The organism is Pedobacter sp. T50_32 (assembly GCF_057652195.1).
Map to the genome: position 1 here is coordinate 57,672 of NZ_JBYFBY010000008.1, position 57,671 is coordinate 115,342.

Genomic DNA, 57,671 nt, shown 5'->3' on the forward strand with positions numbered 1-57,671 from the left:
AAAGTGGACAGGGTGGGGGGCGGTCAAATGAGGTACGTTGGGTTAGACCAATTGAATTTTTATTGAGTAATAAGAAGGCTTGTATTTAATTTGCTGATTTTCAATTTTTAGCTTAAAAACGGAGGCCACTATCCAGTGGTAGCTCCGTTTACTTATTAACTGACCTTTTATTAACTCACAAAATCACCTCTGCCAGCTTCATTGACATTTATAAAAAGATTTCAATGAAAAATAAAAGTATCTTCTATTTTACTGGAATGGAAAAGGCAACCTCTTCCGGAGGTAGGCACTACTCCCTAAACCATCTACAGGATAGTTGCGTTTTGTTGATCGCTATTCTAACAAATCCTCCTGTCAAAAATCTTAACCTCTAATTAATTGAGCATAGGCAATTGTACTGCAAAAAAATAATGTAGCGATCAATATCATCCTACTCGACACCATTCACCTCCTTCCTGCCATAGCTAACTAGAAAGTAATTGACCGAAGCTTTTTGTGAGACCAGCTCGAGCCCATAGCTAGCCAGTTTCTTGCGGATCGTCTTTATATCCGTCGAAGGATCTAACTTCTCACCGATAACAGAAAAGAGGCTAGCGCAGTTGATATTAAACTAGTATTAAACCTTAAAGATGAACTGGAAACGGCAACTAGAAAGACTACCATTGTTGATGGTACTTATCTTAAAATAGAAGATGTGTTGGAAACTGGAGCTGAGCCAGTTGATTTGAGGTGGAACGTGGTAACACCTGCTACGGCTAAAATCATAGATAAACAAACCATCACGCTTTCTCAGCAAGGTAAAAGCCTTTTAGTTAAATTCAAATCAGATATCCCCTTTGACTTGGTTATACGTCCTTCAGAAGATCCTGCTAAGTATAAGAATGAATTTGGTGGTTATAATTATGCCGAATACAACCAAAAAAATACAGGTACGATCATGATTGGTTTTGATGCAAAAATATCCGCCAGTAAGAAAACTATTTTTAAGATTGTATTTGAGGATAATTAGATTGTATAAATCGTAAATCAGCCTTTCAATCAGCATCCAATAATTGAGAATCCATTTTTCATTCATTATATTTAAATAACGATTTTATTTAGTTCTTCATAAAAATCTTCGTCTATTTCTGCGATTCTCTTAAGATCTTCATAGAGGTTTTCGCAGAATTCAATAGAAATGGAAGCCAAATTGGGCAAGCACTTTTTTGTTTGCTTGCCCTTTCTTTTCGGCTAATTTGCTTTTGATATCATAGACAAGCGAGAATTATTTAGGACAGCTTAGCCTCAAGTATAGCAATTTTTGTTTCTGCTTCCATTTTATTCCTTGTGATCCAAGCTTTCCAAACCACCCTAAAAAGGCATGCTTACTATCTGGATAGGCACACTTTGTCAATGAGATGCTGAGATATGGCCTAATGATAGGTTATAATTGAAGTTATTGAGGCATAAAAGTCAAAATTGATACTATTTGACCTAAAATTTATAATAAAAATCTGTTTTCTCACTTAAACTTGCAGTTGTTAAAAGGTCAACTTTTATCAGCTAACCAAGTATATAACCAACTCCCCAAATGTTTGAACAAGAACGTACAGAAGTTTTACCGATGCCCAATAAAATGTATAGGCGCAAAGCGATGCAGCAATTAATCTCGCTGTTTTCAGTCCTGTGTATTTTTGCGCCATGTTTTGGCCAGTCAGAATTTATTACTATATGGAAAACGGACAATTCCAGTGGGGCAAATATCAATACAAGCACTACCCAGATAAAACTACCTTTTTACGGAACATCATATGCGGGAAAATGGGAAAAGGTTGGCGAACCTACTGTAAAAGGAACTTTTAGTAAAGCCACTCTTTCTGGCAATGTGCTGGATTTTAACGAAATCCACAGTACATGATTGAAAATATAACGTAATAACACGTAAGAGAATCTTTATCATTCTAAAAATCTCTTTAGGTTTGTTGCTAGAAATCTATCTTTGTTTTACAGAACTACAAATGGATCGCATAAACATTAAAAAATTAGCAGAAGAGTTAAATCTTTCTAAATCTACGGTATCTAGGGCTTTTAGGGATAATGACGATATTAAGGCAGATACCAAGGCTCGTATTTTAGCTAAAGCTAAAGAATTAAATTATCAGCCTAATCACTATGCGAGTAATTTACGTGAGCAAAAAAGCCGTACCATTGCCATTATAGTTCCAGAGCTTGCTAATAATTACTTTTCTCAGGCAATTCACGGAATTGAAAGAATAGCTCGTGAACACAACTATCATATACTTATTTATGTTACCGATGATGATTACCAAAAGGAAGTAGATTTTATAAGGCACTTACATAATGGCAGGGCCGACGGTATTATTATGTCTGCTTCTGGCGAAGCCAATAACCATAGTTATTTAAATAAATTAGGAGGAAAGCGTTTGCCTTTGGTGTTTTTTGATAGGGTGTATGAGGATATTGATGTACCTAGGGTAGTCACAAACGATTACGATAGTAGTTTTAAAGCAACAGAGCATCTTATTCTGCAAGGATGTGAAAAAATAGCATACTTAGTAGTTAACAAGAGTTTAAGTATTGGCAAAACACGTATGCAAGGATATATAGATGCATTAGAAAAGTATCGAATTAAGTTTGATGACCGTTATATCGTAGATTGTAGCAATAGCTACGAAGAAAATGATGTAATTGTTAAAGAAGTACTAAAGGATTTAAAACCCGATGGTATTTTTGCTTCTGTAGAGCGTTTGGCATTTGCAACCTATTATGCTTGCTACGATTTGAAATTGGAAATACCAAAAGACCTTAAGGTAATAAGTTTTTCAAGCTTAGAGATAGCTCCTTTGCTAAATCCTTCTTTAACCACTATTACCCAACCAGCTACAGAGATAGGTGGTCAGGCTGCGCAACTTTTGTTCAATATGTTAGAGGGGGAAGAGGTGGTGAACACTATTCAGGAAGTAGTGTTGAAATCTAAATTATTTATCAGAAAATCCACAAATAAATGATAAGCTTTTGATGCAATTTCGATCGATTTTTTTGCATCAAAATTCTGCATATTTTTTTTAACTTTTTTGTAAGCTTAGTGTATTTTGGGAAGAATTTTGCCGAATTCTTGGGAACGTTCCCGAAAATTCATTAGGAAATACACGTGTATTTTCGGGAACGTTCCCGTTGGTTAGTGTACATGAAAGCTTAGTGTTGTTTTTACACTTTTAAACTGCGCTTTTCTTTCTTATCTTTCATTAAATCAATTGGTTGTGTTGTTTTTTAGCCTGCTTTTTAGACTTGTTTATATAGAGGGTAAGTGTTTTATTTTTCAACGATATTTTTGCCAAATATTTGCTTGAAAATAAATTTTAAATAAATTTTGAATTTAGTTTTGAGCTTGTAAATTAGTCCTTCGTGTATTTTAACTAAAAGCCTAACCAAATTTATTAATCAAATTTACTCCAAGTATGAAAGTATTTTACCTGTTAAAACAGGGCCTTTTAGTACTCTTGCTTTTTGCAGTATTAAAAGTTCAAGCGCAAACCGGCACATTGTCTGGAAAAGTGTTAGATGAAACTGGTCAACCCTTGCCAGGAGCCTCTGTAGCAATTAAAGGGACAACCAAAATTGTAGGAACATTAGCCGATGGTTCATTTCAATTTGTTGGTATAAGTGGCACTGTTGTTTTAGTAACAAATTTTATTGGTTATCAACCACAAGAACAAAGTATTACTGTAAATGGCAATACTACTTTAAATTTTAAGATGGTTCCTGATAATCAAAATCTAAACGAGGTAGTTGTTATCGGTTACGGAGCTGTACAAAAGAAAGATTTAACTGGATCTGTTAGTACCGTGAGTGCTAAAGATTTCCAAAAAGGAACTGTTACTACTCCCGATCAACTTATTCAAGGTAAAGTACCTGGTGTAAGTATTACGCCAAATGGCGGACAGCCTGGTGGTAGTGCACAAATTAGAATTAGAGGAGGGGCATCATTAAATGCAAGTAACGATCCTTTAATTGTAATTGATGGTGTTCCATTTAGCGGAAATTCTATTGGTAATGCACCCAGTCCATTATCATTAATCAATCCGAATGATATAGAAACATTTACTGTGCTAAAAGATGCGAACGCAACGGCAATTTATGGTTCTAGAGCGTCAAATGGTGTTATTTTAATCACTACTAAAAAAGGAACTAGTGGTCAACCATCTATAAATTTTAGCACAAATAATTCATTAGCAACGTTAATTAAAAAAGTAGATGTTCTTACTGCTGATGAAATACGTGAATACGTAAATGCGAATGGTACAAATGACCAAAAATTATTGGTGGGCAGCGCTAATACCGACTGGCAAGATGAAATATATCGCAATGCGTACACTACCGATAATAATATTTCAATATCAGGCACTGCAAAAGGATTGAATATGCCGTATCGTATTTCTGGAGGCTATTTAAATCAGAACGGATTGTTGTTGTCAGACCAATTGAAACGTGGTACTGCGGCTATAAATCTTTCTCCTAAATTTTTTGATAATCATTTAAAAGTTGATTTAAACATTAAGGGAGCAATTACTAAATCTTACTTTGGTAATCAGGCTGCTATTGGTGCGGCTATCCAATATGATCCAACACAACCCGTTTACGATAGCAATAGTATTTTTGGAGGTTACAAAGAATGGCAAACGGGCTCAGGTTCATCTGCTGTGCCTAACACAAATGCGCCAAATAATCCGGTTGGGTTAATTAAAGAACGTACCGATGTTGGTGATGCAAAACGTAGCTTCGGTAATTTAACCTTAGATTATACTTTCCACTTCTTGCCAGAACTGAGAGCAAACTTAAATTTAGGTTATGATGTAACTAAAGGAACGGGACATACGTTTGTACCTGATTATGCTGCTCAAAGCTATGCGACTCGTGGTTTTTTCCAAGATCGGAAAAATACTTCTAATGATTATACATCAGAGTTTTACTTAAATTACGCTAAAACCTTAGAGAGTATTAAAAGTAGAATTGATGTAACAGCAGGTTATGGTTATTACGATATAAAACAAACCAATTATAATTTTACTTCTTACAGAGCAGATAAAACAACACAAATTACTGCTCCAGCGTATCCGTTTGAAGTACAACAAAATAAGTTACTTTCTTACTACGGTCGTTTAATATATACTTTTGCTGATAACTACATACTTTCTGGTACAATGCGTGCCGATGCTTCTTCAAAATTTGCAGAAGACAACAGATGGGGATATTTTCCTTCGGTTGGTTTTACTTGGAGAGTTATTAATGAGAGTTTCTTAAAAAACAGCAATGTATTTTCTGATTTAAAATTAAGATTAAGTTACGGTAGAACGGGAAATAAAGATGGTATAGGAAACTATGAATATTTAGCCAGATATTATCCAAATTCTACCACCGGTCAATACCAAATTGGCGACACTTTTTACAATTATTATAGCCCTGCCGGATACGACAAAGATTTAAGATGGGAAACTACTGATACTTACAATGCTGGTATAGATTACGGATTTTTGAAAGGCAAAATTTATGGTAGCATAGATGTGTATTCTAAAAAAACCAAAGATTTATTGAGTTTAGTAAATATTCCACTAGGAGTAAACTTTACCAACGTTTTAACTACAAACGTAGGTAGCATGGAAGTTAAAGGTATAGAAGGTAATATCAATTTAAACATTATTGATAGAACCGATGTGAATTGGACAGTTGGTTTTAATGCATCGTACAATAAAAGAAAAATTACCAATTTAACGCTGATAGATGATAATTCTGCCGCTATAGATGCTGGAGATATTACTGGCGGAACTGGTATACACTTGAAATACAATGCTGTAAACCAAAAACCAGGCGCATTTTTAGTTAGAAAGCAAGTGTATGACGCCGCTGGAAAACCAATATACAATTTATATGAAGATTTAAATGGTGATGGACAAGCAACTGATGCAGATAAGTACTATTATCATTCACCAGATCCAAGTGTAACTATGGGATTTAGTACGTCGTTTAGCTATAAAAAATGGACATTCAGTACTGTTTTGCGTGCTAATTTAGGTAACTACATTTACGATAACGTTTCGTCTAATTTTGGAGTAAACTATAACTTGTTAAGTGTTCAAGGCAATATCAATAATGCGGCGAGAGATTTCTTATACACTGGTTTTAGTGGAAATTCTGGTTATCAATACTTAAGTGATTACTATATCAAAAACGCATCTTTTGTAAAAATGGATAATCTAGGTGTAGGTTATGACTTTGGTAGAATCAGTAAATCTGGTAAGCTAAATCTGCGTGTATCTGCCAATGTGCAAAACGTATTTACAATTACAAAATACGATGGAATTGATCCAGAGTCTGTTTCAGGAATTGACAACAATTTATACCCAAGACCAAGAACATACACATTGGGATTAAATATTGGACTTTAAATAGGGGAAATTAGTAATGAAAAAGATATTATATAAATTTTTAATAGCGCCATTATTTTTTGGGGTATTATTTACGGCTTGTAAAAAAGACGCACTTAATCTTAAACCAACTAATGATGTTACCGCTGATGAAGTATATGCTACACCAGCAGGTTATAAAAACGAATTAGTTAAGCTTTATGCAACGTATGCATTAACCAGTTCTCAAGGATCTGATGCAAGTGATGTAGGTGGTTTAAATGCTGGTTTTGCAGATTTTCTACGTTTATTTTGGACTTCGCAAGAATTCACAACAGACGAGGCAATTTGCGCATGGGGTGATACAGGTATTCCAGAGTTAAACCAATCAACTTGGACAACAGATAATCAATTTTTAAGAGGTTTATACTCGAGATCTATTTTACACATTACTGTATGTAACGAGTTTTTAAGAGAGAGTACGCCAGAGAAATTAGCAGCAAGAAACATTACTGGAAACGATGCAACTAATATTGTGCGTTATCGTGCAGAGGCTCGTTTTTTACGTGCCTTCCAGTACTGGGTTTTAATGGATGGCTTTGGAAACCCTCCTTTTGTAACAGAAACTGATGATATAGGTAAGGGCTTGCCAAAACAAATTAAAAGAGCCGAATTGTTTAATTACATCGAATCGGAACTTAAAGCAATTGAAGGTGATTTAGCAGACGCTCGTACAAACGAATACGGAAGAGCCGATAAAGGTGCTGCATGGGCACTTTTAGCCAGAATGTATTTAAATGCGCAAGTGTATACTGGTACTGCAAAATATACTGATGCAATTACATATTCGTCTAAAGTAATTAACGCAACAACTGGCGGAGGTTATGCTTTAAAATCTAAGTACATGCACCTGTTTCGTACTGATAATGATAAAAATAATGCGGAGGTTATTTTAAGTATTAACTACGATGGGGTAAAAGGTACAAATTGGGGTGGTACAACCTATTTGATAAATGCATCTGTAAATGCAGATATGAATCCAACTTCTTTTGGAATACCGAATGGTGGTTGGACTGGAAATCGTACTCGACAAAATTTAACTGCATTGTTTTCGGATGTTACTGGAGCTACTGATAAACGAGGAGAATTTTTTGGTACGAAAGCCATTGTTGATGAAATGGGAGTTTTTACTGATGGTCTTAGAGTTACCAAGTTCAAAAATGTAAGCTCAACAGGTGAAGCAGGCGCTACGTTAAATGGCGAATTTAGCTCTCTAGACTTTCCATTATTCCGCTTAGCTGAACAATATTTAATTTACGGTGAGGCAGTAGCCAGAGGAGGTGCAGGTGGTACCGTAGCACAGGCCCTTATTTACGTAAATAATTTGCGTGCTCGTGCTTACGAAAATACTAATGGTGCGGTTTCGTTAAGTAACCTTACAACTGATTTCTATTTAGACGAACGCGGAAGAGAATTGTATTGGGAAGGTCATCGTCGTACGGATTTAGTGCGCTATGGAAAATTTGCTGGTAACACATATTTATGGCCTTTTAAAGGCGGAACAAAAGCTGGAGCAAATGTTCCTGCGCATCGTAATATTTATCCCATACCTGCAACAGATATTGGGAACAATACCAATTTGATACAAAATCAGGGTTATTAATCATTAACTGAATTAAAAAATGAAAATATTTAAAATAATGATCTTGGCCTTAATGGTAACTGGGCTGTGGTCGTGCGAAAAAGATGGTACTAAAACTATCGTTAAAACTGATGGGGCAACTTCAAATTTTTCTGCTTCGGTAAGTACTGTTGTTATAGATAATACTATGTTAACAACCGATGTGATTAGTTTCAATTTAAAACAACCAGATTTTGGTTATCAAGCTGGTGTTACAAATGTCATTCAACTATCTACAAAGGCAAATAATTTTGCTGCTGGCACATACAAAGAATATACAGTGGAACCTAATGCAACACAAAAGAAATACAATGGTTTAGATTTTAATACCATGCTTTTGGCATTAAACATTTCATCTTCTCAAAACACAGATATTGTAGCAAGACTAAAATCAACCATTTCTGAAACTATTGCGCCAGTATATAGCAATGTTATTACTATTAGTGCAAAGCCATTTCCGCTTACTGCTTGGGTTTATGTACCAGGTGGTTATCAAGGTTGGGATCCTAGTACTGCAGATAGTTTAGTTTCGGCAACAGGCAATGGTATTTATACTGGTGTAATCACGTTTACGGCTGCCAATCAAGGATTTAAAATTACATCCAAAAAGAATTGGGACAATGATTATGGCAGTGCAGGTGCTGGAAAATTGGTGGCCAAAGGAGGTGATTTAACCGCTGCTACTCCAGGACAAAAATTAGTTACTGTTAATTTAAATGATATGACCTATGCCATTGAAGACAATAAAGTTTGGTCTATTATAGGTGGTGCTACACCAGGCGATTGGAGTAACGATACTAATATGCAAACCAAAAATGATGGCAAAAATGTTTGGACATTAACTACTAATTTAATTGGTGGTAACGACTTAAAGTTTCGCTATAATCATGATTGGGGAACTAACTTGGGTGGATCACTAGCCGCACTAACAACAGGCGGAGATAACATTAGAATTGCAACTTCTGGTAATTATACCATTACACTCACAGTTGTATATGATAATGCTGGAAATGTTACTGGAGGTAATGCAGTGCTAGTTAAGAACTAATCTAAATCAGCCAATCGTCTTTTAAACTTGGTATCCAAAATTTAACACATTTTTTGGATGCCAAGTTATTCAACTAAATCATACCATGTCCAAATCTGTATCTATTTTATTTTTTTATTTTCTATTTACCGCTGTAAGTTTAAAAGCACAAACTGGTCCTGTTTTATCAGTTGGGAATATTAAAAACATCAATATCGATAAACAAAAAATAACCTTTAACACTGAAAATGCTTATGGCGAAATTAGTGTCTACAGTACGAATATAATTCGGGTAAGAATAGACAAAAAAGTATTAGCTAAAGATTTTTCTTATGCGGTAGTTAAACAGCCTGAAGTTACCAAAGTTAATTTTACACAAAATGATAATGAAATCTTAATTCAAACAGACTCATTAAAAGCAATTGTATCTAAAAGACCTTTTGCAGTGGCTTTTTATACCTTAGATGGAAAAATTATAAACGAAGACGAAAAAGGTTTACAAAATGCTTGGGTTGCTGAAGAAGTTACTGCTTACAAACACATGCAAGATGGAGAGCGCTTTGTTGGTTTAGGCGAAAAAACAGGAAATCTAGATAGAAAAGGGAATGGATATACTAATTGGAACTACGACGCTTTTGGCTATTCAACTGGACAAGATCCGCTTTATTCTTCAATTCCATTTTATATAGGGATACACAGCGGATTAAATTACGGAATTTTCTTGGACAATACCTATCAAACAGATTTTAACTTCGGAGCAAGTAATAACCGTTTTTCATCTTTTTCTGCACAAGGTGGAGAGTTGAATTATTATTTCATCTATCACAAGAAACTGGCAGATATTATTACTTCGTACACCGCGTTAACTGGTCGTATGAAAATGCCTCCACTTTGGAGTTTAGGGTATCAACAAAATAGATACAGTTATTATCCAGAAACTGAAGTAATGCGTATTGCGCAAACTTTGAGAGAAAAGAAAATCCCAGCCGATGGTATTACCTTGGATATTCATTATATGGACCAGTACAAGTTGTTTACTTGGGACAAATCGAGATTTAGTGACCCATTAGCAATGAATAAAAAACTTAAGGATTTAGGTTTTAGAACTACTGTAATTGTAGATCCGGGTATTAAAGTAGAAAAAGATTACGATGCTTATGAAGACGGCGTTAAAAAAGGAATTTTTGTAAAATATCCAGACAGTACCAATTTTACAGCGCAAGTTTGGCCGGGATGGTGCCATTTTCCAGATTTTACTTCAATCGCAGGTAGAGAATGGTGGAAAGAAAAAATCAAGTTCTTCGCAAACACAGGTGTGAATGGCATTTGGAACGACATGAACGAAATTGCGAGTTGGGGACAAAAAATGCCTTCTAATATTACGTTTAATTATGATGGAGCCTTAGCTAGCCATAAGCAAGCGCATAATGTTTATGGTATGCAAATGGCTAGATCAAGTTTCGAAGGTGCAATAGCTGCAACCAACAAACGTCCGTTTAATTTAACACGTGCTGGTTACGCAGGTTTACAACGTTATACTGCAATTTGGACAGGTGATAATAGATCAGAAGAAGATCACATGTTGTTGGGTGTACGCTTAATGAACAGTTTGGGATTAAGTGGTGTAGCTTTTACAGGAATGGATATTGGTGGTTTTACTGGTAATCCATCAGTAAGTTTGTATGCACGTTGGATACAGATTGGCGCATTTAACCCTTATTTCCGTAATCATACGGCGGTTAATACCAAATCATCAGAGCCGTGGAGCTATGGTGAAGAAGTGACTGAAATTTCTAGAAATTATATTAATCTACGTTATCGTTTACTCCCATATTTATATTCAACATTTAATCAGGCTGTAAATACTGGTATGCCGGTAGTACGTAGTTTAGCAATAGACAATACTTTCGAACCAAAAGTGTACGATACGCAGTTCCAAAATCAATTTTTATTTGGAAATGCATTTTTAGTAGCGCCTTTTGAAAGTACGAAAAACTATGGTAACGTGTTCTTTCCTAAAGGCAAATGGTATAACTTGTATAATGGCGAGGTTATAGAAGGAAATTCGGAAAAAGTTGTTGCACTAAGTATTCAGAAACTTCCGGTTTTTGTGAAAGAAAGCAGTATTGTACCTATGCAATCGTTAGTGCAAACCACTGCCGAAAAACCAACCGATACTTTGGCAATTCATATTTACAAAGGCGCCACCAATAACAGCTTTACTTATTACGAAGATGATGGAGAAAGCTATAATTATGAAAAGGGCGAGTTTTACAAAAGAAATATCAGTTATGATGCGGTTAAAAAGAGTATTGTTTTTAACAAAGTAGAAGGCAGCTATCAATCTAAATTTTCGAAGTTAAAACTTGTTTTTCATGGTTTTGCGACTACTGATAGAATTGTTGCAGGCAAAGCTTTACAAGATGATTTTGTTTCTTTTTTAACGCCTATTTCCAGGTTTGATCCTCAAGGTACAGCAAACCCTATAGAAGGTTATAACGTAAAAAGCGTAACATTAAATAACACCAATAACCAATTTGAAATTAAGTACTAATCATGAAGAAATTATATATCATTGTATTTGCTCTATTATTTAGTGTAACCGTTGTTGCGCAATTACCAAAACTAGAAAGGGTAGAACCTGCTTTTTGGTGGGCTGGTATGCAAAATCCAAAATTACAACTGCTTGTACACGGAAAAGATATTGGTAAAAATTCGGTAACCATTAAATACGATGGTGTAACACTTACTAAGGTTCATCAGGTAGAAAATCCCAATTATCTGTTTTTAGATTTAGAGTTGGCTAATAATGTAAAAGCAGGCAAGTTTCCAATCATTTTTAGTTTAAATGGCAAAAAGCAAGCAGAGTTTGTTTACGAACTTAAGCAAAGAACTACGGGCGAAAATCTACATCAAGGAGTAAATACGAAAGATTTTATCTACTTAATTATGCCCGATCGTTTTTCTAACGGAGATAAAACTAACGATGTAGTGAAGGGAATGAATGAAGCTGCGCTGAACAGAGATAGTATGTTTTATCGTCACGGTGGCGATATACAGGGGATCATTAATCATTTAGATTATTTGCAAGAATTGGGTGTAACTACATTGTGGCTAAATCCAGTATTAGAAAACGACCAACCAAAAACTTCTTATCACGGCTATGCCAATACAGAAAACTACAAAATAGACAGAAGGTTTGGGAGTAATGAATTGTACAAAAAACTAGTAGACGAATGCCACAAGCGTGGAATGAAGATGATTAAGGATTTGGTGCACAACCATTTCGGTACAGAACATTTTACCATCAAAGATTTGCCCATGAAAAACTGGGTTCACCAATGGCCAGAATACACCAAAACAACTTATAGAGAACAGGTGCATTTTGATCCCTACGTATCTAAAAGAGATAAAGATTTGATGGAGAAAGGCTGGTTTGATAAACACATGGCCGATTTGGATCAGACAAATCTTTTTGTGCAGAACTATCTTACCCAAAGTCACATCTGGTGGATTGAATATGCAGGTTTGGATGGTTTTAGATTAGATACCTATGCCTATAACAACTTAGGATTTATGGCCGATTGGGCCAATAAGATTACTGCCGAATACCCAAATTTTACATTTTTTGGAGAAACCTGGGTGCATGGCGTTCCTAACCAAGCGTATTTTACCGAAGGCAATAAAATTAATCAAGGTATTGATACCAAGTTGCAAGGCGTAACTGATTTCCAGACATTGTGGGGTATTAATGAAGCTTTAACAGGAAAATTTGGATGGATGGATGGCTTAGTAAGGCTGTACAATGTTTTTGCAAACGATTATATGTACAAAGATCCCACACGTAACGTAGTTTTCTTAGATAATCACGATATCAGTAGGTTTTATTCTGTAGTGGGCGAAGATTTTAATAAATATAAATCTGGCATTGCTTGGTTGCTAACCACACGAGGTATTCCACAATTTTACTATGGCACCGAAATTTTGATGAAGAACTATGCCAATCCAGATGGTTTGGTACGTGATGATTTTCCAGGAGGATGGCAAGGCGATAAAACCAATAAATTTATTGCTGGTGGCAGAACAGAAAAGGAAAATGAAGCTTTCAATTATGTAAAAAAGCTGGCTAATTATCGTAAAAATAACGAAGTGTTACAAACTGGAAAGATGATGCAGTTTATTCCAGAAGAAGGTATCTATGTTTATTTCAGGTACAACGCTGATAAGACCATAATGATTATAATGAACAGTAACACAGAAGAAAAATCAGTGCCAACAGCACGTTTTGCGGAAAGAATTTTGTCTGCTACAACTGCAAAAAATGTTGTTACTGACGAAACGCTAAATACGCTCGCAACTATAAAAATACCAGCTACAACAACACTAGTATTAGAATTAAAATAACACATACAGTCAATATAAATGACATTAGAACATTATTCAGAAAAACCATTACCTATGGAGATAAAAGCATGCCTGTTCGATTTGGATGGGGTTTTGGTAGATACCGCAGTATATCATTTTAAAGCATGGCGAAAACTTGCCAATCATTTAGGTTTCGATTTTACCGAAGCGCAAAATGAACAATTGAAAGGAATTAGCAGGGTAGAAAGTTTAAATAAAATATTGGCTTGGGGAAATGTTGAGAAAACCGAAGACGAAAAACAACAACTGGCCACAGAAAAGAATGAATGGTATGTAGCCATGATTTCAAAAATGACACCAGCAGAAGTTTTACCGGGCACCGTAGATTTTTTAACAGCAATTAAAAAAGCAGGTTATAAAATAGCTTTAGGCTCGGCTAGTAAAAATTCTGCTTTAATATTAGAGAGAACTCAAATTGCTCATTTTTTTGAAGAAATAGTTGATGGTAATTTGGTGAGCAAATCAAAGCCAGATCCAGAAGTTTTTTTTAAAGGAGCAACACTTTTGGAGGTGCAACCAAGCGAGTGTGTAGTTTTTGAAGATGCTGTGGCCGGCGTAGAAGCAGCTAAGCGTGCTGGTATGAAAGCAATAGGTATTGGTAGCGCAGAAGTATTAACCCAGGCAGATTTGGTGGTGCAAAACTTGGGACAGTTAACCATTGGCCACTTACAACAATTGAGCGAATTATAAAATAAAAAGGAAAGATAGCATATAGATGAAGAATTATATAAAAGCACATGAATGGAATATAATTGAGGAAGGTTTTGATCCTTATTTAAATAAAATATCTGAAAGCATTTTTAGTTTAGGCAATGGCAGAATGGGGCAACGTGCCAATTTTGAAGAAACTTACACTGGCGAAACCTTGCAGGGAAATTATGTTGCGGGTGTCTACTATCCAGATAAAACACGTGTGGGTTGGTGGAAAAACGGCTATCCAGAGTATTTTGCTAAAGTACTAAATGCAGCAAGTTGGATTGACTTGCATATTAATATAGAAGGTGAGGAACTTGATTTAGCAAAAGCCAAGGTTGATGATTTTTATCGCTTGCTGAATATGAAAGAAGGTTATTTGCAGCGACAATTTAAGGCGACTTTATCAAGTGGTAAACAAGTGCAGGTAGTTGCTAAACGCTTTTATAGCATTGCAAACGACGAGATTGGAGCACTTGAATACACCATTAAAGCACTAAATTTTGGTGGAACTTTAACTATTACTTCTTTTATAGATGGTAATATTAAAAATCAGGATAGTAACTATGACGAGAAATTTTGGGATTTCGTAGCAGATGAGGTACAAGATAACCAACTGTTTTTAACCTTGAGAACCAAAAAAACAGCATTTGAAGTTTGCACTGCCACAGCCACAAGCGCATATCAAAACAACGAGAAATTGCCTCTCGATTTAAAACTGGTCAAGAGTGAAAAGTATGTTGGTCAGCAGTTTACTGTTGTAGTTAAAGCTAACGAAGACGTAAGTATTGTTAAAATAGCTGCAAACCTAACGTCCGAAAATCATGATAAAGCAAATTTGCTAAACCAAACAAAAGCTGTATTGGCACAAGCTGTGCAGAAAGGCTTTAATGCACTACTCGAAGAACAAAAGCAAGCCTGGCATAACAAATGGCAAGAAAGTGATATCGTAATAGAAGGAGATATTGCTGCACAGCAAGCCATCAGATTTAATATATATCAGCTTTTTCAAACTTATACTGGTAAAGATGATCGCTTAAATATTGGCCCTAAAGGATTTACCGGCGAGAAATATGGAGGTTCTACTTATTGGGATACAGAAGCTTATTGTGTGCCTTTTTATTTGGCAACTGCTCCACAAGAAGTAAGCAAAAACCTGTTGATTTATCGTTACAAGCAACTAGATAAGGCTATAGAGAACGCCCAAAAATTGGGATTTAAAGATGGTGCAGCACTATACCCAATGGTAACCATTAATGGCGAAGAATGTCATAACGAATGGGAAATTACATTTGAAGAAATTCATCGTAATGGCGCTATTGCTTATGCTATTTTCAATTACATCCGTTACACAGGCGATGAAGATTATTTGCAACAATATGGTTTAGAGGTTTTAGTTGGTATTGCCCGTTTCTGGAAACAGCGTGTTAATTGGAGCAGCGATAAAAAGCAATATGTAATGTTAGGTGTTACTGGACCTAACGAATATGAAAATAACGTAAATAATAACTGGTACACTAACTATTTGGCGGTTTGGTGTTTAAAATATGCACAAGAAGCAGCTCAACTAGTAGCAAATAACAACCCAACGCAATATCAAGCATTGCTTGCAAAGTTATCTTTAAAAGAAACAGAATATGCAGATTGGCAGCACATTGTTGAGAATATGTATTATCCTTATCACCAAGAATTGGGAGTGTATTTACAACAAGATGGATATTTAGATAAGGAACAGATTTTGGTAAAAGACTTACCGTCAGCAGATCGTCCGTTAAACCAAAAGTGGAGTTGGGATAGAATTTTGCGCTCTTGTTACATTAAACAGGCAGATGTTTTGCAAGGATTGTATTTCTTTGAAGATGATTTTGACTTTGACACACACAAACGCAATTTCGATTTTTATGAGCCACGCACTGTTCATGAGAGTTCTTTATCGCCTTGCGTACACAGCATTTTGGCAGCAAAGCTTAATGATGAAGCCCGAGCTTACGAATTTTATCTAAGAACCTCTCGTTTAGATTTAGACGACTATAACAACGATACGGAAGACGGCTTGCATATTACGTCAATGGCTGGTACCTGGATGAGTGTGGTTGAAGGTTTTGCTGGTATGAGGGTTCGTAATGATAAATTAATTTTCAATCCTTTTTTGCCAGAAAAATGGAAATCGTTTTCGTTTACAATTGGTTTTAGAGGAGCAAATATAAAGGTTAAAATAGATACTTCAGAAATTGTAATTGCCAACACTACTAGTCAATCGGTTAATTTGGTAATACGCCAACAAGAGTATAAGTTAAATGCAAATAGCGAGCTAAAGGTGGGTAATTCCCTATTGGTTTAAGCTATAGGTTAATAATTTGAAATATGGCAAAGCTCAATCAGATTAAACAAATTGGAATGGCAGTATTAATTGGTGCTACCCAGTTTATTTCTTGTAAACAGCCGCAAAAATTAAAGAAAGATAACATAGTGGTCTATCAGCTTTTGCCGCGTTTGTTTGGTAACACGGTAACAGCAAATATCCCGTACGGAACAATAGCGCAAAATGGCAGTGGTAAGTTTAATGATATCACCGATAAAGCTTTAGATGGTTTGAAGGAGCTACAGGTAGATTACGTATGGTATACAGGAATAATTGCACATGCAAGCTTAACAGATTATAGTAACTATGGAATTGCTACAGGCGATGCCGATGTGGTGAAAGGAAGAGCAGGTTCACCGTATGCTATTCGCGATTATTATGATGTCGATCCAGATTTAGCAGTTGATGTAAACAATAGAATGGCAGAATTTGAAGCCTTACTTAAGCGTACGCACAATAAAGGTTTAAAAGTTCTTATTGATTTTGTGCCTAACCACGTTGCTCGTAGCTATCAATCAAAAGCTAAACCAGCGGGAGTGATTGATTTTGGCGCAAATGATAACAAGGCGGTAGCTTTTGATATTAAAAACGATTTTTACTACATTCCAAATCAAGCTTTTAAAGTACCTTTTACAAGTAGAGGTAAAACGCTAATTTCTGAATTGCAAGATGGAATTTATAACGAAAATCCTGCAAAAGCAACAGGTAATAATGTATTTAAAGCCCAGCCATCGGCAGATGATTGGTACGAAACCATTAAATTGAATTATGGTGTAGAATATCTGGATGGGAAAGAAATCAACCATTTTGATCCTATTCCGCCAGTGTGGATAAAAATGAAAGATATTTTGGTTTATTGGGCAAATAAAGGGGTAGATGGATTTCGTTGTGATGTTGCAGAAATGATACCCGTAGCATTTTGGAGTTGGGTTATTCCGCAGGTGAAAAAGGTAAATCCCTCTATTATATTTTTGGGAGAAGCCTACAATCCAAAAGTTTATGCACAGTACCTTAACGAAGGTAAATTCGATTATTTGTATGATAAAGTAGGTTTGTATGATGCGCTGAAAAGGTTAATTAGAAATGAAGATAATGCCAATGTACAAGACATTAGCAACATTTGGCAAAAACAAACCTCAGGATTTGATAACAAGATGCTCCGTTTTTTAGAAAATCATGATGAAGAACGAATAGCATCCAAAGGATTTGCTGGTGATGCCAAGTTGGCATTTCCAGCTATGGTGGTTTCCGCTACCTTGGGCAAAGGTCCGGTAATGCTATACTTTGGTCAGGAAGGGGGAGAACCGGGCGCAGGTATAGAAGGTTTTGGTGGAGACGATAATAGAACTACTATTTTCGACTACTGGGGAGTTCCAAATCATCAACGTTGGGTTAATAATGGGGAATTTGATGGTGCCAAATTAAATGTAGATGAAGCGGAAACACGACGCTTTTATAAAAAGTTAATGCAGATAAGAGCAGTAAGTGAAGCAATAACCGATGGTGAAATATTAGAAATCCCATTAGGTACAACAAAAAAAGTTTATGCTTTTGTAAGATATTCTGTAAATCAAAGACTGTTGGTGTTAGCCAATTTTGATAGAGAGAAAGTATTTAGTCAAAGTATTGAACTTCCATCTAGTTTAACAATAAATAAAACCTTAAATAATGCTGTAGATCTTTTAAGTGACACATCTGTCAAAATTAAAGAAGGAAAAATCAATATACAATTGTTGCCAGTTTCGGCACAAATTATTCAGTTTTAAGAAAAGATAAAGATAATGAGCCAAAAAATAATACAGAAACCCATTTTAAATCTGTCGCAAATAATAAATATGAGCGTAGGCTTTTTTGGTATCCAGTTTGGCTGGGATTTGCAACGTGCCAATATGGGGCGTATTTATGAAAATCTAGGCGCAAACCCAGATCAAGTGCCACTTTTGTTTTTGGCAGCACCACTAACGGGGTTTATTGTTCAACCTATTATAGGTTATTTAAGCGATAGAACTTGGCACCCAACATGGGGTAGAAGAAGACCCTATTTTTTCATAGGGGCATTAATCGCGTCTATTGCGTTAATTTTTATGCCACATAGTAGTGAACTATGGATGGCCGCCAGCTTACTTTGGATATTAGACGTTTTTGGTAACGTTGCTATGGAGCCATTTAGGGCTTTTGTTGCCGATAAATTGCCAGATAGTCAGATAAATCGTGGTTTTATCATGCAAAGTATGATGATTGGTTTAGGTGGAAGTATTGCATCGGCTTTGCCCTGGGTTTTTAATAACATTTTCAATGTAAGTAACGTAGCTGCTTTTGGCGATATTCCAGAAAATGTAAAGTACTCGTTTTACTTGGGCGCTTTTTTCTTTTTTGCTGCGGTGTTGTATACCGTTTTAACCACAAAAGAGTATCCGCCAACAGATGAGGAAATTATTGAAAATGCTAAAAGTAAAGGATTTTTACATGGCATTAACGAGATGTTTAGTGCACTTAAAAATATGCCTAAACAGATGAAGGTAATTTCGTTGGTGCAGTTTTTTACTTGGCCTGGCTTGTTTTTAATGTGGTTTTATTATACTACAGCTGTGGCTGTAAATGTTTTCGGTGGTAAAGATGCCAGCGATCCGGTTTATGCTGCTGGTGCAGATTTTGGTAGTTTAACTTTAGCGTACTATAACGTAGTAACCTTCTTATTTGCCTTGGTGCTTCCTAAAATAGCCGATACATTAGGCAGAAAAACAACACATTCTTTATGTTTATTATGTGGTGCATTAGGTTTAATTAGTGTGGCTTGGGTACATGATAAAAATATGTTGTATGTATGTATGACAGGTGTGGGGGTTGCTTGGGCTAGTATACTTTCTATGCCTTATGCCATGTTAAGTGGTCACCTGCCAAAAGCTAAAATAGGTATATACATGGGTATTTTTAATTTCTTTATCGTAATGCCAGAAATTATAGCGTCGCTAGGTTTTGGTTGGTTAATGCGTAACGTACTTAATAATGATCGTTTATTTGCGGTGCAATTGGGTGGTGCATTAATGATTTTGGCGGCTTTAATTTGCTATTTCATGATTAAAGAAAGCAAGAAAGAAGCGACGTTAGCACAATAATAGTTGCAATCTGAAGAGAATAAATGTAGGGTAATTAATTTAAAAGCGTATGAAAAAGCAGTTTCACTTTCTTGCAATTAGCTTGTTGTTTATCACCGTAGTTACAAGTTGTAAAAAAAATAATAGTTCAGGTCCAGAAGAAGTTAAACCAGTAGTAGTGCTTCCAGATGGAGCAAAAGAAGGGGTAGTGTTTTCTAATAATGGTACATCTGCAACCTTTACTTTATACGCACCAGGTAAAAATTCTGTCGCTTTAATTGGTGATTTTAACGATTGGTCGGTAAATGCCGCAAAAATGAACAAAACAAGCGATGGCAATTACTTTTGGGTTAAAATAGATAACCTAAACCCAGATATAGAATATGCCTATCAGTTTTTAGTTGATGACAATTTGAAAGTAGCGGATCCGTACTGCGAAAAAATACTAGATCCCGTTAACGATGTTTATATAAACCAAGCTACCTATCCTAATTTAAAAGCTTATCCAACTGGCAAAACAACGGGTATTGTAAGTGTAATGCAAGCTAATCAAGCAGTATATAATTGGAAAAATAGCTCATTTACTCGCCCAGCAAAAAATAATTTGGTTATTTACGAGCTTTTGGTTAGAGATTTTACAACCGAACACACCTATAATTCTACCCTGCAAAAATTGGATTATTTAGTATCGCTAGGAGTAAATGCTATAGAGCTGATGCCTGTGAACGAGTTTGAGGGTAACTCGAGTTGGGGTTACAACCCTTCGTTTTATTTTGCTGCCGATAAATATTATGGAACAAAAAATGATTTAAAGAAATTTATAGACGAATGTCATGGACGAGGTATTGCAGTAATCTTAGACGTGGTTTTAAACCATTCTTTTAGCCAATCTCCTATGGTACAGTTGTATTACGATGGAAGTAAGCCTACATCAAACAGTCCGTGGTATAATACTGATGCTAAGCATCCTCATAACGTTGGGTTCGATTTTAATCACGAAAGTGCCGCAACAAAACTTTTTTCCAAAAATGTAATGAAGTTTTGGATGCAGGAGTACAAAGTAGATGGTTTCCGCTTTGATTTATCTAAAGGATTTACCCAAAAACAAAGTACCGATGATAATGGTTTTTCTGCCTACGATGCCTCTAGAGTAAATATCTGGAAAGAATATAACAATTATATCAAAAGTATCGATGCCAATAATTTCTACGTGATTTTAGAGCATTTTGCAGATGCTACAGAAGAAAAAGCACTGGCTGATGAAGGAATGATGTTGTGGAATAATCTTAACTATAACATGAACGAAGCTACAATGGGATGGCTTACCAATTCTAATTTCCAATGGGGTTTTTATGCCAATCATAATTTGGCAAAATCCGAAAATTTGGTAAACTATATTGAAAGCCACGACGAAGAACGATTGAATTATAAAAACATCAACTTTGGAAACGTTGTACCAGGCTACTCGGTTAAAGACCCTACAACTGCGTTGAAACGTCAACAAATGGCTGCGGCATTTATGTTTGCTATTCCAGGCCCTAAAATGATTTGGCAATTTGGCGAATTAGGCTACGATGTAAGTATTGATTTCAAAGGTAGAACTGGAGAAAAACCAATTAGATGGAACTACTATGTTGATACAAATAGAAAAGAATTATACAATACTTATGCAAAGTTAGCAAAGCTGAAAAAGCTAAATAGTATCTTTAATGCTACTACGAATAGTTATAGTTTAGCTGGTGGTATTAAATACATTAAGCTTACCGAAGGTACAAATACTGTTGTTGTTGTTGGTAATTTTGATGTTGTTTCTCAATCTGCAAATATAGATTTTGGTAGCTCTGGTACATGGTATGATGCTTTAGGAGGTAGCATCACGTTATCGTCTAACTCTTATAATCAAAGTTTAGCACCAGGCGAATACCACATTTATAGTAAGCAGGTTTTGATCCCATAGTAAACTGGAAAATGGCTCAAGCAAAAATATGGGCTAAACCATTTCGCTATAAACCTAAATTGAAATTCTACTGATACATTAGGTAGCTTTTTTCCATTTTTAGCCTTTTGCTTTAAAATCTATTTTTTCTAATGTTGATTAAGGTATTTCCTTAGTACTAATTCTAGGTATTTCCTTGAAATATTTGTTGATGGAAATATCTATTTGAAATATCACCTCTGAAATCCTGTAGGAGCCACTGGGAAGTGCCTGCTTTTTCCATGCGTACCTTGCGAATGAGCTCGGAAGCGTATTGTATTTAATTTTCGATTGATGCTCATAGGACCCATGGTCATCTCTGAGGTTAAATGTATAGAAAATCCATATTGGATCTGTTTTCTCTATACATTTAAGGCTTTTAGAAGAAAAACTTGATTTGCCGACTTTGTAAACGGAGTCTATAATGGTTCTGAAACTTGGCCTCAAAGCTTGGGACAAGTTTTTATTAAGATAGGAGTGACCAGTGCTAGTGGGCCAAGGCCTCCAATTCAAATCCATTATTGTTTTGCCATGGCTACACCACTATATTTTATGCTATTTGAGATAAACGAATATGGATTGAAGTGTCGCCTCAAGCCAATTTCTCAAATCTGGTAATTTTGTTATGTTCTTTGGCTCAAGATACTAATGAATTTAGCACAAGTATGTTGGAATTGCAATAGAAAAGTAGAGGCATTTTTTATTTTGGTTGGCGTTATTACCAGACATCCTTAATACGGTCTCTAGTCACATTTGAGAAATTCGCTGAACCGTACCAGATATAAAAACTTAATATATCTCCTAATTATAAATTTAGTTTCTGTTTTGTTACGATTATTTAGAAACTGTTTAAATTTTATTCAGTAAAAGTTTTATAGAGGCCAAATAAATCATAGCCTGTGAAGATTGGAGTAGGAATTCAAAATCCTTGCTCTATCTTCTAAAGTTTTCAAGCCAAGAGAACGTTCTCTCCATAACAACAGAACACTGGGCGCTTCTACCTTCTTTTTTCTTGGCAAATTCCCTTAACAAATCATTAAGGTGCTGAAAAGTCTCGCTATCACGCCATTTAGAAAAATAGTAATATACAAGTTCCCATTTCGGATAACAATCGGGAAGTAAACGACATTGACAGCCTGTTTTCAGAACATAAAATATACCATCAAATATTTTGCGCAAACTGTACTTCCTATTTCGACTTGCTTCAGTCAAATATTTTCCTATTCTTTGCCACTAGGCATTGCTCAAATCATGTCGTTTCATCTGTTTTTTCTCGAAAATCAAACCAATGAATTTTAACAGAATTGAGACAATGCTTTTTTAAACTTCTTAACAATTGTTTCCAGCCATTTTTAAACAGTTTCTAAGTATTAGAAAAGTAAATGAATAGATTCGAAATTATCGAAAAAGCATTCTTTTATATTCTATTTGATGATTTGAAATATTTATAGTGGTCAATTGATTTACTAGAAGAATACGGTTTTGTGTTTTATATGCTTACATTTAATGTTACTTATTTGTTACTCGATTAAGATAATTATTTGATAATCTGAGTGTAATTCAATTCCGGCCATACAGCAAAGGTAGCCTTAATTTAATATTTTAATTGTCTGAAAGATGTTGTTTTATTCGCTATGTTGCTATTTTAGCAATATGATTACTGTAAACGAATATTTTGATGGAGCCGTTAAATCTTTAGGCTACGAAAACAATGGCAAATCTACCGTAGGTGTAATAGAACCTGGAGATTACGAATTTGGAACTTCCACACACGAAACCATGATTGTGGTAGAGGGCGAAATGCATGTATTGTTAGCCGATGCTGTAGATTGGAAGAGCTACGTTGCTGGCGAGAAATTTGAAGTAGCCGCCAATTCATCATTCAAAGTTAAAGTTGCTGCGCCAGTTTCTTATTTGTGTAAGTATAAATAGTGTTTTGTTAAACCTAGTTGCTTTTGTTTACTTTTGAGAAAGTATATGAGGTTTGTGATTTGGCTTTTGGTTTGTTGTTCTGGCGTGAATACTTTCGCCCAGCAAGGCTATCAACTAAATATTGTATTTCCTGAAAACGCTAAGTCGCTATCTAAGTCTATCTCGTTACCCAAAGAAATAAAAGATAGCATTACGGTATACAAAGAAGCGGAAAAAGTACTTTCGCAGTTACAGTTTAAAGGTTATCTGTTGGCAGAAATTACTGCTTTAAATTTTAAAAATAAGCAAGTTTCAGTAACTATTCAGCCCAACCAGCAGTATCAATGGGTTAATTTGGCTGCGGGTAATCTTCCAGCAACGGTTCAACAGGCGGTTGGGTTTAGAGAGCGCAACTATGAGCAAACACCATTTAATACCCAAAGCCTTAGTCAGCTTTTCGAGAACTTACTTTATCATTATGAAAGTAGTGGATATCCCTTTGCAAGTGTAAATTTGGAACGGATTACTTTCGAGGGAACTAAAATAAGTGCAAGCATTAACGCCAAAGCCAACCAGAAAATGCTATTTGACACTATTCAAGTGGTGGGTAGTGCACAAATAGGACAGAAGTATATCCAATCTTACCTCTCAATTAAAAGCGGTGCAGTGTATTCCGAGCGCTTGGTTAATCAAGTGGAAAGTAGATTGCGAGAATTATCTTTTCTAGAGGTTGTAAAACCATTGGAGATCAGTTTTTCTAATGAAAAGGCATTGGTTAGGATTTTTGTAAACAAGAAAAATGCAAATCAATTCGATGGAATAGTAGGATTGCAGCAAAACGGAAGCACCGGGAAAACCCAGTTAGTAGGTAATTTAAAGTTAAACCTACAGAACGCTTTTAAACGTGGCGAGCAGCTTAACTTCAATTATCAGGGTTTGGCGGGTCGTAGTCAATTGTTAGATGTAAAAGCAGCATTCCCGCATATCCTTAACACCGATTTTGGTTTAAGTCCGAGCCTTTACCTTTATAAACAAGACTCCTCATTTTTGAATGTTGATACTAAATTGGGTTTTAACTATCTCCTAAAAGGCAATAATTCCTTTCAGTTTTTTGTAGAAAACAGATCTACCCGGCTATCTTCGGTAGAAGCTTATGAAAATGCTACAGTATTGCCATCAATCCTAGATGCGAATACGATTTTTTACGGATTGGGAATGAATATGGAAAATTTGGATTATCGTTATAATCCTCAAAAAGGTTACAGTATCAGTGTGGATGTGGCTGTTGGCAGTAAGAAAATAAAACGAAATGCAGCCATTCCCGAAAATTTATATCAGTCTGTACCAAGCAACAGTACTTCCTACCGGTGGTTTTCGCAAATCAATTATTATCTTCCGTTAGCTAAACAATTGGTTTTTGCCGTTGCTAACCAAACAGGTGTGTTAAGTGGTAAATATTTGCTAGAAAATGAAGTGTTTAGGCTAGGCGGACAAAGAAGTCTTCGTGGCTTCAACGAATTGTCATTGTTGGCCAATGCTTATACTTACGGTAATGCAGAAGTTCGATATTTGTTAGAACAGAACTCGTTTCTATTTGCTTTTTACAATCAGGCCTACCTTAAATACAAAACAACACAACTCAATTACACAGATTTTCCGATGGGTTTTGGCGCAGGTGTAAACTTCGAAACCAATCTAGGTATCTTGTCAATTACATATGCATTGGGCAAACAAAAAAATAATCCCTTAAATTTGCGCCAAGGTAAAATACATTTCGGCATTACCGCATTGTTTTAATATGATAAAAAAAAGCATCTTGTTTATTTTATTTGCGGTTTTGTGGCTGTTTACGGTTAATGCGCAAGTTGCTGAAACAGACAGTATCGCTAACCTCAATTTGCAAGATAGTTTATTAGTCGATACTATCGAGGTGCAAGCAATTGATACTTTGACACCCGAAATTTTGAAAATCCGTGATTCGCTTACCAATGCAAAATGGCTCGATAGTTTAAATAATGGTTACGGATTTGAAGTGTTTTCTCTGTCGCAATTAATTCGCCAAGCCAACAACCGCACAGAGAAAGTAGATTATCAGCATGGCAATCTTTTGCCAAAAGGCGATGTTTGGATTTTGGCCATCATTGGGTTTTTATTGGTGCTGTTTGCGATATTGAAAAATACTTTCGCAAAGCAGTTAAGTTCTGTGGTGCAATCTTTTTACAGCAATAGGGCATTAACTAACCTTAATAAGGAAGATAACTTAGTTACATCTTGGTCATTTCTGTTGCTTTTTATCCAATTTGGTTTTACCATTGGGATGTTTTTTTATCTAGTTGCGCAGTACCAAGGTTTACCAGGGGTGTCGCAAGGCGGATTTAGTTTTTTTGTAACCGTTTCTGTAGGCGTTATCGTTTTGTACCTCTTAAAGATCGTCTGTTTACGTGTAATTGGTTTTGTATTCGATGTACAACGACCGCTACATCAATACATCTCCATATTATATTTAAGTTATTTTAATACTTCTTTAGTGTTTATTCCTATCATTATTGCTTTTGCCTTATCTGACCAGAAATATGGCGCTGGTTATACTCTTTTGGGGGTGTTGGCACTGGTATTGATTTTTATTTTTCAGTTTATAAGGGCAGCAATAAATATTTTATCACAATATAGGTTTCCTAAATTGTATTTAATTTTGTACTTTTGCACCCTCGAAATTTGCCCTATATTGATATTAATCAAGGCAGTAGGGTTATAAGTGCTAATACGAAAATGCAAGAAAACAAAGACGAAAGACTACGTAAGGTGAAAAGCATATTGGTAACCTTGCCTAAGCCAGAAACTGAGAAATCCCCATATTTTGATTTAGCTAAAAAGTATAATCTAAAAATTGATTTCCGTTCGTTTATCCATGTGGAGGGCGTTCCTGCCAAGGATTTTAGGAAAGAGAAAATCAATTTGGCAGACTATACGGCTGTGGTTTTTACCAGCAGAAATGCGGTAGATCACTTTTTCAGAATTTGTGAAGAAATGAGGTTTGAAGTTTCGGTTAACTTAAAGTACTTCTGTATTTCAGAATCTACAGCACTTTACTTGCAGAAATATATCCAATACAGAAAACGTAAAATCTTCTTTGGTAAGCAAACAGCAGCAGATTTAGCTGAGGTGCTGAAAAAACATGCAACAGAGAAGTTCTTGTATCCGTGTTCTGATGTTGCTACTGAAGATACTATGAATTTCTTGCAGAAGAATGGTTATGATGTAACACCTGCGGTACTTTTCAGAACTGTAGTGAGCGATCTTTCTGACCTTGCGGATGTGTTTTATGATATCTTAGCATTCTTCAGTCCTTCGAGCATTCAGTCGCTGTATACAAATTTCCCCAATTTTCTACAAAACAATACTAGGATTGCAACTTTCGGCTTAAATACGCAGAAAGCGGTAGCTGATAATGGTTTAATTGTGGATATTGCAGCTCCGAATCCAGAGGCTCCATCAATGATTATGGCTTTAGAGAATTACATCAAAAAATCTAACAAGTAAATTATCAAATACCTATTTATAGGTATTGTCCAACAACTCTTTAACTTATAAATTGCAAAAAAATATTTAATGTTTTTGTTAATAGCATAATAAAGGAGCGTTGTTAGCGTTTAGTTTTACTGATTGTTGAATAAAAGTGTTTTAAAACGCCTTTTTTTAATAGTTAAGACAGGTTTTTGAAATTTACTATTGAAGTTTAACATTTGATATTCATAGTCTAAAACCTGTAGTTTTAAGATAAACCAAATGTTAATAAATTATTTTGCTGCAAAAAGTGTGGATTTTTTTGTGCGAATAGTTGTTAATCTCAATGTTAATTGATAAAATTGCTATAAAATTGCTTAGACAACATATGAAGAAATTTTACTTTCTTGCAATTGCCCTACTTTCTTTGATGCTTTCGAGCTGTGGAAAGGGAGGTCAAGGGGAATTGGTGGGAGCCTATAACAAAAAATTCAAAAACACCGCTATCCCTTTGGGTATGGTTTACGTGCCTGGTGGTCGAAACCTTTTGGGGATGACTGACGAAGACATTACTTTTTATCAAGGTAAGCAGAGCAAGATGGTTTCTATGAGTCCTTTTTACATGGATCAAACTGAAATCACCAATGCCGAGTACAGGCAGTTTGTAAACTGGGTAAGAGATTCTATTGCTATTACTAAAGGCGATATCCAAGATTATTTCATTAAACCTAAAACTAACGCAGCTGCGGGTGCGCCAAGATTTAAGGTAATAGATTGGAAAAAAGTTGGAAATGGTTCTAACCTTTGGAATAATAAAAAGCCAGATATCCAGACCAAACTTAAAGCTATGTATATCAATGATAACCTATCTAATTTTACCCACGGTAAAAATGATAAGGATATTGATATTAAATTCTTACGCTACGCTTACGTAGAGAAGAATTTAGATATGGCACTGGAAAACGCATCATCTTCAAACAGACAACGTATAGATGATTACGATATCTACACTGACAATCCAACACCTGGAAAAGTAAATGAGTTTCCTTCTGTAATGGTTTACCCAGATACATTAGTATGGAGAAAAGATTATACTTACGAGTATAACGATCCAATGGTTGAGGCCTATTTCAATCACCCATCTTATGATAAATACCCAGTAGTTGGTGTTACCTGGGACCAAGCAAGAGCTTTTAGCAACTGGCGTACACAGTTTTATGAGAATGTAGCTAGGCAAAGAAAGCTACCTAATAACTCTAGATTAAAATATGATTTGCCGACAGAATCTCAGTTTGAATATGCTGCCCGTGGTGGTAGAACACAGACTAAATATCCTTGGGGTGGTCCGTATATCATGAATGCTAAAGGTTGTTTACAGGCAAACTTTAAAGTAGGAAGAGGTAACTATGGAGATGATGGCGCACTTTATACCGTTGAAGCTAGAGCTTATCTACCTAACGATTACGGCTTGTATAATATGGCAGGTAACGTGGCAGAGTGGACTTTGAATTCGTACAATACTTCATTACCAGAAGATAAAAACCCAATTTTCAGAAAAGGTAGACGTAAAACTGTTAAGGGCGGTTCTTGGAAAGACGTTGGATTTTTCCTTCAAAATTCAGTTGCCCAACATGAATACCAAAATGTTCCTAGGTCTTATATTGGTTTTAGATGCGTATCTGCCTTCCCAGGAAACAGTTTAATGTAATAAATAACAAAAACTATAACACAAACCACAAACTAAAAATTAACTATTAAGAACTATGGCCGGAAAATTTGCTAGTAGAGATGCGAAATTACACTTTGCTACTTCAGTAGGTGCATCAATTGTAATTGTTGGAGCATTATTTAAAATCCTTCACTTGGGAGGGCAATGGGGCAGTATTATGATCGGTGTTGGACTAGGCGTGGAAGCGGCATTATTCTTATTGTTAGGCTTCTTTCCTCCTCATCCAGATGTAGAATGGGAAAAAGTTTATCCTCAATTACGTGAAGACGGAAAACCTACACCTAAAGACGCTATTCCGCAAGCTGCAGTAGGTGGCGGTGGTGCAACGGGCGCTTTAGACAAATTAGTAAATGAAAAAATTGGTCCAGAATTAATAGAAAGCCTAGGTAATGGCTTACGTACTTTTGGCGATAAAGTTGCTAGTATTTCTAACGTAGCAGATGCATCTTTAGCAACAAACGAATTTACAGCGAAAGTAAAAGGTGCTTCAGACAGCTTAGGCAATATGAATACGGCTTTTGGTAAAGCGACAGAACAGCTAGCAGAATTAGGGGCTAGCAACGCAGATTCTAAAGCTTATCATGAGCAAGTAAACAACTTGGCGAAAAACTTATCAGCATTAAATGCAGTGTACGAATTAGAATTACAAGATTCGAGTGCTCATTTAAAATCAATGAATAAATTTTATCAAAATCTTTCTTTAACCATGGGTAACTTCAACGAATCTATGGAAGACTCAAAACAGTTTAAGGAAGAAGTTGGTAAACTAGCTAAAAACCTATCGTCGTTAAATGCTATTTATGGCAACATGTTAACGGCAATGAATCAACCACGTGCTTAATCAGTCATATTATAAAACTTAAAAACTAAATTTATATAATATGGCAGGAGGTAAGGAAACCGCAAGGCAGAAGATGATAGGACTAATGTATTTAGTTCTATTGGCCATGCTTGCGATTAACGTTTCAGACTTAGTTCTGAGAGCTTTCAACAACATCAATAATAGTTTAAATACATCTAAAGATAACGTTGAAAGTAGTATTTCTCAGCTATTGAGAAATTACGAAAACACCAAAGCAAAAGAAAGTTCAGATAACTTATTAAAGTTAAATAGAGCAAAGGAAGCACAAAAAGTTGGTGAGGATTTAATTAAGTATATTGATAAGCTTCAACAAGAAATAGCGAAAGACGGCTTCGAGGAAAACGGTGAGTTAAAGCAAAAAAATAACTTGGATATCGGTCAGCACATTATGGGTAACGATGCAACTCATAAAGCTGGTAAAAAATTACAAGACGAAATTAATAAAACAGGTAAGAAATTAGCATCGCTTTTGCAGTCAGACGAGGGCAAACCGACATTTATGCTGCAAGCGCTAGATCCAGCAAAGCCTAAAGCAGGTGAGCCTAAAAGCTGGACTGGTAGTATGTTTGGTGAAGGTGTTCCTTTGGCGGCTTTCAGAACCATCTTAACGATGCTTCAGAATGACGCAAAGAACATGGAAGCTGATATCATTAACAAAATTTTAGCTGATAAACCTATTGTTGTACTTGATCAATTTGAGGCTGTTGCTGTAGCGCCATCTTCTTACGTAATTCAAGGACAGCCATATAAAGCTGAAATTTATTTAACAGCAAGCGATTCTAAGTCATCACCAGATATTAGCGTAAACGGTAATAAAGTACCTACTGATAAAGGTAAAGGTGTTTATACTGGTGGAACTGGAAGTGTGGGTACATTCACTTGGAAAGGTACCATTAGAGTTAAAGAGAGAAATGGAAATATCAAAACCTACGAAACTGCTCCTCAAACTTATCAAGTAGCTGCGCCTTCGGCAACAGTTTCTTCAGATAAATTGAACGTAATTTACGCAGGTATCCCAAATCCATTCACTATTTCTGCGCCTGGTTTCCCTAATATCAATGCTACAATTTCTGGCGGTGGTTCACTAACTGGCGCAAGCGGTAAGTATGTAGTTAACGTTCCTGGTTCTTTAGTAGGTAAAGAAGTTTCGATTAGTGTATCTGGAACAAACGATGGAAAATCTGTAAATTTAGGAGCACCTAAGTTTAGAGTAAAGGCTATTCCAGCACCTATTGCTAAAGTAGGTGGTTATGGAGGTGGAGATATTGCTTCGGTACAGTTAAAGAGTGAATCTGAAATTGAGGCTGATTTGGATGATTTCCCATTTGATGTGAAATTTAAAATTGTACGTTTTGAACTAACTGTAATTAAACCTCGTGCAGATGCGATTACGATATCTGGACAAGGTGGAAATTTCTCTGGAGCAGTTAGAAGTGCAATTAACGCTGTCTCGCCAGGAACTAGAGTGATTTTCGATCAAATCGTTTCTCAAGGTCCAGACGGTAGACAAAAAGTATTACCAGCATTGGTATTTAATGTAAAATAATTGAAAATGAAGAAGATTACGTTGTCGTTGGTTTTTGTAACTGCTGTTAGTATAGCTAGCTTTGCTCAAAATAGAACAAATAATAAGCAAGGAACTACAACTGTTACTACTAAAAGCGCTACTACTAATGCGCAAAACGCTCCGAAAACAGATTCAGTAAAAACTGCAAAGAAAACACCTAAGGTTAAACCTAAGGATGGCTACGCTATAGTACGTGAACTTAGAGATACGGCAACCGAGAAAGCTTTTTTGCCGGTAATTAAGGATGAGGATGTAGTTTTCACCAAGCGTGTATGGAGAGATATCGACTTGCGTGATACGATCAATGGCGTGTTGAACTATCCAAAAGCTAGATTGATAGAGGTATTGATTAACCACGTGAGAAATGAAGAGTTAACCGCTTATAATCCTAAAGATCCAAAAACTTTAGATGACGTAGACGGATTTGATTTTCCTTTAGATACTACAGAAGCATTAAGATTGGCAAATGGAACGGTAAACGTAACTAATAATAAAACAGGTACGGTTACTCAAATGGCGGGTGAATTCAATCCTTTGTTGTTTTTAAAATATAGAATTAAAGAAGACTGGGTTTTTGATGGTAAAAGAGGAGTTTTTGAACCTCGTATTATTGCTTTAGCTCCATTAAAGCTTAACGATCAAACAAAAGAATGGCAGCCAGTTTTCTGGATTGCTTACGAAGAAGCGAGAGATATTTTAGCTACTAAACGACTTTTCAATTCTTTAAACGACTCATCTCCATTAAGTATGGACGATTTCTTTATTCATAGACTTTTTTCTAGTCACATTGTTAAAGAAACTAATGCAGGAGATTATAAAGTGAAGGATTTGATTACCGATCCAAGACAACGTTTGTTGGAGAGTGAGCGTATCAAAAAGAAAATGGCTGATATGGAACAAGGTCTTTGGGAATATTAGCCCCTAAATCCCCTAAAGGGGACTTTATATATAGAAAGAGCAAATCGATAAGGTTTGCTCTTTTTTAGTTTATTAGAAATCGAGTTTTATAAGATATGAAAGCAAAGCCCCTTTAGGGGTTTGGGGTTTCTGTAGCTTTGAAGTAATTCTGTAGCGTAACCATTTGCTTTTTATTAAGCAGCTTAGCCAATTCTTCTGCACTAGCTTCCTTAATTTTCTTTACAGATTTAAAGTGTTTTAGCAGTTTGTCAGCGGTGTTTTTCCCGATACCCGTTATTTCTTCTAGTTCTGTCTTAAGCGTACCCTGATCACGTTTTTTACGGTGAAAAGTAATTCCAAATCGGTGTGCTTCATCCCTTAAATGCTGAATGATTTTTAAGGTTTCCGATTTCTTATCTAAATACAATGGCAAACTATCTCCCGGATAATATAATTCTTCCAATCTCTTTGCTATACCAATTACCGTTACTCTCTTATCGATGCCTAATTTTTTTAAACTGCTTAGCGCAGATGAAAGCTGCCCTTTACCTCCATCAATAATAATTAACTGAGGCAAAGTCTGGTTTTCCTCCAGCATTCGCTTATAACGTCTATAAACAGCTTCCTGCATGGTAGCAAAGTCGTTAGGTCCTTCTACTGTTTTTACGTTAAAGTGGCGATAATCTTTCTTGCTTGGTTTGGCATCTTTAAATACTACAATAGCCGAAACAGGATATTTTCCCTGAAAGTTAGAGTTATCAAAACATTCGATATGATAGGGCAATTGTGTAAGCCTCAAATCGTTTTTCATTTGTGTTAAAACGCGTTCTGTCTTTAGCTCGGGGTTTAGCTTTTCATACTGATTTAACTTTTCCTTTTTAAAGAACAATACGTTCTTTTGAGATAGTTCTAGTAGTGCCTTCTTTTCACCCAGTTTTGGTACAGTAAGTTTAAGGTTGGTGTCTTCCAAAGGAATTTCAAATGGTACCACAATCTCACGAGAAGTACTTTTAAACCTATTTCTGAACTCTGCAATGGCAATAGAAAGCAGCTCTTCATCACTTTCGTCCAGGCGTTTTTTAATTTCGATGGTTTGCGTTTGGATGATCGCTCCATTCATTACTTTCAAGTAGTTTACAAAAGCATAGCGCTCGTCGCTGGCAATGCTTACCACATCGATATTGGTGATGGCGCTACTTACAACGGTAGATTTACTTTGATACTTTTCTAGTACACTCAATTTCTTCTGATAACTGTGCGCCAGCTCAAAATTCAATTCTTCCGCAGCGGTCTTTACAACCTGTTTTACATCCTTAATTACATTGCCAATTTTACCATTTAGGATATCTTTAATCTCAGCAATGTTCTGTTCATAGTCTTCCCAACTTTGTAGGTTTTGGCAAGGACCTTTGCAGTTGCCAATTTGATATTCTAGACATACCTTGAACTTGCCAGCATTGATATTCTCTTTTGTTAGCGGCAAATTGCAGGTACGTAAGGTATAGGTTTCTTTAATTAAATCTAAGATGGTGTGCATCATCCCAACAGAGGCATAAGGACCTAAATAGGTAGAACCGTCTTTGACCATTCTTCTAGTAGAAAAAACTCGCGGAAAAGGCTCTTTTTTAATGACAATCCAAGGATATGTCTTGTCATCCTTAAGCATAATGTTGTAACGTGGTTGATGCTTTTTGATCAAGCTATTTTCTAATAACCAAGCATCAATCTCTGTATCTACGATGGTAAACTGTATACGCCTGATTTTAGAAACCAATACTCTAGTTTTACCATTCAGTTGTTTATCTTGTACAAAATACGAGCTTACTCTATTACGTAAATCCTTCGCTTTTCCAATGTAAATTAATGTATCATCTACATCAAAATATTGGTAAACACCAGGTTTGTGTGGGATATCTTTTAACGCTTTTTTATAATCGAAACTGCTCATATCTGTTTGCAAATTTACATAAAAAACAAGACCTCGTAGGTTTAGAAAACTACGAGGTCTTACGATATTGGGTTTGTATATTAAAATCCGAGTTTCTTATCTAATTCGGTAGTGGTATTTTGTTCTTGTTGCTGATACTGGTTGCAATCGTAAATAATGTTAACACCACTTGTAGGCGGTTCAAAGTCGGTTTTCCCTACCTTAAGATTTGGGTTAGCATAAACACGTTTCATGAAGCCCGCATACACAGGTAGAGCCGAATTTGCACCCTCTCCGTAACTGGTGCTTGTAAAGTGAAAAGCACGGTCTTCGCAGCCTGTCCAAACACCTGCAACTAAATCAGGAGAAATGGCCATAAACCAACCATCAGAGTTGTTTTGGGTTGTACCTGTTTTACCGCCAATTGGGCCATTTACTTTGTACTTATAACTTAAGCGAGAACCTGTTCCGCCAGTAACTACGCCACGCAACATTCGGGTCATTACGTAGGCAACTTCTTCATTCATAGCAACTTTAATAATTGGTCTGCTTTCGTAAAGTACTACGCCATTTTTATCTTCTATTTTAGTGATAAAGTTAGGTTGTGTCCAAGCACCTTTGTTTGCAAAAACACCGTAGGCGCCAACCATATCGTAAATAGATGCGTCGAAAGTTCCTAAAGCAATTGAAGGCACCGCTGGTACATCGCTGGTAATGCCCATTTTTTTAATCTCATTTGCCACTGCAACCGGACCAACCTGTTTCATTAAGAACGCAACGATATAGTTTTGTGAGTAAGCCAAACCTTTTTGTAAGGTAATTTCTCCAGGTAGGGGCGTGCCCGAGTTACGAGGCGTCCAATCTGGGCTGCCAGGGTTAGAGATGGTTACTGGTTCGTTCAGTACTTTGTAGCAAGGTGAGTAACCGTTTTCGATTGCCACCGCATAGGTAAAAGGTTTGGCCGTTGAACCAACTTGTCTTTTACCCATCTTCACCTGATCGTATTTAAAGTGTTCGAAGTTGATACCGCCCACCCAAGCTTTGATGTCGCCAGATTTTGGATCCATTGCCATCATCGCATTGCGTAATAGTAATTTATAGTACCTCACGGAGTCGATTGGTTTCATCAAAGTATCGATGTTACCTTTCCAAGTAAATATAGAAAGCCTTGTTGGCGTGTTAAAGTCGGTGGTAATTTCCTCATCAGATTTTCCTTCCAATTTTAACGACTTGTACCTGTCAGATCTTTTTACACCCTGCTCTATCAATTGGTCTTTACCTTTAAACGGATTTCTGCCTTTCCAGCTTTTGGTAAACTGAGCCTGCAGCGTTTTCATATATTCCTTTTGTGCTTCTTCGGCATAAACCTGCATATCGTAATTGATAGTAGTGTAGATTTTTAATCCATCTCTATCCAAATCATAAGGTGTGCCATCGGCTTTGTTGATAGAACGTTCTTCTAGAATTTTCCTTACTTCTGTTTTAAGTACAGCTCTAAAATATGGCGCAATACCATCATTATTGGTAGCTGCATTGAAGCGCAGATTAAGTGGTTTTTCTTTCTCTCCAGCAAATTGGTCTTCTGTAATATAACCTTCTTTTACCATTAGAGCCATCACCGTATTTCTTCTATCTAAAGAACGCTCTGGGTTTTTGGTAGGCGAATAACGAGTGATACCTTTTTGCAAACCGATAAGCACCGCCGCCTGTGGTACAGTTAATTTATCTGGTGTAGTGTTGAAATAAACTCTAGCCGCAGATTTGATACCGTAAGCGTTATTTCCGAAATCAACTGTGTTTAAATACATGGTGATGATTTCTTCTTTGGTATAGTTTCGTTCTAATTTAATAGCAATTACCCATTCCTGAAATTTTTGAATGATACGTTTGAGAAAGTTTTTTGCTCTTCCTTCTTCAGAGAAAAGATTAAGTGCCAATTGCTGGGTAATAGTACTACCACCTTGTTTCTTACCTACTACGGCATAAAGGAAAATGGTGAAAGTACGCTTAAAATCGATACCAGAATGCGAACGGAAGCGAATATCTTCTGTAGCAATTAAAGCATTGATCACATTAGGAGAGATCTCACTATAATTTACGTTAGACCTATTTTTAACGAAATAAGTACCCAATACTTTACCGTCTTCAGAAATTACCTCTGTAGCTTCGTTGCTTTTTGGATGTTCAATTGCCCTAAAAGATGGAATTTCTCCAAATACGCCAAAGCCAATCATTACGATAAAGATAGCGAAGGCTAGAATGCCCACTATCAATAATTTCCAAATTCGCCAGTTGTATTTTCTGATTAATTCTGGAGGTAGTGATTGTTGATTTACTCTGTTCCTATAGTTCATTGCTATTGATATATCTAATGTACCTTTCTAAAGTATCACGGTTAGTGATCTTCTCCAGGTTCTCTTTGCTAATTGCAAAAATAGTATAATTAGTGGCAGGTACTTTCATAATTCTGCCTAATTGTGGCTTAATTGCCTGTTCGTATTGTTTTACATCGTTTATACTTGTAAAATCGCCAACAATAACCAATTGATCTTCGTCTAATTCCCTAAGTTGGTGGCGCAAATTGCTACCAGAATAATTGCCTCGATTAAATTGTCCGATACCAAAACGAGAAGAACTTAGGTTTAAGCTTGCAGAATTTACAGCCACAATTATATAATAATTACTTGATGAAGCTGGGTTAAACAAGGTTTCTTTTACAGGTTCTGGTTTTACAACCGGCGGCGTAACTACAGTATCAATTTTGGCGGCAGGCGGAACAATTACACTGTCTTTTTTTGCTACCACTGGAGGTGCTACAATTACCGAATCCTTTTTCGGTTCAACGGGCTTTGCAACGATTACACTATCTTTTTTAACCTCTACTAGTGGTTTTGCTACAATAACAGAATCTTTTTTGGGTTCAATAGGCTTAGCTACAATTACGCTATCCTTTTTAACTTCTACAACAGGAGGTTTAACTTCGGGTTTCGGTTCAACTTTTGGTTTTTCCTCAATTGGTTTTTGCTCCACAGGTTTTTCTACCGGTCGTTGTGCCACATAGGTGGATTTTTTCCCGGTTGGATCTAGTACGTTGGCAATGATTGGCTCATTTAGCCTAATACCTGTTTTATTTTCCGCAAAAGGAATTTCATAAGGATCGTAGCTCGGCAAGGCGATTTTCCTCTTTTTGAACTCACTTAAATGCGCATTAATATAAAGCAAATGCTGATCTACCAAAGGCTTAATCAATCTATCTGTCTTATGCTTTTCAGAAATTTGTTGAAATGCACTGATCAATTGATCCACATGCTCCGTTCTCCCAACGGCAATCGCCTTTAGGTAATCGTACTGAGGTTCCATCGTATTGCCTGGGAAACGTTGGTTGATTTCGTTTGTTCCAGTTATTACTTCCTTAAATGCTTTGTTCTGCAATTTGTCAAATAATCCTTCGTAAGCATTGTTCAAAGTAGCTTCCAATTGATTTTGCTTCATCGAGAAGTTAGGGTCTAAAATAGTTTTTGCAAAAACTGAACTAGGATATTTACTGAGCACCAGATTTTTGTACTCGTTAGATTTGGCATTGTCGGTACCTTGGTAAGCCAAATATAAACTGTAATAGATCATATCTAATTTTCCATTATTCGGAAATCTTTTCAGCAAAGCTTGATATGTCTTAATGGCCTCAGGTTTATCGTTTAGCACTTGCTGATAAAAACTGCCCATATCTAAATATGCAGCAATAATTTTTTGGTTCGATTTTTCCAATAGTGCCGGCGTTGTTGGAAGAGAATCGAGGTAAGAAGTAGAAGAAAATGTTGGTTTTGAGGCTTCTGGAGCTACAGCATCTGGATCGCCTGGCATTGCCCCAATATCTATGCCTCCACCAGCTAATTGCTCTTGTTGGCTTTGCGATGGTGACTTAGCACTTTGTCGCCAATTTGGAGCTAATTTTCTGTTGCCCCAACGTTTCTTAAATTCATTAAATCCTCTGCTTATTGCGGTTGAGTTTGCAAAATAGAAAGCGCCATTGTTTCGGTTTCCGAAACCACTATTGTTTCTGCCTGTATTTGCCAAGCCTACATTATTATTACCTGTATTATTATTGTTTTGAGCTTCTGCTTTTACTGCAAAATAGTTGCCCAGTGCTTTTTCTCTTTCTGTAGTAGGCAATAATGCAATTCGTTGCAAGGTATCTTGTAAGCCAATCGTTTCGTATCGCTGCTGAAGGTAAGCTAAATTTTGTGCTTTGTTCGCGATTGCGTTGTATAACGGATGTGTTTTAGGCAACGATAAAGCAGTGCTATCGTAATAAAGCTTCGCTGCTACGTAGTCGCTAAAATGCTTAAAGTTCAGATCTGCAATTTTTAAATACGAAAGTGCTTTTTGAACGTTGTTCGCAGTACTATTTCTAACCGAGAGATTGTAATATTCTTCTGCTTTGCCAAAATCCTCGCCAGCATAATAATCTTCGGCTATTTCATAATAAATCTGATCTTTGAAATCAAAATTTTTATCATCTTTTAGCATTCTAGTAAGAGCCAGCTTTCGGTCAAACTCTTTGCCACTCAGTTGCTCGGTAATTCTGATTCCGCTTAGTTTAGCATTAAAATACATATCAAAAGCGGCATTGCTCTTTTCTACCTTACGGTACGCAGCCAAGCTTTTCTCATATTGTTTTTCACTTTCGTACAGCTGCGCCAAAGTATAGGTCCACCTTATTCTATTTAAAGAAGTGGGGCCGGCTTTTAGTGCTCGTTCTAAATATACTATCGCCTGTTTATCATTCTCTTTAATGATATTCATTTGAGCTAACGTGGCCAAGGGTTCTGATTTATGGCGTTTAACAGAGTCTAGCTCAATAACTACCGTATCTAATACTTTTTCTGCAGCTGCAATATCATCCAGTTCTATTAAACTTCGTGCCTTCCAATTAAGGGCATTTAAGTACGTTTTGTGATCTTTTTGATAAGCATTGGCTACATAATCGAAATAAGCGTTAGCATTATAATACTTTCCTTGATAGAAATTGGTTTTACCTAAAAGGATGTAGGCATCGTCAATATAATTGCTAAAGTTTTTCTCAGCGATGATGGTTCTCGCTTTCTGTTCAATTTCATCCAGCTCCTTTACCTTTGTGCCAGCATTGTTTACATCCGCTATTGCGGGTGCATAATAAGGAGGTAGGAAATTATCGAAATTATCTTTTCTGCTTTGGTTTACGCCTTCTAAATATTCATCTAATAAAACATTAGAATTATAAATAAGGTTATATCTTGCGGATAGATTTTGTAGCTTTCGGTTGGCAACAGTATCCCTTTGGGAAGAGCAGCCATAGATAAATGCCAGCAATAGGCTGAGCATAGCGGTTTGATAGATGTTTTTACTGTAGGTGTTCAAATGGTTATCAGTTATTTATATATAACAAAATATCTGCAAAAATATTTTATTCGGCAATATAATCTTAATATTTGAAGTAATTTACTAAATGCTAGAAGAAGAAAACGATAAACCGCTGCATAAACGTGCCTCTAATTATATCAAATATACGGGGCTGGCCTTTCAAATGTTGGCTACCATTGGCATTTTTTCATTTATAGGCTATAAAATAGATGAGCACTATAAAAATGATAATTTCATCATGACTGCTATTTTAGGTATTGTTGGTGTGGGCGCCTCACTTTATCATGTAGTACGTACTCTCAATAAAAACTAGCCTATTGCTAGGTATTTACCTACCTTTGTGAAAAAACATAAACGTGTCATTAGGAAAATTTATCGTTAGCTATTTATTATATGCGCTTTTATTAGCGGGCATATCTATTGCTGTCAAGCATTTTTTTCCAGAAGCAATTGCGGGACAATTTTGGTTGGTATTTGGCTTTCTAGCTGGACTAACCTTGATTGCTTACATATTGGCTGATATTGGGATCAAAAGAAATCCACAAATCGGTGTGTTTGCTATTTTGGGCTCGGTAATTATCAAGATGTTATTTGCGATGTCTTTTGTGCTGATTTACAGCTTAAAACAAACCAAAGGCGATATGGCTTTCGCCCTCAATTTTTTTTCTTTATATTTATTGTTCACCCTCTTTGAAATATTAGGTTTGTTACGTAACTTGCGCCACCAAAATAAATAGTAAAAATCTGCGAGTAAATGGATTATAACCGAGTTTTTGTGTCAAAAGTTAAGAAGCTAATTGTTGTTTTTACGCTTTTTTCTGCGTTTTTAGGATTTAACACTACTGCTTTTGCGCAAGTTGATAGCGTGGCGGCTCATGGTCACGAAGCTGCTGCTCCAGTTGCACATGGTGATGAGCACGGAAAAGAGGAAAAAGGCTTTGATATTACTTCTTTTATTTTTCATCACATTAGCGATAGCCACTTCTTTACACTTTTTGGTCATGGTGATCACGGTGTAACACTTCATTTGCCAATAATCCTTTGGACTGACAATGGTTTGGTAACCTTTAGTTCATCTGCTTTTCAATTTGATGATGCTGGTAAAGTTGTAGTAGAAAAAAATGGACAACGCTTTGCTATTTCGCATAACAAGATCTACTATGCAAATGCAACTGCAGATTCGCATGGTTCTTACGTTTCTCACGTAACTAACGAAAAAGGTGAAGAGGTTGTAACAAATGTTCGTCCTTTAGATTTTTCAATCACTAAAAACGTATTCAGTATGTTGTTGTCAATTGTCGTATTGGTAATTGTATTTACAACTGTTGCGGCTGGTTATAAAAAGAGAGCTGGTAAAGCACCAAAAGGAATTCAGTCTTTCTTAGAGCCAATTATTCTTTTTGTTCGTGATGATATTGCTAGACCAAACTTAGGTCATAAATATGCAGCTTTCATGCCTTATTTGTTGTCTGTGTTTTTCTTTATCTGGTTAAACAATATGTTGGGTTTGGTTCCTTTCTTCCCGGGAGGCGCTAACGTAACTGGTAACATTGCTTTAACTGTGGTTTTGGCAGCTGCTACTTTCTTGATTACTACTTTTAAAGCAAATAAATATTACTGGGGACACATTTTAAATCCTCCAGTGCCTTGGTGGTTAAAGCCATTGATGATCCCTGTAGAGATTTTCGGTATGTTTACTAAACCTATCGCTCTAGCTATTCGTTTGTTCGCAAACATTACAGCGGGTCACATCTTGGTAATGTCACTACTATGCTTGATTTTTATCTTTAACTCTTACGCTGTTGCACCTGCTTCAATTTTCTTTGCAGTGTTCATTGGCTTAATCGAGTTCTTGGTAGCATTTATTCAAGCGTTTATATTCACTATTCTTTCTGCTCTATTTATTGGTATGGCAGTAGAAGAGCACCATTAATTAGAACATAATTGTTAAACAATAATAAATAAATCAGAAAAATGACTGGAACATTAGCTGCAATCGGCGCAGGCTTAGCTGCAATTGGCGCTGGATTAGGTATCGGTAAAATCGGTGGATCTGCAATGGAATCTATCGCTCGTCAACCAGAAGCCGCTTCAAAAATTCAAACTGCTATGCTTATCGCTGCTGCCTTCATCGAGGCTGTTGCGTTATTCGCAGTAGTAGTTTCTTTGATCGCAAAATAATCAAAGAGAAATTTTAAGATAAGCACCTTTTCGGGGTTGCCGTTAAGGTGCTTATTTAAAGAAAGTTTAACATTAAAAGATATTAATTATATAAGATGGATTTATTAATTCCTGAAGTTGGTCTGTTAGTTTGGAATACTATTGCGTTTTTAGTATTAGTGTTTTTGTTGGGCAAGTTCGCTTGGAAACCGATCATGAAAGGTATCCACGATCGTGAGCAAAGCATTGATGAGGCTTTAAACAAAGCTGAATTGGCTAGACAAGAAATGGCTCGTTTAAGTTCTCAAAACGAAGAGTTAATGAAACAAGCTCGTGAAGAACGTGATCAAATCTTAAAAGAAGCAAAAGCTTTAAAAGATGGTATTGTTAACGAAGCTAAAAAACAAGCTCAAGCAGAAGGTGCTAAGTTAATTGAGAAAGCTCGTATCGAAATCGAAAACCAAAAGAAAGCTGCTTTGGCAGAATTAAAAGGTCAGGTTTCGGCTTTGTCTTTAGATATCGCAGAGCGTGTATTACGTACGCAATTAGATGATAAAGCTAAGCAACAAGAGTTGGTTAACAATTTGTTAAAAGACGTTGAATTAAATTAAAAGTCTTGCGATAGGCGATAAGCGATAAGCGTTTTGAACGCCATACGCAATGCGCCCTACGCTAAACGAAAAATATATGTCAAGTAAAGCAGGAGCTAGGTACGCAAAATCATTGTTAGATCTTTCTAAGGAGCAAAACGCTGTTGAAGAAGTGAAGAATGATATGGTGTTTTTTGAAAAGATAGTAGACGATAATTCTGAGTTGGAAGCTATTCTTAAAAATCCAATTGTGCCTTTGGATAAAAAACAAGGTATTTTGCAAGGGATTTTTGGAGGTAAAGTACACGCCATTACTGCTAGTTTCTTTAAACTGGTAGTAAATAAAGGTCGTAGCTCTATCTTATATGATACATCAGAGCAATTTATTGCACAATACAATGCTATTAAAGGTATTGTAACTGCAGAAGTAACTTCGGCAAGTGCTTTAACTGATGCGAACAAAGCAGAAGTTGTAGCTTTAGTGAAGAAAGAATTAGGTGCTAGCGAAGTTGTACTGAAAGAAAAAGTAAACCCTGAGTTAATTGGTGGTTTTATTTTGAAAGTTGGCGATAAGCAATTTGATGCCAGCATAGCTAGTGGCTTAACTAAACTTAAAAAGGAATTTGCGCACTAGGTTTTGCGCATAGCGATAAGCGTTTGGCGTATCGGTCGCATAACGCCATACGCTTAACAAAGAAAACATTTACAAAAAGATATCAAAATAACATAAAATTATGGTAGAGGTAAGACCAGACGAAGTTTCGGCAATTATCAGACAGCAATTGGCCGGCTTCAAATCAGAAGCTGAACTTGAAGAAGTTGGTACTGTATTGCAAGTGGGCGATGGTATTGCTCGTGTTTACGGCTTAACTAAAGTTCAAAGTGGTGAGCTTGTTGAGTTTGCAAACGGTTTGCAAGGAATTGTATTGAACCTTGAAGAAGATAACGTGGGTGTGGTATTATTAGGCCCATCTGACGAGATCAAAGAAGGTGATACAATTAAACGTACTAAGAAAATTGCTTCGATTAAGGTTGGAGAAGGTATGCTTGGTCGTGTGGTAAACACATTAGGCGAGCCAATTGATGGTAAAGGACCTATCGCTGGTACTACTTACGAAATGCCTTTAGAGCGTAAAGCTCCTGGGGTAATCTATCGTCAGCCAGTAAACGAGCCGCTACAAACTGGTATCAAAGCTATCGATGCGATGATTCCAATTGGTCGTGGTCAACGTGAGTTGGTTATTGGTGACCGTCAAATTGGTAAAACTGCGGTTTGTATCGATACGATCATCAACCAAAAGGAATTTTATGAAGCTGGTCAGCCAGTTTTCTGTATCTATGTTGCTTGTGGTCAAAAAGCAAGTACCGTAGCAAATATTGTACGTACTTTAGAAGAGAATGGTGCAATGCCATACACAGTAGTTGTTTCTGCATCTGCTGCTGAGCCTGCTCCATTACAGTTCTATTCTCCGTTTGCAGGTGCTGCAATTGGCGAGTTCTTCCGTGATACTGGACGTCCTGCTTTAATTGTTTATGATGATTTATCTAAACAAGCTGTGGCTTACCGTGAGGTTTCATTATTATTGAAGCGTCCTCCAGGTCGTGAGGCTTATCCAGGTGACGTGTTCTATTTACACAGTCGTTTGTTAGAAAGAGCTGCGAAAATCAACGCCAACGATGATATCGCTAAAAACATGAACGATTTGCCAGAGTCTATCAAAGGTATCGTTAAAGGTGGTGGTTCATTAACTGCATTGCCAATTATCGAAACTCAAGCTGGTGACGTTTCTGCATATATCCCTACTAACGTAATTTCGATTACTGACGGTCAGATCTTCTTGGAGTCGAACTTGTTTAACGCAGGTATCCGTCCAGCAATTAACGTAGGTATCTCTGTATCACGTGTAGGTGGTAACGCACAAATCAAATCAATGAAAAAAGTTGCTGGTACTTTAAAATTAGACCAAGCACAATACCGTGAGCTAGAGGCTTTCTCTAAATTCGGTTCTGATTTGGATGCAGCTACTAAATCTGTACTTGATAAAGGTGCTCGTAACGTAGAATTTTTGAAACAAGCACAGTTTACTCCGTTTAAAGTTGAAAACCAAGTTGCTATGGTTTACGCAGGTACTAAAAACTTAATGCGTAGCGTACCTGTAAACAAGGTTAGAGAATTTGAAGCAGATTACTTACAAGCATTAGAAATGCGTCATCCAGAGACTTTAGCAGCATTAAAAGCTGGTAAGTTTGATGATACCATTACTGGTGTATTGGAAACTGTAGCAAAAGAAATTTCAAGTAAATATTAAATTGTTTGGCGTTGGGCGCATAGCGATGAAAAACGCTTAGCGCTTAACGCCACACTCTATACGCAAAAATGGCCAATTTAAAAGAAGTAAGAAATCGTATTGCCTCTGTGCAGTCAACTCAGCAAATTACCAAAGCTATGAAAATGGTTTCGGCAGCGAAGTTGAAGCGTGCTACCAATGCGATTGTTCAATTACGTCCTTACGCAACTAAGTTAAAAGAGATCTTAGGAAATCTTTCGGCTAGCTTAGAAGGTTCTACTTCTCCGTTTACGGATGAAAGAGTACCTAATAAAGTTTTGATTGTTGCTGTATCGTCAAATAGAGGTTTAGCTGGTGCATTTAACATGAATGTAATTAAAGCTACCAACAACTTAATTGCCGATAAATATAGCGAGCAGCTAAAAAAAGGTAATGTAAGTATTGTTTCTATTGGTAAGAAAACTCAAGATTTTTACGAGAAACGTGGTTATAACGTAATTGGTAATAACAACGAAGTTTATCAAGCACTTACTTTCGAAAACGTAACTAAAATTACGGATGCTATTATGGCTGGTTTCGAAAAAGGCGAGTTTGACAAAGTAGAGTTGGTGTACAATCAGTTTAAAAATGCGGCTGTACAAATTATTACTACAGAGCAGTTATTGCCATTGCCTAAAACAGAAGGAGTAGTAGAGGTTAAAGCTTCTAACGTTGATTATATTTTAGAGCCAAATCAAGAAGAGATCGTTTCTCAATTGATCCCTAAATCAATCAAAATCCAATTGTACAAAGCGGTGTTAGATTCTCATGCTTCTGAACATGGTGCTCGTATGACATCAATGGATAAAGCAACTGAAAATGCTGGCGATTTATTAAAAGCATTGAAATTGTCTTATAACCAAGCACGTCAGGCAGCAATTACAACTGAGTTAACTGAGATTGTAAGTGGTGCAGCTGCATTGAATGGATAATTAGTTCATTTGTTCAATAGTTTATTGGACAAGTAATTGAAAATATAAAAACCCTTATCGTTATTCGGTAGGGGTTTTTTAATTGAATCTGTACTCACTTGCTAACATCCTATGGCTTTTAGCTTTTAACTTTATACTTTTGAGCTATAACAATTAATTATGAGATTTAGATTTTTAATCATCGCCTTATTGGCTATCCCAACCTTCGCATCTGCACAAAAGAAAGGTGTTTCGCCAGAAAGAGATTGGACAAATGCGGTATTATGGCAACAATATAGTGGCGAGTATAGAGCTTTGGCTTTTCAGGCTTATAACTTCGCTAGGCTATCCTTAAAAGAGGCTTTATGGGAAAACCAAAATGGTAAACCTAATTGTATTATCGTTGATGCTGATGAAACCATTATAGATAATTCACGCTTTCAAGGCTATGAAATTCAGCATGGTGTAAGTTATGTGCCTGCAGATTGGACTGCGTGGACAGCAAAGGCAATGGCGGATACAGTGCCAGGTGCCTTGTCTTTTTTGAAGTTTGCCGCTAGCAAAAATGTAGAAACTTTTTATGTAACTAACCGCGATGAAGCAGATAGAAAAGGTACTATTGAGAATTTGAAAAAATTGGGTTTTCCTAACGTAGATGAAGCGCATATCTTGCTAAAAAGTACAACATCTGATAAACAGGAACGTAGAAATAAAATATTGGAAAAATATAACGTGCTGTTGCTTTGCGGCGATAATTTGAGCGATTTTTCTAATGTTTTTTATCGTGAAGGCAAAGATACAAAAGAGCAAGTTGATGCGCATCAACATCTATTCGGTACTAAATTTATTGTATTGCCAAACCCAATGTACGGCGACTGGGAAAAGCTACTTTATAAAGAAGGAAAGTTTGACGAGCAAGAAAGAGCGAAACAACGCTTAGAAAAGCTGAAAAGTTATTAAAACATAGTGTTTTTTCTCAAAGAAATACTATTTTTGCCACAACAAAATAAAAATTAGAAAACATGGATGCTAAAGAAAGAGAAAACAGCATGAAAACAGCCAATAATTCGGCTATCTATTCTTCACTTGCTTTATGGACAGTAGTTACTGTAATTGGCGTATTTTTACGTTTCGTTATCGATACTGTATTGTTTTCGTACATATCTTGGGCAATTTTGGCAGTAGGTTTTATCATGTGTTGCGTAACTGCCTTCAAAATTTTGAACGCAAAATAATTTACATCAAATTATAAAAGAAAAATCCCTTCACAGTTACCTGCGAAGGGATTTTTTTATGCTTGAGCATTTAGAAACTATTGATTGACAACTGCCAAATGAAAACTGTTATGGGTTACCTTCGCAGATTTTTAGCATTAAGCATAAAACCTCTATACAAATTGTCTTCCTTAAGGAATTAGCATGCTTAAGACAATTTTGTTAAGGATGAGTTTACAACTTAAAAACCTTAAACAAGATGAACCGTCCAAAGTTCAATAATCATTAAATTAAAAAATGATTATTTAATTTTTGGAGAGGAACATCTTACAGTTGAAAATAAAATCTAAAACAAGATGAAAAGACATTTTGCTATTATAGCTACGGCTGCAATTCTATTTGCAGGCTGTAGTGCCGAACATAAAGCCGAAAGCGCTGACTATGCTTCTACAGATACAATAGCTGCAGATGCTGTGGCAAATGGAGAATTAGTGGAGAAAATGACCAAAACTGCTGATATGCGGTTTCGGGTGAAAGATGTGCAGCGTACCAAGGAAGACTTAAGCGCTACCATTAGAAAGCAAGGCGGATTGGTGATGGAGTTCAACATCAACAGTTCCATTCAAAATTCAGAGAAAGTTAAATTTAGTTCAGATTCATTAAAAGAAATCACTGCATATAGAACCGATGGTTACTTGGTTGCCCGTGTTCCGTCAGACCAACTAGATGACTTGACCAATCGAGTAGCTGGTATGGCTGTTTTCGTGGATAATCAATCTTTGAAGATGGAAGACAAAAGCATGGATTATTTGGAGAATAAACTGAAAGCAGAGAACAGGATTGAAGCTGTTGAAAGGATCAACAAAGTTGCTACAAAGAAAAGTGCCAATGTAGAAACTTCGCTGAACATCAAAGATGATTACGTGGATAGAAAAATCGAGAATTTGAGTATCGATAAGAGAGTGAAGTACAGCACGATTTCTTTAAGTTTTTATCAAGACAATACTATTAAAACGATGATAGTCGCTAACGATAATATCTACGATTATAAACCAGATTTCTTCAGAAGGTTAGGATTAAACTTACTTGATGGCTGGATGTATTTCAAAGAGTTCATTCTGTTCTTGTCTCGATTGTGGATGTTCATTTTAGCTGGTGTGATTGCTTTCTTTGTAATTAGATACTACACAAAGAAACAAAGTGAAAAGACATTTTTGCCGCCGAGTAATTAGCCTCTTCGTCATTTCGACGAGGAACGAGGAGAAATCTAACAAAATGAAGCATAGAGTTAGATTTCTCCACAAGGTCGAAATGACGAGAAGACTATGTAAAATTTAAACTATACAAAGCAGTTCCTGCGTTAAATTGCTAACTTCAATCTAGCTAAACTATAACCATAAATGAAGAAACTAATTCTTTCCGCTGCGCTTGTAACCTTGATGCTAAATGTAAAAGCTCAAGACAACTTTTCAGCTGTTTTTAAGCAGATTAATACAGAAGTTCAATCTAACTCTGAAGCTTATCAGAACTTAAAGGAGTCTACCGAGAAAATTGGACACCGTTTAACTGGCTCTGCAAATGGCGCAAAGGCGGAAGAACAGGCTTATAATCTTTTCAAGTCTTATGGTTATGAGGTAAGATATCAGCCATTTGAAGTAGAAAGCTGGGATAGAAAGACACTAACTGTAAAGATTGGAAGTGATAAGGAGAATTTATCGACAGTTAAAGCAGTTACTTTGGCTCATTCGCCGGTAAAAGCTAATGTAACTGGCGAGCTCATTGATGTTGGTAATGGTTTGGAGACAGATTATCAGCCGTTGAAAGAAAAAGTTAAAGGTAAAATTGCCTTGATTTATTTAGGTGTGCTGCCAGGTTCTCCGGCGGGTACAGCATCTTTGCATCGTTCTGAAAAAACGGCAATCGCTACCAAATATGGTGCAATTGGGGTAGTTATCATTAACAAAGTTGAAAATGGTGTGTTACTTACTGGAACAGCTTCGGTAACGGGAAAATTAATTCCAATTCCTGCAGTTTGTATTGGTCTAGAAGATGGTATGGCTTTGAAAGCAAAATTAAAAGCTAGTGCTCAATTCGCCCAAATAGATATGACCAATTTCTCTGGAATGATTAAAGCCAGAAACGTTATTGCTACTTTAAAGGGAACATCCTTACCTAATGAAAAAATTGTAGTGGGCGGCCACTTAGATAGCTGGGATTTAGCAACTGGAGCAATTGATAACGGCATAGGTTCTTTCTCTATTATTGATATGGCTAGAACCTTCAAAAAGCTGAAATTGCAAAACAAACGTACCGTAGAATTTGTGATGTTTATGGGTGAAGAGCAGGGTTTGTTAGGCTCAAAAGCTTACGTAGCGCAAGGCTCGAAAGACAAAACTCTAAATCAGGTGCGGTTTATGTTAAACTACGATATGAACAATGACCAAAAAGGTTATGCTGCCACGAGAAAAGAAATGGAGCCATTGTTTAAAAGCTGGGGAGCTGAGGTGATGAAAATTGATACAGGATTTAAAAATCTATTTCACGCCGGTGCGGGATTACATAGCGACCACCAACCTTTTATGTTAGAAGGAATTCCTACTGGCACTGGGGCTGGCAGCAAATTGCCCAATAATTCAGGACCATTCTACCATTCAGATGGTGACGGTTTCCATTTGGTAGACGAGCAAGGATTAAAAAATACAGTGCGTTATTCATCAATGTTAATCTACGCATTGGCGAATACACCAAAAATTCCTGTCAATAGATTTTCGGATGCAGAATTGAAGGCTTTTTTGGAAAGTCAAAAATTAAAGGAGCCGCTAAAAATAGCTGGCGAATGGAAATGGGGAGATTAATTTATTGAAAGTTGTAAAGTTTACATATAAAACTTTACAACTTCTTTTATCTAGCTGTTAATATAGCTTTCCAGCTGTGAAATAGTCTGCTTTTGATCTGCGATGATGAATTTTACCACATCTCCAATAGAAACCATGCCAACTGCTTTGTTGTCTGCTACTAAAGGCAAGTGTCTAATGTGTTTGTCGGTCATGATTTGCATACACAAATCAATACTATCCGATGCTGTTACTGTAATTGGGTTGGGTGTCATTACTTCGCTAATTGGGGTGTCTTTAGAAGCTTTTCCTTGCAGAACGATTTTTCTGGCATAATCACGTTCTGTAAAAATGCCCATCAACTGTTCATTCTCGATGATCAATAGTGCACTTATGTTTTTATCGGTCATTAGTTTTAATGCATCTAAAACCGAAGTGTTGGTTGTAACACTAAAAATTTGTAAAGGCTTAGTGGCAAAAATTTGTTGAACTGTTTTCATGGTCTGCTGTTTGTTGGTTACCTAAATTTACTTAAAATAAAAGTAAATACAAACAAGAGCTAACTTAAGACTTCTATGGTGTTCTGTTGCTTGCCTCCCGTAGTTTTCTTCCAAGCCTCGTATTTCAGCAACTCTTTCGAGATACGTTTGTAAACAAAACCTAGAATAAACGCATCATCAAGAAATCCCATTCCTACAATAAAATCTGGAACCAAATCTATTGGCGAGATGAAATACAACAAGGCAGCTAAAACAGAAACAATGGAACTTTTGGGTATATCGACATAATTGCCCTTAGCATAATCCTTCGTTAAGGAAAAAAGCAACAGTAGCTGAGCCCAAATATCAGTTAGTGCACCTTTATTTGCAGTAGCTTTCTTTAAACCTTCTTCAATTTTTGAAAGGGTTTCGCCTTTGTTGTTTACAAGCTCGCCTGCCTTCTTATTAAAAGCATCGAACTTCGTTTTAAGTTTTCTGAAATTTATTTTCATGGTTCCGAAAACTATCAATAAACGTACCTAAACTACAGCAACTTCAAAATCTCGTCTACGTATTCTCGGTTATTAGCTAAACGAGGTACTTTATGCTGACCGCCCAGTTTACCTTTTTCTTTCAGCCACTTATAAAAAGTTGCTTCAGGCGCATTATGAACTTTTGGTCTTTTCAATGCCATGTCTTTGAAACGTTTAGCATCGTAATCTGAATTTACTTCGCGTAAAGTATCATCCATTACATCAATAAATTTTTCAAAATCTGTAGGCTGCTGCTCGAATTCAATAATCCATTCATGGCCACCGGCTTCTTCACCACTAAAGTAAATAGGGCAGGCGGTGTAATCTTTAATTTTAGCGTTTGTAAGTGCGCAGGCCTTTGTCAGTGCATTTTCGGCGTTGTCTATAATCACTTCTTCACCAAAAGCATTTATAAAGTGTTTGGTGCGACCAGTAATTTTTATTCTAAAAGGAGATAACGAAGTAAAATGAACGGTATCTCCAATCATATAACGCCATAAACCGCCATTGGTGCTAATAATGATAGCGTAGTTCTTATTCAGCTCTACCTGATCTAACGAAAGTGTTTTCGGATTTTCATCTTCAATATTTTCCAGTGGTAGAAATTCGTAGTAAATGCCGTAATCCAACATCAATAACAGCTCATCTGAGTGAGACTGATCTTGGATACCGAAGAAACCTTCCGAAGCATTATAAGTCTCCAGATAATACATCTCTTCAGAGGGTATAAGCTCCTTAAATTGCTGACGGTAGGGTGTGAAATTAACTGCACCGTGGAAATAAGCTTCGAGATTTGGCCAAACTTCCAATAGGTTTTTAGTGCCGGTAATTTCCATCACTTTTTTTGCCAAAACAATGGTCCAGGTGGGTACGCCAGAGATGTTGGTTACATTTTCTTTGATAGTCGCTTCTGCCATGCGGTCTATCTTCTCCTCATAATTATCCATCAGGGCGATAGACATATCTGGCGTTCGGTAGTATTCTGCCCAAACAGGCAGGTTTTTAATCAAAACGGCAGATAAGTCACCGTAATGGATATCTTCACAAAGTTGATTAATTTGATGACTACCACCCAAAACCAAACCTTTTCCCGTAAACATTTGGCTGTTCGGTCGGTTATTGCAATAGATGGATAGCATGTCTTTGCCACCCTTAAAGTGACATTCTTCTAAAGCTTCTTCAGAAACAGGAATAAACTTGCTTCTATCGCTCGTAGTACCCGATGATTTTGCGAACCATTTAATTTCTGATGGCCACAGGATGTTTTGTTCACCTTGCAACATCCGTTCGATATAGGGTTTGAGCGTATCGTAATTTTGGATAGGCACCCGATCTTTAAACTGCTGAACTGTTAAAATAGATTTGAAGTCGTAAAGTTTTCCCCATTCGGTATTTTCGGCACTAGAAATTAAGGTGTGCAACCACTCATCCTGAACGTCTAATGGGTATTTCATGAAAAGCTCAATCTGATGGATCCGCTTTTTCATATACCAGGTAAAAATTGAATTTACAATCGCCATCAGATTTTCTTTTATAGATTTTTCTTGCGTAGAACGAAGTTAGAACCCAAATAAACCTTTCGTACCATTTCGTTGGCGGCCAACACTTCTGGCGTTCCAGATTCCAGAATTTTTCCTTCAAAAAGTAGATAAGCTCTATCGGTAATAGATAAAGTTTCTTGTACGTTATGGTCGGTAATTAAAATGCCGATGTTTTTGTTTTTAAGCTTTGCAACAATGCTCTGGATTTCTTCTACCGCAATAGGGTCAACTCCGGCAAAAGGTTCATCCAATAAGATAAAATTCGGATTTGCAGCCAGCGCCCTAGCAATTTCTGTACGTCTACGTTCGCCACCAGAAAGCAAATCGCCACGATTTTTTCTCACTTTGTGCAAGCTAAACTCGTTAATCAGCTCCTCTAGCTTCTCTTTACGTTCTTCTTTGCTTAGTTTGGTCATCTCCAAAATGGCCATAATGTTATCCTCAACAGTTAACTTACGGAAAACACTAGCTTCTTGTGCCAGATAACCAATTCCTTTTTGAGCCCGGCGATACATAGCATCTTTGGTAATATCTTCGCCATCTAAAAATATGTTGCCCTCGTTTGGTTTAATTAGCCCCACAATCATGTAAAATGATGTAGTTTTACCAGCACCATTTGGTCCTAATAAACCCACAATTTCTCCCTGACTAACTTCAAACGAAACATCGTTAACAACTGTACGCTGCTTATATTTCTTGATGAGATGCTCTGCTTTTAAAATCATTTATATTTACGATTTTAGATTTACGAATTCTTAACGTCTTTATTCCTTGCTCGTTATCCTTATTCGTTAATCTTTATTCCTTTTATATTTAGTTGAATGCGCTTTTTATCTTTCCAGTTATTCTCTTCTATCGTATAACAAATAGAAAAAAGCTGATTTGGTTTTAACAGTTTTTCAAATTCGCCAAGGTTAAAACCAATAGCTTCAAAAATAGGCGAATTTTGTTGTTTTACATTTATTTTTAAATGATTTGTACCTACAATTTGTGGTATGCCAGCAAGTATCACATTTTTAGTGGTAAATACTGGTGCCATGTTTAGTGGGCCAAAGGGTGCCATTTGTGCTAATACCCTAAAGAACTTGCCGTTTATTTGCGCAAAATCTATTGCTGCATCAATGTTAATTTCTGGAATTAATAACGCAGGATCGATACTATTTGATACTACCTGCTCAAATTTCTCGGCAAATAGAGGTAGATTTTGGGGAGCAATGGTTAAACCCGCAGCATATTTGTGCCCGCCAAATTGGATAAGTAAGTCGCTGCATTCTACCAAAGCTTCGTATAAATCGTAACCAATCACAGATCTGGCCGAACCAGTATAATTGCCATTAGAATGGGTAAGTACAATTGTTGGTCGGTAGTATTTCTCTGTCAACCGTGAAGCAACAATGCCGATAACACCTTTGTTCCAGGTTTCGTGAAATACAACAGTAGTTTTTCGGTTAATTAAAATCTCGTCTTGCTCAATAATAGCCAGTGCTTCTAGTGTAATGTCTTTATCAAAGCTCTTGCGTTCCGTGTTTTGTAGGTTAATGAGCGCACTTTGTTCATCAGCAATAAACTCTTCATCGCTCAAAAGCATTTTCACAGCTTCATTGGCGTGCGCCATCCGCCCCGCGGCATTAATGCGAGGTGCCAACATGAACACCACATCCATTATCGAGTAGTTTTCTGTTTTGCCCGAAATCTGCATCAAAGCCTTTAGTCCGGTAGACGGATTTTCGTTCAACTTCAACAACCCGTAATAGGCCATTACCCTGTTCTCATCTACAACCGGAACAATATCTGCAGCGATGCTCACCATGCACAAATCCAAATATTGTTCGTAAAGTTCGTCGGGTAAATCTTTGGCAACGCAATACGCTTGTGCTAGTTTAAAGCCAATGCCACAACCAGAAAGTTCCTTAAAAGGGTACTCGCAATCTTCACGTTTGGGATCCAAAACCGCAACTGCGCTTGGAATTTCTACACCAGGTAAGTGATGGTCGCAAATGATAAAATCGATGCCTAAAGAATTTGCATAGGCAACTTTGTCGTTAGAGCGAATGCCACAGTCTAAAGCAATAATTAAGTTGAAACCATTTTCATGGGCGTAATCAATACCCTGAGTAGAAATGCCGTAGCCTTCGCTATGTCTATCGGGAATGTAGTAATCAATATTTTTGGTAAACTGATGGAAAAACTGATAAGCAAGTGCTACCGCTGTGGTTCCGTCAACATCGTAATCGCCGTAAATTAAAATCTTTTGACCACTGTTGATGGCTAAATCAATTCTATCAATGGCAGCTTCCATGTCCTTCATTAAAAAAGGATCGTGTAAATGTGCCAGCTGTGGTCTAAAAAAATGACGAGCTTCCTCAAAAGTGACGATGCCTCGTTGCACTAGAATTTGAGCTAAACTTTTGTCTATAGTGAGTTGATGGGAAAGCTCTTCAATTGTTTCATGATTTGCATTCTGATTATGTACCCATCTTTTCTCCATAGTTGTATATTTGTAACCCGTAAATATATCATTAAATTTCCTACGTAAAAAGAGATGGCGATACAAGTTTTTACCTTATCAGAAGGTTCCTATTCAGTAGATGCGAGCAAGAAATTCATCCCGTTTGATCCTGCCAAAGACAATCCGAAAGACAGACCTGCTTCTTTATTTATTCACGTTCAGCCATTTCTGGTAAAATTGGAAAACAGTTTGTTGCTATTAGATACAGGTTTAGGATATAGCAACGAAGAAGGTAAATTATATTTACATGAGAACATCAAAAAAGCTGGTTTCGACCCTGATGATATAGAGTTAGTTCTGATGTCGCATTTACATTTTGATCATTCTGGCGGAATGGTACATCATCACGATGGCAAGATGGAATTGAGTTTCCCCAATGCTACTTATGTAATGCAACGTGGAGAATGGGAAACTGCCTTTTCGAGCAAATCATCATCTTACCACACAGAAATTTTCGATTTTGTACAGCGCAATGCACAAATCCATTTAATTGAAGACAGTGGCAAACTAACCAACGAGATTAGCTATGAATTTACAGGTGCACATTGTCCTTATCATCAGGTATTTTTAATTGATGATGGAGAAGATAAGGTGTTTTTTGGAGGCGATGTTTTGCCCGAACCAGAAGAGCTGATTAGGAAATTTGTAGCAAAGTACGATTACGATGGCCGCAAAGCGATGGAATTACGTGACGAGTTTGGACATAGAGCCGCTGCAGAAAAATGGAAGTGCCTTTTTTATCATTCTAAATCGAAAACACAGGCATTCGTAGAAGTGGATGATGATAAGTTTAAGATTGTATAGGATTGCTTACGTTGATACGAGCAAAGAATAAAACGGTCGTCAATTGCGAGTTTACGAAGCAATCTTAAAGCGGATGTTGGTATTGTTTAACTGAAGTTGTTGGATTTCTCCTCCTTCGTTCGTCAAAATGACGGCAGGATTAAATTTATAAACCAGTTAAGTTCCAAGTTTTCTTAGCGGAATACGTTTTTATTAAATATTAAAAAGTGAAGATTAATTAAAAAAACCTTAATGAGCCTTAACTCCTTAATGTTTTAAAGTTTTAATTAATCGCCGCCAGTAGTTCTTTCAACCTATCAATTGAGAGTGGTTTAGAAATAAAGCCTTTTACCGATTTGTAACTTTTTGCTTTTTCGATATCATTTTCATAAACCGATGAAGAAAGCATATACATATCGTTATCTACATCAAGATTAAGTGCTTCGTACGCTTCTATAAACTCCCATCCGTTTAAGATAGGCATATTAATATCGATTAAAACCAAGTGTGGGAGTGCTAGATTATTGGCAGTAAGTTCTTTGATATAATCTATCGCCAGTTGACCATTATGCTTCGCTACAATTTCTACATCGTACCCTGTCTTTTCAACAATTTTACTGATTATAAAAATGTTGATATCGTCATCATCGATAACTAAGAGGTTAATTTTAGAATTGGTTGTACGTTGCATCTTGCTTTTATGAAATACTTTTTAACCGCTGCGAATGTATGTATTTCATAAGTGGATTACTAAAGATACACTAATTTTTTTGACAAAAAAAATCCGAGCATAACTCGGATTTCTAAATATCTCTTAAATAAGCGATTATTTTTTTGCTACTAGTTTCACTGCAATTGTGAAGTCATCATAGATGAAATTGTCGCCAATGCTGCTAAAAATAGACTTCGACTTGTATTCGATACCATATTTAGTTCTGTCGATAGTAATTTTTTCTGCTACAGCTGTTACTGTTTTGTCTGCGTTCCAAGTAAGTTTTGCAGGGAAAGAAACTGAGTTGGTTTTTCCTTTGATGGTTAAATCGCCAGTAATTTTTACATCGGTGCCGCTGCCTTCAACTTTTTTGATTACGAAGTTAGCCACAGGGAACTTATCTGCACCGAAAAAATCATCATTTTTCAAGTGTTTGTCTAAGTTCGGACTTGGCTTATCACCATCCATTGTCTTAACTGTAGTCATATCAGCAATAAAACCGCCTTCAACTAATTTTTTACCATTAAATTGTAAGTTGCCAGAAGTTAATGCAACAGTTCCTGTATGTGAACCAGAGAATTTTTTGCCTTCCCAGTTGATGGTAGATTTTGTAACGTCTACAGTGTAAACATCAGCCTTTGGCTTAAAAGCAAAGAATGAAAAGCTAGCCACAAGAGCCAACATTAAAATAGAGGTGATTTTTAATTTCATTATTGAATAATTTATTTTGAAGTAAAGGTATCTAATTTTAAGACGAGTTTGTATTGATCTATGTTAAGATTTTACAAAACCGTGTTGATCTACGGAAGCATTCCATTTGGATATTACTAAATTGTTGAACTGCTTTATTGTTGGTTGACATCTTAAGCAGCTGCTACTACCACTCTTTTACATGCTTTTATGCTTTTTCGGGTAAAGCTTAATTGTTGTATTGTTGTAAAGTTGCCAACTGAAAACCGAAAACTGCCAACTGTTTTTGTTAATTTAGCGGCTTTACAAAGCGAAATAAATGTCTGATATCATCCAACTTTTACCCGATAGCGTAGCCAATCAAATTGCGGCAGGAGAAGTAGTGCAGCGACCGGCCTCGGCGGTAAAAGAGTTGTTGGAAAACGCCTTAGACGCAGGTGCAGATAAAATACAGCTCATTGTTAAAGATGCTGGAAAAGCTTTGATACAGGTGATAGACAACGGTTGCGGCATGAGTGTTACTGATGCAAGGATGTGTTTTGAGCGCCACGCAACATCAAAAGTACGCAAAGCGGATGATTTATTTGCTATTCGTACCATGGGTTTTAGAGGAGAGGCAATGGCTTCTATTGCCGCTATTGCGCAGGTAGAAATGAAAACCAAGCGCCACGAAGACGAAGTTGGTACTTTAGTTGAAATTGAGGGTTCGTCTATCGTAAAGCAAGAGCCAACAGCTGCTCCAAACGGTACCAGCATTTCGGTGAAGAACTTGTTTTATAACACACCTGCCAGACGTAATTTCCTGAAAAGTAACCCTACGGAAATGCGCTACATCATTGACGAGTTTCAGCGGGTAGCTTTGGCAAAACCACATATCGCTTTTAGTTTGCACCACGATGGAAATGAGATTTATCGTTTACCAGCTGCAACCA

The 57,671-nt window shown here is 36.5% G+C and carries 46 protein-coding genes (1 of these 46 only partly in view); 35 read left to right on the forward strand and 11 right to left on the reverse strand.

What is annotated here, in order from left to right; translation table 11 throughout:
- Nucleotides 1–697 precede the first annotated feature (697 nt).
- From AC23ME_RS19035 to AC23ME_RS19095, 13 genes are all read left to right on the forward strand, one after another.
- Complete coding sequence (locus AC23ME_RS19035; RefSeq protein WP_487729335.1) at nt 698–1,009, forward strand: hypothetical protein; 312 nt, start codon at nt 698–700, stop codon at nt 1,007–1,009.
- 561 nt (nt 1,010–1,570) lie between these two features.
- Nucleotides 1,571–1,897, forward strand: a complete 327-nt coding sequence (locus AC23ME_RS19040) for a hypothetical protein (protein ID WP_487729336.1) — start codon at nt 1,571–1,573, stop codon at nt 1,895–1,897.
- A gap of 100 nt (nt 1,898–1,997) precedes the next feature.
- Nucleotides 1,998–3,008, forward strand: coding sequence for a LacI family DNA-binding transcriptional regulator (locus AC23ME_RS19045; RefSeq protein ID WP_487729337.1), 1,011 nt, complete (start codon nt 1,998–2,000; stop codon nt 3,006–3,008).
- Between the two features lie 450 nt (nt 3,009–3,458).
- The gene (locus tag AC23ME_RS19050; protein WP_487729338.1) at nt 3,459–6,443 is read left to right on the forward strand and encodes a SusC/RagA family TonB-linked outer membrane protein; all 2,985 of its coding nucleotides are present in this window, start codon (nt 3,459–3,461) and stop codon (nt 6,441–6,443) included.
- A 16-nt stretch (nt 6,444–6,459) separates the two neighbouring features.
- Entirely contained in the window at nt 6,460–8,064 is a 1,605-nt protein-coding gene (locus tag AC23ME_RS19055) for a RagB/SusD family nutrient uptake outer membrane protein (RefSeq protein ID WP_487729339.1), read from the forward strand.
- Nucleotides 8,065–8,083: 19 nt separating this feature from the next.
- Nucleotides 8,084–9,130 (forward strand): SusE domain-containing protein, encoded by a 1,047-nt coding sequence (locus tag AC23ME_RS19060; protein ID WP_487729340.1) that lies wholly within the window; start codon nt 8,084–8,086, stop codon nt 9,128–9,130.
- 85 nt (nt 9,131–9,215) lie between these two features.
- The gene (locus AC23ME_RS19065) at nt 9,216–11,663 is read left to right on the forward strand and encodes a glycoside hydrolase family 31 protein (protein ID WP_487729341.1); all 2,448 of its coding nucleotides are present in this window, start codon (nt 9,216–9,218) and stop codon (nt 11,661–11,663) included.
- Between the two features lie 2 nt (nt 11,664–11,665).
- Nucleotides 11,666–13,513 (forward strand): glycoside hydrolase family 13 protein, encoded by a 1,848-nt coding sequence (locus AC23ME_RS19070; protein WP_487729342.1) that lies wholly within the window; start codon nt 11,666–11,668, stop codon nt 13,511–13,513.
- 18 nt (nt 13,514–13,531) lie between these two features.
- The gene (pgmB, locus tag AC23ME_RS19075; protein ID WP_487729343.1) at nt 13,532–14,224 is read left to right on the forward strand and encodes a beta-phosphoglucomutase; all 693 of its coding nucleotides are present in this window, start codon (nt 13,532–13,534) and stop codon (nt 14,222–14,224) included.
- A gap of 25 nt (nt 14,225–14,249) precedes the next feature.
- Nucleotides 14,250–16,568: a family 65 glycosyl hydrolase domain-containing protein gene (locus AC23ME_RS19080; RefSeq protein ID WP_487729344.1), complete on the forward strand. Its 2,319-nt coding sequence runs from the start codon at nt 14,250–14,252 to the stop codon at nt 16,566–16,568.
- Between the two features lie 23 nt (nt 16,569–16,591).
- A complete protein-coding gene (locus tag AC23ME_RS19085; RefSeq protein ID WP_487729345.1) occupies nt 16,592–18,355 on the forward strand; it encodes an alpha-amylase family glycosyl hydrolase in 1,764 nt (587 codons plus the stop codon).
- A gap of 69 nt (nt 18,356–18,424) precedes the next feature.
- The gene (locus AC23ME_RS19090) at nt 18,425–19,705 is read left to right on the forward strand and encodes an MFS transporter (protein ID WP_487729346.1); all 1,281 of its coding nucleotides are present in this window, start codon (nt 18,425–18,427) and stop codon (nt 19,703–19,705) included.
- A 49-nt stretch (nt 19,706–19,754) separates the two neighbouring features.
- On the forward strand, nt 19,755–21,641 hold the full coding sequence (locus AC23ME_RS19095; RefSeq protein WP_487729347.1) for an alpha-amylase family glycosyl hydrolase: 1,887 nt from the start codon (nt 19,755–19,757) through the stop codon (nt 21,639–21,641).
- Between the two features lie 951 nt (nt 21,642–22,592).
- On the opposite strand, the gene AC23ME_RS19100 is transcribed toward AC23ME_RS19095, so the two are convergent.
- Nucleotides 22,593–22,883, reverse strand: coding sequence for a transposase (locus AC23ME_RS19100; protein ID WP_487729420.1), 291 nt, complete (start codon nt 22,881–22,883; stop codon nt 22,593–22,595).
- Between the two features lie 429 nt (nt 22,884–23,312).
- On the opposite strand from AC23ME_RS19100, the gene ppnP reads away from it, so the two are divergent.
- From ppnP to porN, 8 genes are all read left to right on the forward strand, one after another.
- Entirely contained in the window at nt 23,313–23,591 is a 279-nt protein-coding gene (gene ppnP, locus AC23ME_RS19105; protein WP_487729348.1) for a pyrimidine/purine nucleoside phosphorylase, read from the forward strand.
- A gap of 33 nt (nt 23,592–23,624) precedes the next feature.
- Nucleotides 23,625–25,367, forward strand: a complete 1,743-nt coding sequence (locus tag AC23ME_RS19110; protein WP_487729349.1) for a BamA/TamA family outer membrane protein — start codon at nt 23,625–23,627, stop codon at nt 25,365–25,367.
- Between the two features lies 1 nt (nt 25,368).
- Nucleotides 25,369–26,325: a DUF4271 domain-containing protein gene (locus tag AC23ME_RS19115; RefSeq protein WP_487729350.1), complete on the forward strand. Its 957-nt coding sequence runs from the start codon at nt 25,369–25,371 to the stop codon at nt 26,323–26,325.
- Nucleotides 26,326–26,339: 14 nt separating this feature from the next.
- A complete protein-coding gene (locus tag AC23ME_RS19120; RefSeq protein ID WP_487729351.1) occupies nt 26,340–27,110 on the forward strand; it encodes a uroporphyrinogen-III synthase in 771 nt (256 codons plus the stop codon).
- 352 nt (nt 27,111–27,462) lie between these two features.
- On the forward strand, nt 27,463–28,782 hold the full coding sequence (porK, locus tag AC23ME_RS19125; RefSeq protein WP_487729352.1) for a T9SS ring complex lipoprotein PorK/GldK: 1,320 nt from the start codon (nt 27,463–27,465) through the stop codon (nt 28,780–28,782).
- A gap of 55 nt (nt 28,783–28,837) precedes the next feature.
- Nucleotides 28,838–29,644 (forward strand): type IX secretion system motor protein PorL/GldL, encoded by an 807-nt coding sequence (gene porL / locus AC23ME_RS19130; protein ID WP_487729353.1) that lies wholly within the window; start codon nt 28,838–28,840, stop codon nt 29,642–29,644.
- A gap of 40 nt (nt 29,645–29,684) precedes the next feature.
- A complete protein-coding gene (gene porM, locus AC23ME_RS19135; protein WP_487729354.1) occupies nt 29,685–31,211 on the forward strand; it encodes a type IX secretion system motor protein PorM/GldM in 1,527 nt (508 codons plus the stop codon).
- A gap of 6 nt (nt 31,212–31,217) precedes the next feature.
- Nucleotides 31,218–32,150: a type IX secretion system ring subunit PorN/GldN gene (gene porN / locus AC23ME_RS19140; protein WP_487729355.1), complete on the forward strand. Its 933-nt coding sequence runs from the start codon at nt 31,218–31,220 to the stop codon at nt 32,148–32,150.
- A 112-nt stretch (nt 32,151–32,262) separates the two neighbouring features.
- Here porN and uvrC read toward each other — a convergent pair whose 3' ends face one another.
- The 3 genes from uvrC to porW all read right to left on the reverse strand — a co-directional run bounded on the left by uvrC (nt 32,263) and on the right by porW (nt 39,453).
- Complete coding sequence (gene uvrC / locus AC23ME_RS19145; RefSeq protein WP_487729356.1) at nt 32,263–34,077, reverse strand: excinuclease ABC subunit UvrC; 1,815 nt, start codon at nt 34,075–34,077, stop codon at nt 32,263–32,265.
- Between the two features lie 80 nt (nt 34,078–34,157).
- Nucleotides 34,158–36,410 (reverse strand): penicillin-binding protein 1A, encoded by a 2,253-nt coding sequence (locus tag AC23ME_RS19150; RefSeq protein WP_487729357.1) that lies wholly within the window; start codon nt 36,408–36,410, stop codon nt 34,158–34,160.
- The gene (gene porW, locus AC23ME_RS19155) at nt 36,400–39,453 is read right to left on the reverse strand and encodes a type IX secretion system periplasmic lipoprotein PorW/SprE (RefSeq protein WP_487729358.1); all 3,054 of its coding nucleotides are present in this window, start codon (nt 39,451–39,453) and stop codon (nt 36,400–36,402) included. Before porW ends, AC23ME_RS19150 begins: the two co-directional genes overlap by 11 nt.
- A gap of 88 nt (nt 39,454–39,541) precedes the next feature.
- On the opposite strand from porW, the gene AC23ME_RS19160 reads away from it, so the two are divergent.
- The 12 genes from AC23ME_RS19160 to AC23ME_RS19215 all read left to right on the forward strand — a co-directional run bounded on the left by AC23ME_RS19160 (nt 39,542) and on the right by AC23ME_RS19215 (nt 49,513).
- Nucleotides 39,542–39,769: an AtpZ/AtpI family protein gene (locus AC23ME_RS19160; protein ID WP_487729359.1), complete on the forward strand. Its 228-nt coding sequence runs from the start codon at nt 39,542–39,544 to the stop codon at nt 39,767–39,769.
- 43 nt (nt 39,770–39,812) lie between these two features.
- Entirely contained in the window at nt 39,813–40,193 is a 381-nt protein-coding gene (locus tag AC23ME_RS19165; protein WP_487729360.1) for a hypothetical protein, read from the forward strand.
- A gap of 17 nt (nt 40,194–40,210) precedes the next feature.
- Complete coding sequence (gene atpB / locus AC23ME_RS19170) at nt 40,211–41,389, forward strand: F0F1 ATP synthase subunit A (protein ID WP_487729361.1); 1,179 nt, start codon at nt 40,211–40,213, stop codon at nt 41,387–41,389.
- Between the two features lie 41 nt (nt 41,390–41,430).
- Nucleotides 41,431–41,637 (forward strand): ATP synthase F0 subunit C, encoded by a 207-nt coding sequence (gene atpE, locus AC23ME_RS19175; RefSeq protein ID WP_010601523.1) that lies wholly within the window; start codon nt 41,431–41,433, stop codon nt 41,635–41,637.
- A 95-nt stretch (nt 41,638–41,732) separates the two neighbouring features.
- A complete protein-coding gene (locus AC23ME_RS19180; protein ID WP_487729362.1) occupies nt 41,733–42,227 on the forward strand; it encodes a F0F1 ATP synthase subunit B in 495 nt (164 codons plus the stop codon).
- A 76-nt stretch (nt 42,228–42,303) separates the two neighbouring features.
- Entirely contained in the window at nt 42,304–42,840 is a 537-nt protein-coding gene (gene atpH / locus AC23ME_RS19185; protein ID WP_487729363.1) for an ATP synthase F1 subunit delta, read from the forward strand.
- A 100-nt stretch (nt 42,841–42,940) separates the two neighbouring features.
- Nucleotides 42,941–44,515 (forward strand): F0F1 ATP synthase subunit alpha, encoded by a 1,575-nt coding sequence (gene atpA, locus AC23ME_RS19190; protein WP_487729364.1) that lies wholly within the window; start codon nt 42,941–42,943, stop codon nt 44,513–44,515.
- A gap of 68 nt (nt 44,516–44,583) precedes the next feature.
- Entirely contained in the window at nt 44,584–45,465 is an 882-nt protein-coding gene (gene atpG / locus AC23ME_RS19195) for an ATP synthase F1 subunit gamma (RefSeq protein WP_487729365.1), read from the forward strand.
- Nucleotides 45,466–45,624: 159 nt separating this feature from the next.
- Nucleotides 45,625–46,404, forward strand: coding sequence for a 5'-nucleotidase, lipoprotein e(P4) family (locus AC23ME_RS19200; RefSeq protein ID WP_487729366.1), 780 nt, complete (start codon nt 45,625–45,627; stop codon nt 46,402–46,404).
- A gap of 62 nt (nt 46,405–46,466) precedes the next feature.
- Nucleotides 46,467–46,679, forward strand: coding sequence for a hypothetical protein (locus AC23ME_RS19205; RefSeq protein ID WP_308849448.1), 213 nt, complete (start codon nt 46,467–46,469; stop codon nt 46,677–46,679).
- A gap of 335 nt (nt 46,680–47,014) precedes the next feature.
- On the forward strand, nt 47,015–47,890 hold the full coding sequence (locus AC23ME_RS19210) for a DUF4349 domain-containing protein (RefSeq protein ID WP_487729367.1): 876 nt from the start codon (nt 47,015–47,017) through the stop codon (nt 47,888–47,890).
- A 168-nt stretch (nt 47,891–48,058) separates the two neighbouring features.
- Entirely contained in the window at nt 48,059–49,513 is a 1,455-nt protein-coding gene (locus AC23ME_RS19215; protein WP_487729368.1) for a M28 family peptidase, read from the forward strand.
- A gap of 50 nt (nt 49,514–49,563) precedes the next feature.
- Here AC23ME_RS19215 and AC23ME_RS19220 read toward each other — a convergent pair whose 3' ends face one another.
- From AC23ME_RS19220 to recJ, 5 genes are read right to left on the reverse strand one after another with little or no spacing between them, the layout of a single operon-like run.
- Nucleotides 49,564–49,992 (reverse strand): CBS domain-containing protein, encoded by a 429-nt coding sequence (locus AC23ME_RS19220; protein WP_487729369.1) that lies wholly within the window; start codon nt 49,990–49,992, stop codon nt 49,564–49,566.
- Nucleotides 49,993–50,051: 59 nt separating this feature from the next.
- Nucleotides 50,052–50,483, reverse strand: a complete 432-nt coding sequence (locus AC23ME_RS19225; protein WP_487729370.1) for a YkvA family protein — start codon at nt 50,481–50,483, stop codon at nt 50,052–50,054.
- Between the two features lie 32 nt (nt 50,484–50,515).
- Nucleotides 50,516–52,024, reverse strand: coding sequence for a GH3 auxin-responsive promoter family protein (locus tag AC23ME_RS19230; protein ID WP_487729371.1), 1,509 nt, complete (start codon nt 52,022–52,024; stop codon nt 50,516–50,518).
- An 11-nt stretch (nt 52,025–52,035) separates the two neighbouring features.
- A complete protein-coding gene (gene lptB / locus AC23ME_RS19235; RefSeq protein ID WP_487729372.1) occupies nt 52,036–52,770 on the reverse strand; it encodes an LPS export ABC transporter ATP-binding protein in 735 nt (244 codons plus the stop codon).
- A 59-nt stretch (nt 52,771–52,829) separates the two neighbouring features.
- Nucleotides 52,830–54,533: a single-stranded-DNA-specific exonuclease RecJ gene (gene recJ, locus AC23ME_RS19240; protein WP_487729373.1), complete on the reverse strand. Its 1,704-nt coding sequence runs from the start codon at nt 54,531–54,533 to the stop codon at nt 52,830–52,832.
- 60 nt (nt 54,534–54,593) lie between these two features.
- On the opposite strand from recJ, the gene AC23ME_RS19245 reads away from it, so the two are divergent.
- Nucleotides 54,594–55,358, forward strand: a complete 765-nt coding sequence (locus tag AC23ME_RS19245; RefSeq protein WP_487729421.1) for an MBL fold metallo-hydrolase — start codon at nt 54,594–54,596, stop codon at nt 55,356–55,358.
- Nucleotides 55,359–55,620: 262 nt separating this feature from the next.
- On the opposite strand, the gene AC23ME_RS19250 is transcribed toward AC23ME_RS19245, so the two are convergent.
- The gene (locus AC23ME_RS19250) at nt 55,621–56,028 is read right to left on the reverse strand and encodes a response regulator (protein WP_487729374.1); all 408 of its coding nucleotides are present in this window, start codon (nt 56,026–56,028) and stop codon (nt 55,621–55,623) included.
- A gap of 135 nt (nt 56,029–56,163) precedes the next feature.
- Nucleotides 56,164–56,760 carry a YceI family protein gene (locus tag AC23ME_RS19255; RefSeq protein WP_487729375.1) on the reverse strand — a complete coding sequence of 199 codons (597 nt, stop codon included), beginning with the start codon at nt 56,758–56,760 and terminating at the stop codon, nt 56,164–56,166.
- Nucleotides 56,761–57,058: 298 nt separating this feature from the next.
- Between AC23ME_RS19255 and mutL the strand changes: the two genes are divergently transcribed.
- On the forward strand, nt 57,059–57,671 hold the 5' portion of the coding sequence (mutL, locus tag AC23ME_RS19260) for a DNA mismatch repair endonuclease MutL (protein WP_487729376.1). Its footprint extends 1,253 nt past the window's final position; the window shows 613 of its 1,866 coding nt (coding positions 1–613); its start codon is at nt 57,059–57,061; its stop codon lies off the right edge, out of view.

Bases quoted from the DNA above. Each gene is read 5' to 3' on its own strand.
- AC23ME_RS19040 (WP_487729336.1), top strand. From the start codon at position 1,571: ATGTTTGAACAAGAACGTACAGAAGTTTTACCGATGCCCAATAAAATG.
- AC23ME_RS19180 (WP_487729362.1), top strand. From the start codon at position 41,733: ATGGATTTATTAATTCCTGAAGTTGGTCTGTTAGTTTGGAATACTATT.
- AC23ME_RS19200 (WP_487729366.1), top strand. From the start codon at position 45,625: ATGAGATTTAGATTTTTAATCATCGCCTTATTGGCTATCCCAACCTTC.
- porK (WP_487729352.1), top strand. From the start codon at position 27,463: ATGAAGAAATTTTACTTTCTTGCAATTGCCCTACTTTCTTTGATGCTT.
- AC23ME_RS19230 (WP_487729371.1), bottom strand. From the start codon at position 52,024: ATGGCGATTGTAAATTCAATTTTTACCTGGTATATGAAAAAGCGGATC.
- lptB (WP_487729372.1), bottom strand. From the start codon at position 52,770: ATGATTTTAAAAGCAGAGCATCTCATCAAGAAATATAAGCAGCGTACA.
- AC23ME_RS19045 (WP_487729337.1), top strand. From the start codon at position 1,998: ATGGATCGCATAAACATTAAAAAATTAGCAGAAGAGTTAAATCTTTCT.
- atpA (WP_487729364.1), top strand. From the start codon at position 42,941: ATGGTAGAGGTAAGACCAGACGAAGTTTCGGCAATTATCAGACAGCAA.
- AC23ME_RS19095 (WP_487729347.1), top strand. From the start codon at position 19,755: ATGAAAAAGCAGTTTCACTTTCTTGCAATTAGCTTGTTGTTTATCACC.
- porL (WP_487729353.1), top strand. From the start codon at position 28,838: ATGGCCGGAAAATTTGCTAGTAGAGATGCGAAATTACACTTTGCTACT.
- ppnP (WP_487729348.1), top strand. From the start codon at position 23,313: ATGATTACTGTAAACGAATATTTTGATGGAGCCGTTAAATCTTTAGGC.
- AC23ME_RS19215 (WP_487729368.1), top strand. From the start codon at position 48,059: ATGAAGAAACTAATTCTTTCCGCTGCGCTTGTAACCTTGATGCTAAAT.
- AC23ME_RS19065 (WP_487729341.1), top strand. From the start codon at position 9,216: ATGTCCAAATCTGTATCTATTTTATTTTTTTATTTTCTATTTACCGCT.
- AC23ME_RS19115 (WP_487729350.1), top strand. From the start codon at position 25,369: ATGATAAAAAAAAGCATCTTGTTTATTTTATTTGCGGTTTTGTGGCTG.
- porM (WP_487729354.1), top strand. From the start codon at position 29,685: ATGGCAGGAGGTAAGGAAACCGCAAGGCAGAAGATGATAGGACTAATG.
- AC23ME_RS19080 (WP_487729344.1), top strand. From the start codon at position 14,250: ATGAAGAATTATATAAAAGCACATGAATGGAATATAATTGAGGAAGGT.
- AC23ME_RS19255 (WP_487729375.1), bottom strand. From the start codon at position 56,760: ATGAAATTAAAAATCACCTCTATTTTAATGTTGGCTCTTGTGGCTAGC.
- AC23ME_RS19060 (WP_487729340.1), top strand. From the start codon at position 8,084: ATGAAAATATTTAAAATAATGATCTTGGCCTTAATGGTAACTGGGCTG.
- atpG (WP_487729365.1), top strand. From the start codon at position 44,584: ATGGCCAATTTAAAAGAAGTAAGAAATCGTATTGCCTCTGTGCAGTCA.
- atpH (WP_487729363.1), top strand. From the start codon at position 42,304: ATGTCAAGTAAAGCAGGAGCTAGGTACGCAAAATCATTGTTAGATCTT.
- AC23ME_RS19120 (WP_487729351.1), top strand. From the start codon at position 26,340: ATGCAAGAAAACAAAGACGAAAGACTACGTAAGGTGAAAAGCATATTG.
- AC23ME_RS19220 (WP_487729369.1), bottom strand. From the start codon at position 49,992: ATGAAAACAGTTCAACAAATTTTTGCCACTAAGCCTTTACAAATTTTT.
- atpE (WP_010601523.1), top strand. From the start codon at position 41,431: ATGACTGGAACATTAGCTGCAATCGGCGCAGGCTTAGCTGCAATTGGC.
- atpB (WP_487729361.1), top strand. From the start codon at position 40,211: ATGGATTATAACCGAGTTTTTGTGTCAAAAGTTAAGAAGCTAATTGTT.
- recJ (WP_487729373.1), bottom strand. From the start codon at position 54,533: ATGGAGAAAAGATGGGTACATAATCAGAATGCAAATCATGAAACAATT.
- uvrC (WP_487729356.1), bottom strand. From the start codon at position 34,077: ATGAGCAGTTTCGATTATAAAAAAGCGTTAAAAGATATCCCACACAAA.
- AC23ME_RS19225 (WP_487729370.1), bottom strand. From the start codon at position 50,483: ATGAAAATAAATTTCAGAAAACTTAAAACGAAGTTCGATGCTTTTAAT.
- AC23ME_RS19205 (WP_308849448.1), top strand. From the start codon at position 46,467: ATGGATGCTAAAGAAAGAGAAAACAGCATGAAAACAGCCAATAATTCG.
- AC23ME_RS19150 (WP_487729357.1), bottom strand. From the start codon at position 36,410: ATGAACTATAGGAACAGAGTAAATCAACAATCACTACCTCCAGAATTA.
- pgmB (WP_487729343.1), top strand. From the start codon at position 13,532: ATGACATTAGAACATTATTCAGAAAAACCATTACCTATGGAGATAAAA.
- AC23ME_RS19055 (WP_487729339.1), top strand. From the start codon at position 6,460: ATGAAAAAGATATTATATAAATTTTTAATAGCGCCATTATTTTTTGGG.
- AC23ME_RS19085 (WP_487729345.1), top strand. From the start codon at position 16,592: ATGGCAAAGCTCAATCAGATTAAACAAATTGGAATGGCAGTATTAATT.
- porN (WP_487729355.1), top strand. From the start codon at position 31,218: ATGAAGAAGATTACGTTGTCGTTGGTTTTTGTAACTGCTGTTAGTATA.
- AC23ME_RS19160 (WP_487729359.1), top strand. From the start codon at position 39,542: ATGCTAGAAGAAGAAAACGATAAACCGCTGCATAAACGTGCCTCTAAT.
- AC23ME_RS19070 (WP_487729342.1), top strand. From the start codon at position 11,666: ATGAAGAAATTATATATCATTGTATTTGCTCTATTATTTAGTGTAACC.
- AC23ME_RS19090 (WP_487729346.1), top strand. From the start codon at position 18,425: ATGAGCGTAGGCTTTTTTGGTATCCAGTTTGGCTGGGATTTGCAACGT.
- AC23ME_RS19250 (WP_487729374.1), bottom strand. From the start codon at position 56,028: ATGCAACGTACAACCAATTCTAAAATTAACCTCTTAGTTATCGATGAT.
- AC23ME_RS19050 (WP_487729338.1), top strand. From the start codon at position 3,459: ATGAAAGTATTTTACCTGTTAAAACAGGGCCTTTTAGTACTCTTGCTT.
- AC23ME_RS19210 (WP_487729367.1), top strand. From the start codon at position 47,015: ATGAAAAGACATTTTGCTATTATAGCTACGGCTGCAATTCTATTTGCA.